Genomic DNA, 57,671 nt, shown 5'->3' on the forward strand with positions numbered 1-57,671 from the left:
CTGTGCTGGAAACCCGCTGGAAAGGGGCAGGGCAGCGGCTGGCCAGGGTGGCTCAGCGCGCTGCAGAAGCCGATACTCTGCTGAATGAATACGCGCTTGATGAGCTGGCAAGCCTGTGTGGCGAAACGGGTGGGCTGGAGGTGGCGGCTCTGCTGGCGCGCTCGCAGCCCCGCCAGCGTTTGCTGGTGCGCACCCAGTGTCAGCGACTTGGCCTGCCCACACCGCCAGCCAAGCGCCTGGAAAGCCTGCTTGCTCAACTAGGTGCCGCGCCGGATGCTCAGGTAAGGGTCGTCTGGCCGGGCGGCGAGGGGCGTGTCTGGCAGGGGCAGCTGTATCTGCTTGATGCCACCGCTGAGCCTGAAAGCTGGGCGCAGGCCTGGAGCGGAAAAACGCCGCTTGTTACCCCACTGGGCGGGCGGGCGTTCAGCGTGCTGCCGGAGGCCGGGATGCAGTGGCCTGACGGAGAGCTGCAGGCTCGCTGGCGTCAGGGCGGTGAAGTTCTCCAGCTGGCGGGGCGCGGCCGCCGTGACCTGAAACGCCTGCTTCAGGAAGCCCGTCTGCCGCCCTGGGAGCGCGAGCGGGTGGTGGTCTTGACAGCAGCAAGTGACAGCCAGTGCATCGCCGCCTTACACTCGCCCAGCGGCTTAAGCTGGGTTGCTGCAGGGTGGCGGCTGATCTGGCACGACCCTGGCGTCTCAGCTGAGCTGGAGTGAGAAGCCAGCAGCCTTCATGAATGCCTGCTCCTGTTCAAGATCTGTACTGAGCAGCGTAGGTTCATCGCTGGCATCCAGGTGGATATGCAGGATGTCATCCTTGCAGGCCAGCCGTGGCAGCTCGGGCGGCGTTTCCGGGCGGGAATGATTGAACAGCACTGCAAGCCGCAGCAGGCGGGCCAACTTGGCGGCGTTGGCCTGCTGGGAAGCCGGTAGCGCCTGCCATTCCTTGATCGGGAACTTGCGCCGGTGGGCGCGTACCAGAAAGGCCAGCAGACGCTGTTCGGGGCGCGAAAACCCGGAAAGGTCTGAATGCTCAAGCAGATAAGCCCCATGGCGGTGAAACTGGCTGTGAGAAATCGCCAGGCCAATCTCGTGCACCTCGCTGGCCCAGCACAGGTAGCGGCGATGATCATCGTTAAGCTGCCAGTCTTCCCTGAGCTGGAAAAACAGCCGCTCGGCCGTTTCTGCCACGTTATCAGCCTGGCGGGTATCAACATCATAACAGCGCTTGAGAAAGGCCAGTGTCTTGAGGCGAGAGTCCTCGGCGCTATTGCGCCCGGCCATGTCATACAGCACCCCTTCACGCAGAGCGCCGTCAGCAAAGCGCATCTGCTCAAGGTCAAAGGCTTCAAAGACGGCACTGAGGATGGCAATGCCTGCCGGGAAGACCCTGGCGCGGTCGGTCTTCAGGCCTTCCAGTGCCACCTTGTCCAGATGCTTGCATTTTATCAGACGCTCGCGCAGCTTCTTGAGCCCTGCACGGGTTATCAGGCCTTCCTGAAGCGTATCACCATAGCTATGCAGCACATTGGCCGCGGCTTTGATGGTGCCGCTGGAGCCGACCGGGTCTTCCCAGCCCAGCTTCAGGTAAGGGCGCTGGATATTGGCCAGTTCGGAAAGCGCCGCCAGCTCGGCTTTACGCATGCGCTTCTCGGTCAGCTCACCATCCGAGAAAAATCGCCGTGAAAAGGTCACACACCCCATGCGCAGGCTTTCAAGCGCCTTGGGTTCAAAATCTTCGCCAATGATAAATTCCGTCGAGCCGCCGCCGATATCAACAATCAGACGACGCCCGCTTTCGGCCAGAGCGTGGGCGGCCCCCAGATAAATCAAGCGGGCTTCTTCACGCCCGGCGATAATCTCGATGGCATGGCCGAGCTGGGCTTCGGCACGGTCGATGAAGGTCTGGCTGTTGTAGGCATCACGCAGGGCGTTGGTGCCGACAATGCGCAGGTGATGCCCTTCTATATCATTCAGAAAGGGAGCAAAGCGGCCCAGGCAATCAAGGGCACGCTGCATGGCCTCTTCGCTCAGGTTGCCGTCTTCATCCAGGCCGGCAGCCAGCTGGACTTTCTCGCCCAGACGAGCCACCACCTGCAGGCGCTCATTCTGGTAGTTGGCCACCAGCAGGTGGAAACTGTTGGAACCCATATCAATAGCGGCAAGGCGGCGCGGGTCGCTCCCGCTGGGCCCTGAGTCAGAAGAATCCGCAGCGGTCGATGGTGAAGTCATGGAGAGCGGTGTGTCCTTGGGCATGTGTTATCCTTCAGGTTAGCTGTGCCAAGGTTGCGGTGCTCTCTGTCTGTTGTCAATTGTCCACTCGCTGCCAACAGAACGCACGCTGTTAACAGCAAAGAGGGGCTTGCGTTTATGGCGGCGCTTGACTACCATCAGGCCATTGGCGTGATGCGAGTTGCTCGATCGCCGTATCTACTGCCTCAGGCTTTAGCGACTCATGTATAAAGCCATCTCAATGTCCAAGTCGTCAGATCGCCCGCTGGTCTTGCTCTTATTTCGGTTCTATTCGTTACCTGTTGTGCATCGTAATTAACGCACAGGCAATAAACAGGCACCGAACAAGTACTGGAAACACTTACAGATCAGATTACAAGCGATAGCGCTCACCGGCTGAACAGGGCTTCAGGGTTCAGCACAGCATCTTCGAGCGTATGCCTACCGGGGTCTGAACGCACCTTACAGCGTTTTTGTAAGCGCTGTTATCATGCCTCCTTTCTTATTCCCGGCGCCTGGCGCCCAGCTTTCATGAGCAACGTTTAAACACACCGATGAATCTCACTGAACTCAAGCAAAAATCCGTCCCCGAGTTACTCGAACTTGCCCGTGAAATGGGCATCGATAACCTCGCTCGTTCGCGCAAGCAGGACATCATTTTCGCCATCCTCAAGAAGCATGCCAAAAGTGGCGAGGATATCTATGGCGACGGTGTGCTGGAAATTCTCCAGGATGGCTTCGGCTTTCTGCGTAGTGCGGACAGTTCCTATCTCGCCGGGCCAGACGACATTTACGTCTCGCCTTCACAAATCCGCCGTTTCAACCTGCGCAAGGGCGATTCCATTGCCGGCAAGATACGTCCGCCCAAGGAAGGCGAGCGCTATTTTGCCTTGCTCAAGGTCAGTCAGATCAACTTTGACCGCCCTGAGAACGCCAAGCACAAGATCCTGTTCGAGAACCTAACGCCGCTGTTTCCCGATGAGCGTATGCACATGGAAATCGGCAACGGCTCGACGGAGGATCTGACCGCACGGATTATTGACCTTGCTGCGCCGATCGGTAAAGGCCAACGGGGGCTTCTGGTGTCGCCGCCCAAGGCGGGTAAGACGCTGATGCTGCAGAATATTGCCACCTCCATTACGCGCAATAATCCTGAGTGCCACCTGATCGTGCTGCTGATTGACGAGCGCCCTGAGGAAGTCACCGAGATGTCACGTACCGTGCGCGGTGAAGTCGTGGCCTCTACCTTTGACGAACCCCCGGCACGTCACGTTCAGGTCGCCGAGATGGTGATCGAAAAAGCCAAGCGTCTGGTTGAGCACAAGAAGGACGTGGTCATCCTGCTGGATTCCATCACCCGCCTGGCGCGTGCCTACAACACGGTCGTACCCAGCTCCGGCAAGGTGTTGACCGGCGGTGTCGATGCCCATGCGCTGGAAAAGCCCAAGCGCTTCTTCGGTGCTGCGCGTAATATCGAAGAGGGTGGCAGCCTGACGATTATTGCTACGGCCCTTGTAGATACTGGCTCCAAGATGGACGAAGTGATCTTTGAAGAGTTCAAGGGTACCGGCAATATGGAAGCCCATCTGGATCGCAAGCTGGCAGAAAAGCGCGTCTTCCCGGCGATTAATATTCGCCGCAGCGGTACTCGCCGTGAAGACCTGATTGCCACTGAAGATGAAATGCAACGCATGTGGATTCTGCGCAAGTTGCTTAATCCCATGGAAGATGTGGCTGCCACCGAGTTTCTGATTGACCGCCTCAAGGATACCAAGACCAACCTGGAATTCTTTGAAGCCATGAAGCGTCGCTAGCCTGCTTTTCCAGCGCTCTGGCTGGAGAAGCGCTGTTTGCCGTCCCTTTGAGCGGGGCATTAGCTGCGGGAGTCTGCTGTGAAATACCACGATTTACGTGAATTCATCGCTGCGCTGGAAGAGAAGGGAGAACTCAAGCGTATCAGCGTGGAAGTTGACCCTTATCTGGAAGTGACCGAAATCTGTGACCGCACCCTGCGTGCCGGCGGCCCGGCGCTATTGTTTGAAAACGTCAAGGGCCACGCCATGCCGCTTTTGGGCAACCTGTTTGGCACGCCCAAACGGGTAGCATTGGGCATGGGGGAAGATTCAGTGGAAGCCTTGCAGGAAGTGGGCAAGCTGCTGGCGTTTCTGAAAGAACCTGACCCGCCCAAGGGCTTCAAGGATGCCTGGTCGAAGCTGCCCATCTTCAAGCAGGTGTTGAGCATGGGCCCCAAGGTGGTCAGGCGTGCCCCGGTGCAGGAGGTGGTCTATGAAGGTGACGATGTCAACCTTGATCAGCTGCCTATCCAGCACTGCTGGCCGGGCGATGCCGCCCCGCTGGTGACCTGGGCGCTGGTAGTGACTAAGGGACCGCACAAAAAACGCCAGAATCTGGGCATCTATCGGCAGCAGAAAATTGGCCGTAATCGCCTGATCATGCGCTGGCTTTCCCATCGCGGCGGCGCGCTGGACTTCCAAGAATTTCAGAAAGCCCATCCGGGTGAGCCTTTCCCTGTGGCAGTGGCGCTGGGCGCCGATCCGGCGACCATACTGGGCGCCGTGACGCCGGTGCCGGATACGCTGTCTGAATACGCCTTTGCTGGCCTGCTGCGCGGTTCGCGCACTGAGCTGGTCAAGTGCGGCCACGCTGAGCTTGAAGTACCCGCCTCGGCGGAAATTATTCTGGAAGGCTTTATCTACCCGGATGATATGGCGCCAGAAGGGCCCTTTGGCGATCACACCGGTTACTACAATGAAGTCAGCCACTTCCCGGTGTTTACCGTTACCCGCATGACCATGCGCCGGGATGCCATCTATCATTCTACCTATACCGGTCGCCCGCCGGATGAACCGGCGATTCTTGGCGTGGCCCTGAACGAAGTCTTCGTGCCGATCCTGCGCAAGCAGTTTCCGGAAATCGTCGATTTCTACCTGCCGCCGGAAGGCTGTTCCTACCGCATGGCGGTGGTGACCATGAAGAAGCAGTATCCCGGTCATGCCAAGCGGGTGATGATGGGCGTGTGGAGTTTTCTGCGCCAGTTCATGTATACCAAGTTTGTCATTGTCCTTGATGATGACGTCGATGCTCGCAAATGGGAGGATGTGATCTGGGCGATGACCACCCGCATGGACCCCGCAAGGGATACGGTGACAGTGGAAAATACGCCTATCGATTATCTGGATTTTGCTTCGCCAGTGGCGGGCCTGGGGTCCAAGATGGGTTGGGATGCCACCAACAAATGGCCGGGTGAAACCGACCGTGAGTGGGGCCAGCCCATCACCATGGATGAAGAGGTCAAAACCCGGGTGGATGAGCGCTGGGAAAGTTTCGGGATTGGCATTCCACTGCCTGACGCCCGCAAAGGAAGCGAATAAATTGACCGCACTCCCTGACCGTAACAACAAGAGGCTTTGATGAGCGCAAAAACCTTGACCTGCCAGGTCACCGAAGTAGAAGACCTCAACCCGGACGTGTTTGGCGTCACCTTGCAAGGCCGGGCAGAAGCCATGCGTCATGCCCCAGGCCAATATCTTGAGCTTGGCCTGGATGAGCAGACCTGGGTGCCGTTCTCGATCGCCAGCGCAGAGCGCGGCGATGGCAGGCTTGAGCTGCATATTCAGCACTGGCCGGAACGTGATAATTCTGCCCGCCTGCGCGAGCTGCTGCAGGTCGCCAATCAGCTGACGATCCGCCTGCCTGGCGGTGATTGCGTGCTTGACCTTGATAGCCAGCGGCCGCTTTTACTGGTCGCCGCAGGCACCGGGTTTTCACAGATGAAAGCGATTATCGAGGCGGTGCTGGAACATCAGCCAGAGCGTGAAATCTCACTGTGGTGGGCTGCCCGCGAACATCGCGATCTCTATCTTGAGCCATTGGCCTGCCAGTTGGCGCTGGAGCATGAAAATATCCATTTTCATGCGGTGACCGAGATGCCGCTGCAGGAAGAGATGACGTCCAGCGAGCGTATTCATCATCACCAGGGGCGTATAGATCAGGTGCTGGCCAGCGCCAATCTGTCACCGCAGAATTACGATGTTTACCTGTCCGGCTCGCCCGGCATGGTGTATGCCAGTATTGATGCGCTGGCGCCCCAGGGGCTTGACCAGTCGCGGCTGTTTTCCGATGTGTTCGCCTATGCGCCGCGTTGATCAATGTGCCCGCACCGTCAAAACGTCTAGTACGCACGGTATTACTCTCGTCGTAGGGGTAATGATCGGTTAATATGGGTGCACTATATTCCCCTGAATCCATCATCCGTTTAAGAGAGCTTTACTCATGGCCCATCATGAAGACGAAAACTTTAAAGATAACTCCGGTGTGCTGGCGATTATTGCAGGCCTGGTAGTGCTGGTTAGCATGAGTGCGTTGCCGGCTACCATTGGCTGGTACCAGTTGTTTGCTGGTTAATCTGCCTGTCAGGGCATTCGTGTCGCTAACCCTTTGATGCATTGATGAGAGAATGAACATGACAAACGTCACTTTTGAATGTCTGTTGTTACCGGCAGCCAGCCGTGTTCATCATTGTTATTGGTTTAGCCAAGCGGTGCCTCAGGCCGACGGCTAACGTCGCGCCGACAGGCACGCCCAACGGGTTGCCTGCCATGTTAAAGCCCCGGCTGGTAACCCCAGCCGGGGCTTTTGTTTGTTAGGACTTTTGTTTGACGTTGTGAAAAATGTGTAAGATACATAGTTGAAAACCAGATTTTTCGGAGGAGCAGCACCATGACCGTTCGCGCCCATTTCAATGCTATCGCCATCCCCTATATCGGCTATGGATATGGCTGGCGATTTAGCGTCGCGCGACAGGTCATAGCTGCCACCTCCGGTCGCGTTCAAACAGGTGGCGATACGGTACAACGATGTCCTTTACATTTGGAGAGTTAACCATGAATGCCCCTGTTTCCAGCTTGCCGAAGCGTCACGCCTCACTGTCTTCCACTGCTTCTGCTGCGAGCCTGCCGCCAGACGCTGCTCAATCCTGCCTTCCTTTGCCAACCCCCGCGGTACTGCGTCAATCGCTTGCCGTCGATGCGGCGCTTGAACAGCAGATCCACCAACAGCGCCAGGCCATCAACCAGATTCTCAACGGCGAGGATTCGCGCCTGCTGGTGGTGATGGGTCCCTGTTCAGTACATGACCCGGAAGCGACCCTGGAATACGCCGAGCGCCTGGCCCGGCTGAGTGAGGAGGTCAGCGCGCAGATTCTGCCGGTGATGCGCGTCTACGTCGAAAAACCGCGCACCACCGTCGGCTGGAAAGGCCTGGCCTACGACCCAGCGCTGGATGGCAGTGGCGATATGCCCACAGGGCTTGGGTTATCACGTGAGCTGATGCGCCGTGTTGCCCAGTGCGGCCTGCCGGTCGCCACTGAACTGCTGCAGCCCATGCTGGCGCCTTACCTGGATGACCTGCTCAGCTGGGTCGCGATTGGTGCCCGCACCACGGAATCTCAGCTGCACCGCGAGCTGGCCAGCGACCTGGCGGCTGCCGTGGGCTTCAAGAATGCCACCAATGGTGATATCCAGGTCGCCATTGACGCCATGAATGCCGCCGCTCACCCTCATCAGCGTTTCGCGCTGGATGCCCACGGTCAGCCGGTGATGCAGCAAAGCCCCGGCAACCCGCATACCCAACTGGTACTGCGCGGCGGACACGGCGAGCCCAACTACCAGGCGCGTCACGTCAACGCTGCCAGCAAAGCGCTGCGCGCAGCAGGGCAGAATCCGCGCTTGATGATTGACTGCAGCCACGCCAACGCCCGCAAGGATCACCGCCGCCAGAGCGAAGTCATGCTCGATGCCCTGGCACAGCGCAGCGCCGGTAATACCGATATCGTCGCGCTGATGCTGGAAAGCCATCTGCATGAAGGCAAGCAGCCGCTCAAGCCGGGTGCTTTGCGCTACGGTGTATCGGTTACCGATGCCTGCATTGGCTGGGAAACCACCGAACACCTGTTGAAGACTGCCGCAGAACGGCTGGCAGGCGCCAACTGAACAGAAGTTGCAATATCCCGGCCTTTGCCCGCTAGGCAAGGGCCGGTAAAATGATCACTAAAAGCGTTGTTCAACGAAGGATAAGAGGTCGCCCATGGCGGTAGTATTTCAACTGGAAGAGTACGAACCCGAGGTTTACCGCCGCAAGGCGCGTATGATCAGTGTGGCCATGGCCGGTCAGCTGATTATCTTCGGTATGCTGTTTGCCATGCTGCTGACCGCCACGTTTGGGAGCAGCTTCTGGCTTAATGCGCTGGGTGTCTTTTTAGGTCTTTTGGCCACCAGTGCCATGTTTGCCGCCTTGAAAGACAGGCCCTGGATGAATGAGGTGCGCTACGTCTGGCAGCTCAAGCATCACCTGGGTCAGATCAGTGGCTATCTATCCACCCTGCGCCGTGAAGTGAAAGCTGACAATCGCGTTGCCCTGGATATCCTGACCTTCTACCATCAGGGCATGCAGCAACTGGCCGAGCTTAACGATCGTACCCCGGACGATGACGCCGAACGCCTGGCAGAAAAGCTTGAGGTCAAACTCAAACGCGAAGAGCTGGGCATGCCAGAAGAAGTCACCCATTTCGACCCGCAGGATCTGAGTGCTTTCAAGCGAGGCTAAGCTCTGGAAGCAAAGCTCCTGGAAACAAAGCTCCTGGAAACCAATCCCTAGCCGTGCCGATCAGGAAGGTAGCTGACCGCGATGTACCATCAGACGGTTCATCAGCTCATTGATGCGGTGGCGGGTCATCATGGTGGTCAGGCCTGAAAACAGTGCCCAGCGCTTGCGGCGCCAGCCGGTCAGGCGCAGGTTATGGCTGACCAGACGCTGCATCAGCTGGTAGTCATCAAATTTGCGCCACTCGCTGGCCACCGACAGCTGGTAACGGGACATCACCGGTGCCAGCTCCAGGCGGAACACCCACTCAAGCTCCTTTAGGCTTAGCTCGTAGCGCTCGATGACCTCGACCATGCGCGCATAATCCCGCTCACCTGGCTCACGGTCGAGCCATAAAGGCGCCAACGCCAACCACAAGTCACCGCGCTCATCGACCAACTGCTGTGCGTTCATATCATCTTGCCTCCGCCACCTTGATTCAGCCTGCCATCCTGCCTTGAACCTCGGCCATTCTCAAGCGCCACCGCCTTGCGGCGACGCTGGCCACTACATGGGGGCGGACATAACGCCTGCAGCCAGTTAGAATTGGCGTCACAATAGCGCAACAGCGCATGACAGTGACCCAACACAACGAGGCTCAATGTGATTATCAAACCCAAGGTACGCGGTTTTATCTGCACCACCACCCACCCTGTTGGCTGCGAACAGAACATACGCGAACAGATTGACGCCACCCGCGCCCGCGGGCTGGATAAAGCCAGTGGCCCCAAAAAGGTGCTGGTGATTGGTGCTTCCAGCGGCTACGGCCTGGCGGCGCGAATCACCGCTGCCTTTGGCTACGGCGCCGACACTCTGGGTGTCTTCTTCGAAAAGCCAGGCACTGAAAAGCGCACCGGTACCGCGGGCTGGTATAACTCCGCCGCCTTTGACAAATTTGCCAAGCAGGAAGGGCTTTACAGCAAGTCGATTAATGGCGATGCGTTTTCCCACGAAGCTCGGGAAAAAGCCATCGAGCTGATCAAGCAGGACATGGGGGAAGTCGACCTAGTGGTTTACTCACTGGCATCGCCGGTGCGCAAACTGCCGGACAGCGGTGAGGTCAAGCGCTCCAGCCTGAAGCCGATTGGCGAGACCTATCGTGCCACTGCCATTGATACCAACAAGGACGCCATCATCGAGGCCGAAGTGGAACCCGCCACCCAGCAGGAAATTGACGACACCATCATGGTGATGGGCGGTGAAGACTGGGAACTGTGGATGGACGCGCTGGACAAGGCAGGCGTGCTGGCCGAAGGCGCGCGCAGCGTGGCGTTCAGCTACATCGGTACAGAGATTACCTGGCCGATCTACTGGCACGGCGCTCTGGGTAAGGCCAAGGAAGATCTCGACCGCGCGGCAACCGCCATTGATGACAAGCTCAAGCAGAGCGGTGGAAGCGCCAATGTGGCAGTGCTCAAGTCAGTGGTCACCCAGGCCAGTGCGGCCATTCCGGTGATGCCGCTGTATATCGCCATGGTATATCGCATCATGAAGGAAAAGGGCCTGCATGAGGGCACTATTGATCAGCTGAATCGCCTGTTTGATGACAAACTCTACGGCGATGATAACAGCACAGATGAGGTGGGCCGCGTGCGCCTGGATGACTGGGAGCTGCGCGATGATGTCCAGCAGGCTTGTAAGGATCTATGGCCGCAGGTGACCACCGAGAATCTTTTCGAGATCACCGATTACGCTGGCTACAAGCACGAGTTCCTCAAACTGTTTGGCTTTGAACGCGACGACGTGGATTATGAGGCAGATGTGAACCCTGTGGCGGAGTTTGATGTCATCAACCTATAGGGCCATATTTCGGGATGTCTGTTAGCGGCCCGGATATGTTGCTTTCGTTCACCGGTTATCATGGGAGTGTCTTATGGATACCCGAGAAAACCAGACCTCAAAAGAATCCGAAGAGGATGTTATAGAACGGCGTAAGCCTGAAACCTTTGAAGTATCTGAACCACAGCGTCAGCCTGAGGCGCAAAAGCCAGCAGGTAAACTGCCTTGGGCGCTGATAGCAGTGATCGTCGGCGTTATTGCCTTACTCGCCGTCTGGTTCTTGTCTGGCGCTAATTGATAGAGGCTGAAGGCTGGATATTGCCGGGCGCTTGCCCGGCTTTTATATTTCAGGCCTCCCTTTTTGCGTTAACGCGTGTTCCTGCTTGCGTAGTCTTGACGGGCATGGCAATAAATAAAGGTATAACAAGGACTTTTTACCACTGGCGTGGATAAACGATGTGAACGCACATGCCTTTTGACCCTATTCAGCCCCTTGCGCCTGCCCCCCGACGGCGTGTGGCCTTTGTGCTGCTGCCCGGCTTTTCACTGCTGGCACATGCCTGTGTCCTGGAGCCGTTGCAAATGGCCAACCAGCTCAGTGGTCAGCTGCTCTATCAGACCATTACCATCAGCCTGAGTGAGGCGCCTGTGCGCAGTGGTGCCGAGCTGTCTCTGAATGCCCAGCATGCGTTGGGCGAGCCGCTGGGGCCGCTGGATATGGTGTTGGTATGCGCCCCCGCGCCCTTGCCCTACACCTTGCCGCCCCGGCTCAACGAATGGCTGCGCGAGCAGCAGGGCCGTAAGGTGTGCCTGGGTGGGCTGGCAGGCGGTACTGAAGTGCTGGCGCGCTGTGGCTTGTTGGAAAACTACCGGGCCACCTTGCCCTGGCAGCGCTTTGATGCTTTTTCCCAGGCTTACCCTCAGGTGGCGCTTTCCCAGCAGCTGTTTGAGATTGACCGCGACCGTGTCACCTGTGGAGGAGGCACGGCTGCCATGGATATGATGTTGACGCTGATCGGTGAGCATCACGGGGCGCGCCTGGCCGAGCAGGTCTCAGAACACTTTGTATGTGACCGCATTCGCCTGGCGGATGAGCGCCAGCACGTGCCGCTGAAAAACCGCTTGGGCCATGCGCCACAAAGCCTGATTGATGCGGTGACCCTGATGGAAGCCAATATCGAAGAGCCGCTTTCGACGCTGGAGCTGGCCGAGCATCTGGGAATTTCCCGGCGTCAGCTGGAACGCCTGTTCAAGAAGTACCTGCAGGCGGTTCCCAGCCGCTACTATCTGGATTTACGTTTAACCGAGGCGCGTAAACAGCTGCGTGAGAGCGACAGCCCGGTAGGCGATATCGCCCTGAACACCGGCTTTTCCTCTGGCGCGCATTTTTCCACAGCCTATCGCAACCACTTTGGCCTGACGCCTCGTGAAGAGCGGCTGGTTTGAGGCCAAGGGCCCATAAGGGCGCCGCTTTTGATAATTCGTTGTCCCATCCCTGTAAGCGCAACGCCAGTGGCCACCCGTATACTGAATGTCATTCAACTTAATGTTATTCAATTTGCTGTTATTCAATTTACGGTTAATACAAGCACCGTTATTGAAAGATTGTTATCAAACATATTGCTCTCAGACACCAAGCCCGTATGGATATGTCGTCCACGGCTCACCGCTTTTCCGGAGGTAGGATTCATGATTACGACCCCGACACGTCAGGATTTTGATCACTACATGGCGCCCAACTACGCGCCCCAGCAGGTGATTCCGGTGCGCGGTGAAGGCAGCCGCCTGTGGGATCAGCAAGGGCGCGAGTTTATTGATTTTGCCGGTGGTATTGCGGTCAACTCATTGGGCCATTGCCATCCGGTGTTAGTGAATGCGATCAAGGAGCAGAGCGAAAAGCTCTGGCATCTTTCCAATGTCTTCACCAATGAGCCTGCTCTTAAGCTTGCGGAAGCCCTGGTCAAGCGCACTTTTGCTGACAAGGTCTATCTGTGTTCTTCCGGCGGTGAAGCCAACGAAGCCGCCCTGAAGCTGGCGCGTCGCTATGCGGTGGATCATTTCGGTGAGCAGAAAGACAAGATCATCTCCTTTACCCAGTCTTTCCATGGCCGCACCTTCTTTACCGTCAGCGTCGGTGGCCAGCCGAAATATTCCCAAGGCTTCGGCCCGGTACCGGGCGGCATACTACATGCCACCTTCAACGATCTGGAAAGCGTTCGCCAGCTGGTGGGTGATGATACCTGCGCCATCATGGTGGAACCCATGCAGGGCGAGGGCGGTATCGTCCCGGCGACCCAGGAATTCCTTCAGGGTCTGCGGGATCTGTGCGATGAAAACGATGCCCTGCTGATCTTCGATGAAGTACAGACCGGTGTCGGCCGCAGCGGCGAACTCTACGCCTACAAGAATTTTGGCATTACCCCGGATATTCTCACCAGCGCCAAATCCCTCGGCGGCGGTTTCCCGGTGGGTGCTATGCTGACCACTGAGGCCATTGCCAAGTCGCTGGCCATTGGCACCCATGGGTCTACCTATGGCGGTAATGCCCTGGCCTCTGCTGTAGCCCTGGCGGCGATTGAGTTTATCGATACGCCCGAGGTGCTTGACGGCGTGAAAAAGCGTCACGAGCTGTTTCGTGAGTATCTGCAAGCGATCAATCATAAATATGGCGTGTTCAAGGAAATTCGCGGCATGGGCATGCTGATGGGCGCAGAAATGTCGCCTGAATATGAAGGTCGCGCCAAAGACATCCTGCCTCTGGCGATTGAAGAAGGCGTGATGGCGCTGATTGCAGGCCCTAACGTCCTGCGTATGGCGCCGTCACTGGTGATCCCGGAAGCGGACATTAAAGAAGGCATGGCACGCCTTGAACGCGCTATCGAGCGTCTGGTAGCCCAGGGCTGAGGAGAACGGGATGTTGATCATCCGACCGGTATGTTCCGGCGATCTGGATGCCTTGCTGGCGCTTGCCGAACAGGCAAAGCCACGGCTGACCAACCTGCCTGCCAGCCGAGAGCGCCTGGAAGAGCGGATTGCCCGCTCAGAAGCCGCCTTCAGTCGCGACGTTGAGTTCCCTGGCGACGAACACTACACCTTTGTTATTGAAAAGCAGGTTATTGAAAAACAGGTTATTGAAAAGCAGGTTATTGAAAAGCAGGTCACTGAAAACAAGGCGACTCAACAAAAGCCGGGGAAGGCAGCGGCAGGCGCCACGGGAGAGGTGCTGGGTACGGCGACCATTCGCGCCCAGGCAGGGGCGGCGGAGGCGTATTATACCTACCGGCAGGAAACCCTGATCCACGCCTCCCAGCAGTTGAATGTGCGCCGTGAAGTGCAGACGCTTTCACTGTCCCATGAAGCCTCGGATGCCACCCTGCTGTGCGCCATGTCTTTGGACCCGCGCTACAAGGGCACTACGGCAGAAAGCCTGTTACGCCGCGCGCGCCTGATGTTTATCGCCCAGTACCCTGAGCGTTTTTCACGCATTCTGGCGGTGGCATTCCCCGGTTATCTGGATGCAAACAGTCAGTCGCCTTTCTGGGAAAGCGTCGGGCGGCACTTCTTCGCCCGCGGCTATCAGGAAATGAACCACATTGCCGGGGTGCGCTCGAAAAGCTTTATTGCTGAGGTAATGCCGCAGTTCCCGCTTTATCTGCCGCTGCTGACGCCTCAGGCAAGGGCGGCGATAGGGCGTGAGCACCCAGCTCACGAAGACGCTCTGGCAGAAATGCTGGCAGAAGGCTTTGTGCGCTCCCGGCACGTGGATATTTTCGACGCCGGGCCGATTGTCAAAGCCGAGCGTGACCGGCTGGAGAGTATTCGCCGCGCCGCCTGGCATCCGGTACGCATTCGCCCGGCACACACCCTGCCGGATGCAGAACCCGCCATGATTGCCAACCAGAAGCTGGGAGAGTTTCGCTGTCTGGTGGCGCGCTATGCGCTTTCCCCGACGGATCAGCTGATTCTCTCACCTGAAGACGCCGAGCACCTTGGCGTGGAAGAAGGGCGCGCCGTGTTGGCGGCACCGCTGGCGCTGTCGGCAGCAGTAGATGCCCACGATGAAGGAGAAATGTGATGCGCATTCGACCCATTGCCCGCGGCGATCTTGATGGGCTTCAGGTGCTTGCGCAACAGGCAGGCGTTGGCTTTACCTCCTTACCGGATAACCGTGAGTTTCTGGCCAGCAAGATTGAATTGGCCGCCAGCGCCTTTGAACAGCGCACCCCCAAGAATGATCGTCTGTACTTTTTTGTGCTGGAAGATGAAACCAGCGGCGAGCTGGCCGGCTGCTGTGCCATTGAAGGTGAGATTGGCCACGAGGTGCCGTTTTACCACTATCGGTTGGGCACCCTGGCGCATTCCTCGGTGCAACTGGATCTGCACCGCACCATTGATACGCTGTTCTTAAGCTCTGATCACACCGGGGATGCGGAAGTCTGTTCGCTGTTCCTGCGCCCGGAGTTTCGCGGCGAAGCCCACAAGCACCTGCGTAATGGTGCACTGCTCTCCAAGGCGCGCTGGCTGTTTATTGCCCAGTTCCGCGATCAGTTTCCCGGCAAGGTGCTGGCGGAAATGCGCGGTGTGTTTGATGACAATAACCGCAGCCCCTTCTGGGAGAGCCTGGGCAAGCACTTTTTTCCGATGGACTTTGACGAGGCCGACCGCCTGACGGGCCTGGGCCAGAAGAGCTTTATCGGCGAGCTGATGCCCAAGTTCCCGATCTACACTACCTTCATGTCAGAAGAGGCGCGCGGCTGTATCGGCCAGGTGCACCGTCATACCCGCCCGGCGCTGGAAATGCTCAAGAAGGAAGGCCTGCGCTGGGAAGGCTTTATCGATATCTTCGACGGCGGCCCGACGGTGGAAGCCTATATCGACGATGTACGCGCGGTGCGCCATTCACACCTTTATGACGTCAAGGTGTCGGCCACAGCCAGCGAGGAAAGTGTCAGCCGCTGGCTGGCTGCAACGACCGATATGCAAGACTTCTCGGCCTGCTGGATTGGCCGCGCGCCGCAAGATGATGTCATCACCCTCAGCGAAGAAGAAGCGCAGCGTCTCGGCGTTGTCAGCGGTGATAGCCTGCGCTTACTCGAAACCTAGGAGACTGTATGCACGCCAAGCCCATGAATCCCCAACAACAACAGCTGATCAATGGCGCCTGGGTCAACGGCGAGGCCGCTGAGCTGAGCAAGCACGACCCGGTATCTGCCACCCGCTTATGGCAGGGGGCCAGTGCCTCAGAGGCTCAGGTAGAAGCCTCCGTTGGTGCTGCTCGCCTGGCGTTTCCGAGTTGGGCACGCCAGCCCTTTGCCGAGCGCCAGGCACTGGTGGAACGTTTTGCCGAGGTGCTGGGAAAGCATCGTGAAGTCCTGGCTATTGCCATCGCCAGCGAAACCGGTAAACCGCTGTGGGAAGCCCGTACAGAAGTTGGCGCCATGATTGGTAAGGTGGCCCTGTCACTCAAGGCCTACCATGAGCGCACCGGCGAGCGTGAAAAGGACGTGGGCAGCACCAAGGCAGTGTTGCGCCACCGGCCCCATGGGGTGATGGCGGTGTTCGGGCCTTACAACTTCCCGGGCCACCTGCCCAATGGTCATATGGTGCCTGCGCTTTTGGCGGGTAACTGCGTGGTGTTCAAACCCAGCGACCAAACCCCGCTCACCGCTGATCTGACCCTGCAGTGCTGGCTGGAAGCTGGGCTGCCGGAAGGCGTGATCAATCTGGTGCAAGGCGGTGTAGCCGTGGGGCAGGCGCTGGCAGCGGCCCCAGGTATTGATGGCCTGCTGTTTACCGGCAGCGCCAAGGTAGGCGGCATGCTGCACAAGCAGTTTGCCGGGCAGATCGACAAGATTCTGGCGCTGGAACTGGGGGGTAACAATCCGCTGGTGGTCAAGGATGTACCGGATCAGCGGGCCGCCGTGCTGGCCATACTGCAATCGGCGTTTCTCTCCGGCGGCCAGCGTTGCACCTGTGCTCGGCGTTTGATCGTGCCGGAAGGCGAGGTGGGGGATCACCTGATTGATGCACTGGCCGAAGCGATTGGTCAGCTGCATCTGGCCGGGCAGTTCAGTAACGATCCTGAACCCTTCTACTCAGGCCTGGTCAGCGTGGCAGCGGCGGATGGTCTGCTCAAGGCCCAGGAGGCGCTCGAAAACCTGGGCGGCACCATCATCAACCGGATGCTGCGCCTGGAAGCCAATACCAGCCTGGTCAGCCCGGCGCTGATTAATGTGACCGGCCTGGACGTACCGGATGAAGAACACTTCGGCCCCTTGCTCAAAGTCTATCGTTACCGCGACTGGGATGAGGCACTGCGTCTGGCCAACGATACCCGCTATGGCCTGTCGGCGGGCCTGATTGGCGGTGAGCGAGCGGATTGGGATGACTTCCTGCTGCGTATCCGCGCGGGGATCGTCAACTGGAACCGCCAGACTACCGGCGCCTCAGGAGATGCGCCCTTTGGTGGCGTGGGCGATAGCGGCAACCATCGGCCAAGCGCTTTTTATGCCGCTGATTACTGCGCCTATCCGGTGGCCTCGATGGAGGCCGACAGCCTGGAAATGCCTGAGAAGCTGCCTCCAGGAGTGCATTTATGAGTGAGTCACCTATGAGTGGGGTGCGCGAAGTCAATTTCGATGGTCTGGTGGGACTGACTCACAACTATTCCGGGCTGGCCCATGGCAACGTGGCGTCCATGAGCCATGGTGGCCTGGTCTCCAACCCCAAGGAGGGCGCGCTGCAGGGCCTGGCCAAGATGAAATCGCTGATGGACGCAGGCTATGCTCAAGGGGTACTGCCGCCCCAGCAGCGCCCGGATCTTGGCGCCTTGCGGGCGCTGGGATTCAGCGGCACGGATGGCGAGATTCTCAGGCGCGCCGCCAGCGAGGCGCCTCAGCTACTGCGCGCGGTATGTTCGGCGTCGAGCATGTGGACCGCCAACGCCGGTACGGTCACGCCGAGCGTGGACGCGCCAGATCGCCGGGTGCATTTTACCCCGGCCAATCTGCAGTCGAGCTTTCATCGCTACCTGGAGCCGCCGACCACAGGGCGTGTCCTGCAGGCGATTTTCCGCGCTGAGGAGCATTTTGCCCATCACCCGGCACTGCCTGGCACCCCAGCATTCTCTGATGAAGGGGCGGCTAACCACACCCGCCTGTGCGGGGATTACGGCGAGCCCGGTGTGCATCTGTTTGTGTACGGCCGTCAGGCCTTTGGCGGCGAGCGTGAACCCCGGCGCTATCCGGCCCGCCAGACCCTGGAGGCCAGCCAGGCCGTGGCTCGCCAGCATGGCTTAAGCGAGGCACAGACGGTGTTTGCCCAGCAGCATCCTGATGCCATTGATGCCGGTGTCTTTCATAATGATGTGATTGCTGTAGGCAATGGGCCTGTGTTGCTGTATCACGAAATGGCCTTTATGGACGAAGAGCGCACCCTGAATGAACTGCGGGCCAAGATGTCTACCCCGCTGATTCCGGTACGGGTGCCGCTAGCGGCGGTGAGTATGGAAGATGCGGTGGCTTCTTATCTGTTCAACTCCCAGCTGCTTTTCAACCCAGATGGCAGCATGACGCTGGTGGTGCCCGGTGAGTGCCAGGAGCGCGAAACGGTGTGGCGCACTCTTCAGGATTTCATTCTGGCGGGCAACAACCCGATTGGCGAAGTGATCGTCAAGGATGTCAAACAGAGCATGCGCAACGGCGGTGGCCCGGCTTGCCTGCGCCTGCGTGTGGCGCTGTCAGAAACCGAACAGTCGGCCCTTTCAGGGCGTGTACTGCTCAACGATGATCTTTACGCGGATCTCACCGCCTGGGTTAACCGCCACTACCGTGACCGCCTGGCAGTGGATGATCTGGCTGACCCGCAGCTGGTGACGGAGTCATTAACCGCTCTGGATGAACTGACCCGCTTGCTGGATATTGGCTCGGTGTATCCGTTCCAGTTGGATTGATGCTGGCTGCCCAAAGCCCCATACCGTGTTAACAAGTGATTGATGGTAGGGGGCTTTACAGGCGTTGATCCGGGGCGAAATCAATATGCCGGGCGCTTTGCACAACCTGGCTGAAATCCGGGTGAGTAGGGTTAAGCAGATAGTTGAGTTCGCGGGGGACGACAACGCTGGGAACCGCCAGCGCCAGGCTTGTCTGGCTGGCCAGCCAAGTATCACCCAGCTGAGCCGTTGAGGCTGGCGCGGGCTCTTCATACCAATCGGCTGGCCACTGTTCGCGAGGTAGCTGCAATATTCCATCATCAGGCAGCTGAATCTCGATCAAGGTGTAGTGCTGTAAAATCCGATAGTCCTGAAGATGAACCATCACCTCAAGGATGGCCAACGATTCTGATCCCGCCAGATAGATACAGGGTCGTCCACGGCTGTTCCAGCGTCCTCCATAACGCCGTGCCCCCTCGCCATCAAAGGCGCTTCCCAACCATTTGTGTTTGACCAGGCGATAGACAAGCCGCTGGCTCATGGGAAAACACCGTGCTCCAACCGGCCAATCAGGTCGAGGACGGCTTCTGTTTCCGCTGAGGTCGCAATCATGTCAACCGGGCGGCGCCCGCCGAGTCCGCGTAGCGAAGAAAGCAGCCAGACGCCTGCCTGATCCTGATCACCTTCGAATAGCTCGACGGTCGCATTGAGGACTTCGGCAAAGCGGTAGAGGCGATCACTTTCCTCAAGGCTGAACCTGTCGGCTTTGGCGCGACGTTGAAGGGTGGCAGGAGGAATCGCCACATAGCGGGCAAGCGCTTTTTGTTCCAGACCCGAGGCTGCTGCCAGCTTTTTGAAGACGCTGAAAGGCATGCCTTCTTTCAGCGTCATATACAGCTGTGTACCACGCGCCGGTATGCCCACCTTCTGCCAGAAAGTCGGCGGCGTATTGGCCGGTAGGTAGTAGCTATTCAGTACACTATTCATGCCAGACACTATTCATGGTAGATCCCGGAATTTATCATTTGGTATATTTTTAAACTATCAGTGGGTAGGTAGAAGTGCAAGCTATGCCTGCCTGACTCCCCCAAGATTGTCGTTTGGCGCTAACGCACCGATAATGAAGATATGTAAATAGACGATTCAATCAACCAGTCAATCAGAAGGGGCTACCATGAGCCAGGCGCTTACCGGGCATAATCGCCCGCAGCAGGTTATCGATGCGATCACTGCCGCTAATGCCGGTTTGTCCACGGCAGACAGGCAGGCCAAGTTTGCCAAGATGGCCCTTTCACCCTATGCCTTTTTCCGTGGCACCAACCATCTCTACTGGGATGATGTCTGGCATGACTGGCGCTTTGCCCTGTTTGGTGGCTGGCCGGAGACCCAGACCTGGCTGCAGGGCGACGCCCATGCCTATAACTTCGGCGCCTATGGTCATCATGATGATCAAGTGCGTTATGGTATGGATGATTTTGATGATGCCCTGGTAGCCGACTACCAATACGACCTGTGGCGCCTGGCCATCAGTGTGGTGCTTGATGCCAGTGAAAATCTTGAGCTGTCTCCCAAGGCGATTGGCAAGGCATTGAAAAAGCTGCTCAATGGCTATTATGACACCCTGATCGAGCACAGCGACGGTAAGCCGGTGGAGGCAGTGACCCTGGAAACGGCCAAAGGGCCGTTAAAGCCCTTTCTGCGCAAGGTGGCCGATAAACAGAGCCGAGCCAAGATGCTGGCCAAGTGGACAGAAGTGGATGAACACCAGAGCCGCCGGTTTACCAAGCGTCCGGGTAAGCTGGCCAATCTGCCTGCTGATAAGGCCAGCCAACTGACCCGGCTGATTGAGCAAAGCTATCAGCAGACCCTGAAGCACCCGGTGAAAGAAGCCGACGCTGACCATTTCAAGGTCAAGGACACCGCTCGCCGCCTGGATGCGGGCACCGGTTCTCTGGGCCTTGAGCGCTTTTATGTGTTGATTGAAGGCGGTAAGGATCACGAGCATGATGACGTGATTCTTGACATCAAGGAGCAGACAGCGCCGGAAGCCTTTGTCTTAATGAACCCAGCAGAAAAGCGTGCCTGGCAGCGCACTTTTATTAATGAAGGTATTCGCCACGCAGCGGCGTTTCATGCGATTGCCGAGCATCCGGACCGTTATCTCGGCTGGCTGGAAATGAACGGCAAGGTGTTTTCGGTACGCGAGCGTTCACCCTTCAAGAAAGATGTGCCTACTCACAAACTCTCCGGGGCCAAATCCTACCGTCAGTTAGCCCGCCAGTGGGGCGAGATCCTCGCCCGGGAACATCTACGCGGGGCCAGCGCCTTGAACCAGGGCGATCCGAGTGGCTTTGCCAAGGCCGTCTGTCAGCGCCTGTCATCCCGTGAAGACAGCTTTGTGCACGTGGTGACCACCCTGGCATTTGCCTATGCGGACTGCGCCACCCAGGATTACCAGGTTTTTATCGAACACTTTCTGGCCACTGACACGCCCTGAGTGCTGAATTCGCTACAAGGCTGAACGTGGCAGGCTCGGCTGTGCTAGGCTTGCGGCCGCTATTTTTTTGAGGAGAGCAGGCGTGTCGCAAGTCGTTTATTGGCTGGATATGGCCGGAGTAGTGGTGTTTGCGCTATCTGGCGTGGTGCTGGCCTGTCGCCATCGCATGGACCCTTTCGGGATGTTGGTGCTGGCGGCGGTGACCGGCATTGGCGGTGGCACCCTGCGCGATCTGGTGCTGGGTGTCAGGCCGGTCTTCTGGGTGAGCGACCCGACCTATCTATGGGTGATCTTTGCCACCGTGGGCCTTGCCATGTTGGGCTTTCACTATATTCACCGCCTGTCGCGGGGCTTTCTGCCCGTGGCGGATGCCTTTGGCCTGGCCCTGTTCAGCGTGATTGGTGCCCACAAGGCGCTGCTGCTGGGTAGCCCTGGAGTGGTGGCGGTGCTGATGGGCATGATGACCGGTGTGGCTGGCGGGATGATCCGCGATGTATTGGCCCAGCGGGTGCCCATGGTGCTGCGTGAAGAAATCTATGCCACCGCAGCGATAGCTGGCGGCACGGTTTACGTGGTGCTGCATGGCCTGGGAGTCACCCCGGCAGTGACGATTCCTGCCGCCTTGTTCACAACCCTGGGGCTGCGCCTTTCTGCCATCTACTGGCATCTGTCGTTGCCGGTGTTTGCCTGGGTGACGTTGCCGCCCAAAAATGCGCCCAAAAAGGCAGCCAATGAACCCTTGGCTACGCCTCAAAAAGCCCGTGAACGGGTGCGCATGATTCGTCGTCAGCGTGACAAGGACTGAGCGGCCTGATGGGTTTGACGCCACTGTTCAAACCAGCGCCGTGGCTGTAACACCTTGAGCGTTGGCTCGCGGTCGATTAACTCAATCCCCAGGCCCAGCTGCCCCAGCTGGGCGTAAAGCGCCCCGTTGGCAGTGCTGTCCGCCAGCGTCAGATCGGCGAGCAGGGTCAGCGGGCCGCCACTCAGGGTAAGCCCGCTCAAGGCCAGCTGCTGCCTGGCCAGCGATAGATGGGTTCGGCCTTGAATATCGCGCACGCTGAGCAGGCGGCCCAACCAGTCGTTGTCTCTGGCGCGGGCCAGAAACAGCCGTGCCAGCAGGCCACTATCGCGTAACGACAGATCAACATCGGCTTCAAGGGTGAGCGGGGTTTGCCAGACCAGGGAGGCATCTTCCAGGCCGAGTTCTGCCCACCAGCCAGCATCCTGATGCCCATCGCCACTAAGACGGCGAACGTTTTCCAGGCGCAGGAAAGAGTCATCGGCGCTAAAGCGCATCTGTTCAAGATCACCCTCGGTCAGCTTGAAGTCCAGCGTCAGATCGCCTTTCAGGCGCTGGTCAAGCAGGGTCAGCTCAGCGCCAAAGGCGCGCAGGCTGATGTCACCCGCACCGTCCAGGCCTTTCAGCACCATCTCACTGTCCAGGCTGGCTTCACCGCCGTGCAGGGCAATACCGGTGCCGTCAGGCAGGTAGTTATTGTAACGGCTTAAGTCCGGCACACTGATAATCGGCAGGCTGATACGCGTGGTGACATGGCGTGGGTCCTGGCTTTCCATCAGGCGGGAAACCGCCTGTGTGGTGGTGGTCAGGGCAAGATGGCGGCCTTCCAGAGAAGCGCGTGAATCACCCTGGCGCTTGAGCCTGAAGCTGGGAATGCCCAGCGTCAGCTGAGCATCTTCAGGGCCGGAAAGCTGGGCGGTGAGTTCACCCCGCCCGTTGGCCTGGTAGTCCAGGAACTGCACTTCCAGTGGGGAAGCATCCACCCGCAAGCGGCTGGGGGCTATCAGGCGGTCATTGGCAAACTCACCTTCTGCCACCAGCTGGCCGCCGCCGCTGAGAGAAAGCCCATGGGCGTCAGGCAAGAAGGTATTCAGAAAGCCCAGCTGCTGCACGCTACCCTCGAGCGCAAAGCGGCCGCTGGGTGCGCCCTCTGTCTGATAAAACCTGCCTTCGCGCAGTACCAGCAGGCTTTCCAGCGATGGCTGCTGGGCAGCGTTTGCCAGCTGCCAACGCAAACGGGTGCCGTCAATATCCAGGCGACTGCCATCCAGCTGGGCATCGTTAACCTGAAGATCCAGCTGCATCTGGCTGGTCATCCTGTGATTCTGGGTGGCGCTTTGCCAATCCGTCACCCAGGCGGAACCGCTGAGGGTGGCAGAGCCGTCCAAACGCTTAGGCGTCAGGTTGAAGCTGCCCTGGCTTTGCGCTTGGCCACTGACTAGCGTAAGAGGGGCAGGCGAGGGCAGATAAGGAGCGAGATAGGCTTGCAGGGCGGCAATATCTGGCAGGCGAGCCTCGGCAAAGCTTAGCGTGGCGCGGGCATCCTGTCGGGCGCGTTCCGGGTCGATGGGGCTATCAAGATCAAACGTTAGCTCAGCGCCTTGCAGCAGGGTGCGTGCTTGATGGGTCAGGTTGGCGTCACTAAGTATCAGGCGCGCGTTCAGGGTGTCAGCATCAGTCAGTTGAGCGGTCAGGCGCCCTTGGCCACCGGTGGTGACATCCAGCGCGGTCGCCTGTAAGGCATTGGCGGTGACCTCAAGTTGCGCTGATTGCAGTTGATCCACGGAGAACAGCCCGCTAGCGCTGATCTGGCCGTTGCCGGACAGGGTCAGGCCGTCGTCGTCCAACAGCTCTTCAAGCGCATTGTTTAACGGCCGTTCCAGCATATCCAGCCGGGTGACCTGGCCGTTGAAGGCCAGCTGCGCCTGCTCAGGCACGCTAACCCGGTCAAGGCGGGTGTTGTCCACAGTGGTCGCAAAGGTGAGCGTCGCGCTATCCACATAAGGGGCTGAAAGAGGAGAATCAGAAGAGTCCGTATCCTTGGGCGCTTCATTAATACTGACGCCCTCAAGCGCGGCTTCAAGGGTTAACGTATTGGTATCAGGAACTTTCAGAGTGATGATGCCGTCGCCACGGGCCTGATGGCTGGGCGGCTGCGCATCTGGGCGAATCCAGCGGTGGTCGTCTTGGCGGCGCAGGGCTGCTTCATCAATACGTACGCCTAAGGCTGGCGCGGCAAGGGTCAGCTGGCTGTCGGCCTGTAAGTAGCCGTTGACAATATCCAGTGTGGCGTCGAGCTCACCGCGACCATCAACCGCCAGCCAGGGCAGCGGCGCCAGGTAGGGCATAAAGACATCCCAGGCATCGGCGTGGGCGCTTAGCTGAATATTGGCGGAGAGCGCCGCCGCCACTTCAGGGTTGAGTTCACCTTGGGCGGTGGTCAGGGTGATGGCATCCAGTTGGGCGTTGGCGTCAATCACGATATCCCGTGCCAGTACGGTGTTATCCTTGTCGCGTACAATCTGGCCGTTTTCCAGCTGTAATCGGGCTTGGGGGATGGCGAGGGTGTCACGGTTCAGGGTGGTATCACGCAGGCTGAACCGGCCATCACCCTGAATCGCCTGGTCACCTATTCTGAGCCGCCGTATGCCGTTGGCGTCCAGCGCGATGATCTGCAGCTCACCGCGCAACAGGGCAAGTAGCGACAGCGTGAGGCTGGCGCGTTCCGCGTGGATCTGAAGGTTCAGCGCCTCATCTTCCCGGGTGATGATCAGGCCTTCGACTTCCCAGCGGCCCGGATGGCGGCTGCGGCCCTGTTCCCATTGGATATCAATGCCTTCCAACTGGGAAAGCCGCTCTGGCAGCCATTGGCTGTTAAGCAGCCAATAAGTGCCACCTAGCCACAGCGCGACCAGGCCAAGGGCCGTAAACGTTGCTAATGCCAGCCAGCGGGGCCAGTGGCGCCTGGACTTATCAGCGCCAGGCGTCTGGGGATGTTCAGGTGTATCGGTTGTCAAGCGCAGATCTCACTGTGAAGGTTGCGTTTGTTGTTGACTCCAGTTTGCCACGCTTTTGTGGCATGATGCGCGGCAGCAATGAGTCTGTTTTACTATTTATCAACTTTTAACGTTAACGCTAGGCAGGCAGCAACCGCCATGTTCAAGGATTTTTACACGCAGAGCGGCGATCTTGTGGTGATCTCCGCGATGCAGGCCAGCCGCTTCGCCAAAGGCGTTGCCGGTGATTACAACCCGATTCATAACCCGGATGCGCGACGTTTCTGCGTGCCGGGAGATTTGCTGTTTGCCCTGGTGCTTGAGCGCTTTGGTCTATGGCAGCAGATGGAATTCCGCTTCACCAACATGGTCGGCGCTGATACGCCGCTGTGTTTTCGTGAAACGGACGACGGTGTTGTGCAGGTGTGCGATGAGCAGGGCAAGTGCTATCTGACCGCCACGCGCAGTGGCGATGTAACCCATGATGCCGCCGCTATTGATGCCTTTACGCGCTGCTATGTGGCGTTTTCGGGCAAGAACTTTCCGCATTACCTGAAGCCGCTGATGGAAACCCACGGCGTCATGTTTAACCCCAAGCGCCCGCTGGTGATCTACGACAGCATGGGGTTCAAGCTGGAACGCCTGGATGCTCAGGCGCCGGGGCTTGAGCTGACCGATTCATCGCTGACGGTGCAGGGCAAGCGTGCGGATGCCCGCCTGGAATTCTCGATTCAGTCCGGTGGGCAAGCCGTGGGAGTTGGCTCAAAAAAACTGGTGGTAAGCGGGCTGTGCGACTACGACCATGAACAGATGGACGCTATCGTCGCAGAGTTCTATCGCCTCAAGGCCGCCTATGAATCTGGTGGTGCCTAAACCACCAGAGTAACCGGGCAGGCTGCCTTGGAGATAACCTGTTGACTGGTGCTGCCCATTAGCGTTGCCTGCCATGGCCCCAGGCCGCGTCGGCCCATGATGATAATCGGTGGTTCCGGGGATGCCTTGGCCTGCTCCACAATCGCCTTGGCGTATTGGTTCGAGCTGATTGTGCGCTGTGCCAGGCCACAAGGAACATGGCCAAGCGCTTCACGGGTGAGGGCAAAGACCCGTTCGGTCTCCTGATCGGCAAGCGCTTGTGTCTTTTCTCCACCGGCTGGTTGGCAAAACAGCATATCAACCGCCAGTTCGGCGCCGCGTGCCAGCTGGCCAGCAAAACGGGCCGCGTTAAGGCTATGCCGTGAGCCGTCGGTAGGCAGCAGAATCCGCCCGATGTGATCCAGTGACTGGCTGTTTTCATGCAGCACTGTGATCGGCTTATGAGTGCTATGGACAACCGCATTAGTGACGCTGGCGCGAATCAGTTTGCCCAGTTCGCCCAACCGTCTGGCACCCATCACCAACATGGCGTTGGGGCGTGAGCGGGCATGCTCAACGATCGCACGGTCAGGGTGGGGAACATAGCTGTCTTCATGCAGGATAATATCGTCAACGGTCAAGCCACTGGCAAAGGGTAGCTCAGCCAATACCTGGTGAGCCTGGGCCAAGGCGGCGGTGGACTTGCTGTCAAACTGTTCCAGCGCGCGGTCGCCTTTGGGCTTGCGGTTGGCAGGCAGGTCGCTGAGCTCCGCCGGGTGCAGCGGCACCACATGCAATAACTCCAGTCTGGCATCCAGCAGATGTGCCAGCAAAGCACCATGAACCACGGCGGCACGGGAGGCGGGGGAGCGGTCAACCGGCACGATGACGACTGCGATAGGCTTGCTCATGGCTGTTTCTCCTGCATGGTGGCCTTCTCTCATCAATCAGGTTGTCAGCATAGGCGGTGTGGTAAGTCAGGCGCAATATACAGTGATCTTCCCGCTATCTTGCTCCTTGGTCGTAACGGGTGCCATTGCAAGCCCGGCTGGGGTATTCTCTGTTGTTATATACGGCAACTTCGCGATAACAATTAAACTGGCGCGCTATTACAGCCAAATTAACCGCTGGATTCTTCAAGAGGTCATGCACAATGCGACTAAAAACGCTAACGCTTGCTATCACTGCCACGGCCATTGCGGCTGCGTCAATGTCAGCTAATGCCCGGGATTTTCGCCTTGGCCTGATTACGCCAGCGCAACATATGTGGTCAACAGAGGCGGTTGCCTTTGCTGAGTCACTTCACGAGCGCTCTGACGGTGAGCACAGTGTCAGCGTTTTTCCTGCTCAGCAGCTGGGTAATGAAGCCCAGATGGTACAACAGTTGCAGACCGGCGCCCTGGATATGGCGTTTCTGACCATTGCGGAGATTTCCAACCGCATCTCGGATTTCGGCGCGCTTTACGCACCTTATCTGGTCGATGACGTTAACCATGCGGCGCGCCTGCTGCGTTCAGATGCCGCCGCTGAGCTGCTTGAGCTGATGCCGCAACAGGTCGGCCTGGTAGGCGTAGGCTATGGCATGGTGGGAATGCGCCAGGTGCTCAGCCGTGACCCGATTACGTCCGTTGACGATATGGATGGCCTGCGCTTGCGGATTACCCCCTTTGAGCCGATCCGCGATTTCTATACCGCCACAGGCGCGGCCCCGGAGCCCATGCCGCTGCTGGAGGTCTACGATGCCCTCGCCAATGGCCAGGTCGATGCCATCGACATGGACTTTGATTCCATCCTGATTCTGAAATTCTATGAGCAAGCCGAAAATCTGCTGATCTCCAACCATATGATGTTCCCCATGGTCGGCGTGGTATCCGGCCGCGTATGGCGCGAGCTTTCTGCTGAAGACCGTGAGCTGATTGACGCCACCATGGCCGAGCACCTTGAAAACGTGCTGTCAGGTTTTGAAGCGATGGACGCCGAGCAGGAACAGGAAATCCGTGAGCTGGATATCAATATCGTCGAAGCGGATGCCGAATTCTTCTCCGAGGCGATTGCCGAATGGGAGAGCATCTGGGCACCCAAGGCGCCGATGCTGGAAACCCTGCGCGCTGAAGCAGATCGCCTGCGAGAGGACTGATGCTGCAACGCTTATCCGCCGCTGTTGCCCATTGTGAAGAAATCACCGCCGCGCTGCTTGCCGCAGCGGTGACGTGTCTGATCCTGGCGAATGTCGCCATGCGCGCCTTGGGTAGCCCGCTGTATTTTGTCAGCGAGCTGGCGATCTACGCGATGATCTGGATGACTCTGCTGATTGCCAGCGCCATCCTCAAGCGTCGACAGGGAGTGGCGGTCACTCTGCTAAGCGATCTCCTGCCGCTGGCCGGGCGGCGCATGATAGGCCTTTGGGTTGACCTGAGCGTAGCGTTTTTCGGCTTGTCCATGGTGTGGCTGTGCTGGCACTGGTTCCAGCCGCTAGCGTTATGGCAGGCGGGGTTTGATGTTGGCGCCTTCCAGGGGGAGACCTTCAACTTCATCTATTCAGAAAACACCACCACACTGGGCGTGAAAAAGGTCTGGTTCTGGCTGATTCTGCCCTGGTTTGCGTTCTCGCTTAGCTTGCATGGCATCACTAATCTGATCGAGACCCTGACCGGCTGGCGCGACCCGGCAAAGCGCCGCGCTACGGAGACGCCGTCATGACCATCCTGGTTTTTTTTCTGCTGCTGTTTACGGCGGTGCCGATTGCCCTGGTGCTGGCGCTGACCGCCATGTGGTATATCCAGGCCTCGGGTAACACCGTGCTTTTCGAGTCTTACCCGCAGCAGCTATTCAGCGCGATTGAAAGCTATGGCCTGCTGGCGATTCCGCTGTTTATGCTGGCCGGTGAGCTGATGAATGAAGGTGGATTGACCCGCCGCCTGATTGCCCTGGCGCGGATTTTTGTCGGTGGGTTTCGCGGTGGTTTGGCCTATATCAACCTGATCGCCAATATGATGATGGCCTCCATCATTGGATCTGCCGCGTCGCAGATTGCCATCATGTCCCGAGCCATGGTGCCCGCCATGGAGCAGGAAGGTTATCCCAAGTCCTACAGTGCCGCGATTACCGCTGCCGGTGGGTTGCTGTCGCCAATTATTCCGCCTTCGATGTTGTTCGTGCTGTTTGGTGTGATGGCCCAGGTGCCGATTGCGGAAATGTTTCTGGCCGGGGTGCTGCCGGGGCTAGTGTTGGGGTTTACTTTTTTTATCGTGATTGCCGTTGTGGGGCTGATGCAGCAGTATCCAAAGGGCGAGTGGCCGAGTCGGCGTCAGGCGCTGCATGACTTTTTATGGGGGCTGCCCGCGCTATTGATTCCGGTGATTATCATCGGCGGTATTCTGCTGGGGATTGCCACACCAACGGAATCCGCTGCCTTGGCTTCTCTGGCTGCGCTGCTGATCGGCCGCTTTGTCTACCGTGACCTGAAACTGACGCTGCTGCCCGAGGTGCTGCGTCGCACGGCCATCAATGCTGGCCTGGTGATCATGCTGATCGCCGCCGCCGGGGTATTCGGCTGGGTAGTGATCTATGAGCAGCTGCCGCAGATGGCCGCCAGCTGGATCGCGGCCCTGACCACCGACCCTTTTATGTTTCTGCTGCTGATGATTGGGGTGCTTCTATTGGTGGGGATGGTCATCGATGGGATTGCCGCCCTGATACTGGTAGTACCTATCCTCCTGCCAATTGCCCAGAACCAGTTCGATATCAGCGCCTACCAGTTTGGCGTGGTGGTATGCCTGACGCTGGTGATGGGCCTGTTGACGCCCCCAGTGGGCGCGGGCCTTTACGTTGCCTCCTCCATGACGGGGGTTCCACCTCTGCGCATCTTCCGTTCGCTGCTGCCGTTTCTGCTCGCAACCCTGGTCACGCTGGTTTTGTTGGCCTGGCAACCCTGGCTGACTGAGAGGCTGGTTGGGCGCTAGATTCTTTCAAATATTGGGCATCACATTGATTTCATTGGTCATGTGATGCCTACAGGTAGTACTACCAATAAACGATGTTATTGTTTAAAAGTTAAGTCATGTAAAATTTTTGTGCTATCATTGTAAATCCAGCCTCTTTCTGTGATATTAGCAATGTTAATGTGTATTTAACAAGTTGATTAGCATCTGGTGATAATATAGTAGGCCATAATTTCAGGAAAAGCTTACTTTTAAAACTTCTTATAAACATATGTTGTAAGTTAGTGATTATAAAATGAACTCTGTCCGGAATACTTTTTATTTCTATTAATAAAGCATAGATCTGATATACACGTCATTTTTAGTCAAAGGCTATCTTGCTTCAGCTTAAAATCCACGTATTACGGGTATCTTATCTATTGAGATATAGCTTTATTAGAAATAATTTTAATATTGTTTCTGTAGTTAATGAATGGGAAGGAATCTCATGCGTATAGCCATTGTTGAAGATGACCCAATCGCCGCCAAGCTTGTTAGCAGCACTCTTGTCAAAGGGTTCAATAAATGTGGTTTTACAGTTGATATCACAGCCTTTGAAACGGGCACGCATTTTATAAGCATTGCCAGTCGGGATACGTTTGATCTCGTCATACTCGATTGGCATCTGCCGGACAGAACCGGTATCGAAGTGCTGGACTGGATGAAACAATATCTGAAAACACTTCCTACTGTTGTTATGGTGACTCAGCGTGATCACGATAAGGATATTATTGAAGCACTGAATGAAGGTGCCGATGACTTTATCAGCAAGCCTTTCAGCCCTAGCGTTTTGTATGCCCGTGTTTTTGCAGCCTATCGACGTCAATTATTTAACTCTTTGCGCGAGGCTAAGCAAAATGAACTGGATTTTGGCAGTATCCTGCTGGATGAGAAAAATGAGGTGGCCTATGTCAATAGTGAGCCTGTCGCCTTGACGCGTCAGGAGCTCAAGTTGGCTTACCTGCTGCTCAGCCGCGCAGGCAGTATACTTTCACGTTCCTATCTTTATGAATATGTCTGGGGAATCACCCATGGAGGTAAAACGCGTACTCTAGATGTCCACGTACACCGGGTGCGTAAAAAACTCAGCCTGACCGGCGAGCATGGCTGGAACCTGGAATCCGTCTACGGCCATGGATATCGGCTGGAAAGAATGGGGCCTCCCGAAGATACGGCAAGTTGAAATGATTTCACCCTCAGTTTGATGGCGAATTCCTTAACCCCCGCTGTAGACGAATTACTTTTCTCTTGGCTCATCGCTCACGCCTTGGAGCAGGTAATCTTACCTGCGGTTGTAGGTCTGGGAAACTACAATCACTTTATTTTTTGCTCCTCCCTATATCATATATAGCTTAAAAACCGTTTTATTAAGTTTCCACTATTTTAATGCCTGCGTAGATTTTCATAAAGAAATTACAATATAGAATAAAAATTAAATATTAATTTATGTTAAAAATTTTTCTTTTAATTGTATTTTTTGTTTTTTTTGGTAATGTGGTGGCCTTTAATATTTAAAGGCTGTTCTTATGAAGTGCCCTGAATGTGGTGGCTATGGAATTTATAAAGTCAGGCGATCATGGCTGGCCAAGCTTTTAAAACTCGAAAATTACTGCGAGTGTATTGACTGTCGGTTTTCTGCTAAAAGCAAGGATTTTAAATCGACTCGAAAAGCTCCAGATGACCATGGAAAAAAGTCAATAGATTCAAAGTGTCAGTAACTTACGGGAAGTCTACCCTCTTGGGGAAACAGCATTTGTTAAGGGGCTTGATTGGATGCCAGTTGGCGCTGTTATCAACTCTTGGGCATCACATCCACCTCGACGGTCATATGATGTTCGCCTCCGCCGTTCATCACCCCTTTGAGGGGAGTAACATCGGCATAGTCGCGCCCCCAGGCCAATACCGGATGTTGCTCGCTGGCAATGCTGCCATTGGTAGGGTCGAAGGGTGTATATAGATATAGAAACTTAGGCATGGGAAAGTCTATTTACCACACCGCGCGTAAAGCATCGCCCAATCGGGCGGTGATACAAGCGCGCACCGCAACGCGGTGCCCGGTTGATTTTGTTCCATACCCCTGATATTTTTCCAGTATGACAAAGCGCGCCTACAAAGAACGGTTTTATCCTACTCCCGAGCAAGCTGGGCTGTTGGCGCAGTCGTTCGGGTGTGTCCGCTTTATTTGGAATAATACCCTGGCTTATCGCATCGACGCGTATCAACAGCGCGGTGAGTCGGTATCTCACGCCCACGCTGAAAAGCGTCTGGTGGGCTTAAAGGCTGAGTTTCCGTGGCTCAAGGATGTATCAAGTGTGATCCTGCAGCAAACGCTCCGCGATCAGAAGGCCGCCTTCGACAACTTTTTCAACCCCAAGCTCAAGGCGCGGTACCCACGTTTCAAGAAAAAAGATGGGCGCCAGTCGATCCGGCTGACCAAAGCGGCGTTCCGCTATCGTGATGGTGAGATCACTATCGCAAAAGCGAAGACGCCGTTACCCATCCGGTGGAGTCGTCCGCTGCCCAGCGAACCTTCCAGCATCACGATTTCACGCGATCGTGCTGGACGCTACTTCATCAGCTGCCTGTGTGATTTCGCGCCCGTAGCACGCCCGGTCACGCCCAAGACAGTGGGCATTGATCTCGGGTTGACCGACCTGTTCATCACCAGCGACGGTGCAAAGTCTGGGAATCCGCGCCACCTGAAACGCTACGAAGCGAAGCTGGCCTACTTGCAGCGCCGGTTGGCGAAGAAGCAGAAAGATTCCAGCAACCGCAACAAATACCGTCAGAAAGTGGCACGGCTACATGCCAAGATCGCCGACTGCCGCCGTGACGCCACCCACAAAGCGACCCGCGCACTCATTAACGAAAACCAAGTCCTGTGCGTCGAGTCACTCAATATCACGGGTATGATCAAGAATAAACGGCTCTCTAAAGCCATTAGCGATGCTGGGTGGGGTGAGTTCGTCCGGCAACTGGAATACAAGGCCGCCTGGGCGGGGCGCCAACTAGTGAAAGTGAGCCAGTGGTTTCCCAGCAGCAAGCTGTGTCATGGCTGCGGCCACAAGGTTGAGAAACTGCCGCTGTCGCAACGTCACTGGCACTGCGAAAGCTGCGGCCACCCCATTGACCGCGACATCAACGCGGCCAGGAATATACAAACCGCCGGGCTGGCGGGGTTAGCCTGTGGAGCGACCGGAGCGGGGGCAGCGGCTTAGCCACTGTCTAGTGAAGGCGTGTGGAAGCAGGAAGGTTCTGGGGGTGACCTTGGAACCCTCGCCCAAAGCGCGAAGCGCGGCGGGCGAGTGTCAGCTTTCTCATGCCTGTTCGCTGTAATGCCCGCCGAGCAAGCCATGTGGTGTTATCGCTCACCCAGTGATTCACTTAGTGTCTTGATCACCGGTTTGGTCAAGTACTCAAGCACCGTGCGCTGGCCGGTCTTGATTTCCACGGTGGCGGTCATGCCCGGTTGAATATCCAGTTGCTGCGCTGGCGCGGCACTAAATGCGCGGCCATCGGTGCGTACCCGTACGCGGTAGTAGGGCGCCTGATCCTGTGACTGTTCATCGGTAACAGTATCGGCACTGATAAACACCAGCTCGCCGCTGAGGTCACCGTAGATGGTGTAGTCATAGGCGTCTATCTTGATGGTGGCTGGATAGCCGGTGGATAAAAAACCAATATCCCGAGGACTGACCTTAGCCTCAATCAGCAAGTTGTCTTCCAGCGGCACAATCTCCATGACCTCGTCACCAGCGCGGTAGACGCCGCCAATTGTGGTAATAGCGATGTTCTTGATTACCCCACGCATGGGCGAATAAATCTCGGTCTGTGCCAGCACGCTGCTCCGTTGGGCGAGCGTCTGGCGAGCGGATTCGAGCTGCTGTACCGTCTCTGAGAGTCGTGATTGACTTTCCTGACGGCGTTCATTACGCGCGGCTGAGATACTTGACCCCAGCTCCGCCACCTGACGTTCCAGGCGCAGTAACTCCGAGCGGCTGACATCGCCAGATTCAACCAGCGGCTCGTTCATTGCCATCTCTTCTTCGGCCAGTGCCTGCATCTGTTCCAGCCAGCGTAATTCTTCGGCCAATGCCTGGCGGCTGCTTTCCAACAGGGCTTGCTGGCTCTTGCGGATCTCGGCGTAGTCATCCAGCAGGGGTGTAAAAGTGATATCTGTTTCCAGAAGTTCAGCGCGAAGACGCGCGGATGTGGCCGAGAGACTGGCGACCTCGGCACGGGCTTCCAGGTAGTTGGCCTCGGCGCGGGTGCGGTCAATGCGAGCTAGCGGCTGACCTGGCGTGACGATATCGCCTTCCTTCACCAGCAGGGCTTCGAGTACGCCGCCGTCCTGAGTTTGCACCACTTGGGTGCGTGAACTAGAAATCACAGTGCCGGGCGCGCGGGTGACTTCATTTAGTTCAGCCCACCAGGCCCAACTGAAAAAAGCCGCTAATACCAGCAGTACCCCCCAGATAACGCGTCGTGAACTACGGTGGTCTTGAAAAAGCGAACGGGATTGGCTCATAAAGTGTCATTCTCAATCATACGTAATGCGTTGTTTTCGCATCAGAAGGCTGGGTTGTGTGAGGCGTGGTGCTGGCCTTGGTAGTGGCAGGATTACTTGATGAAGCACGCTTTTGCTGCATTGCCGCGAGCACTTTATCGCGCGGGCCATCGTACACACGCTGGCCTTTATCCAGCACGATAATACGCTCCACGTGCTTGAGCACAGCTGTTTTGTGCGTCACCACTACCAGCGAGGATTCCGGTGGAATTTCCTGGAAAAGATGCCGCATCACCCGGGCTTCCAGGGTGGCATCCATGGCAGCAGTGGGCTCGTCGAGCAGCATGATACGCGGTTTGAGCAGTAATAGCCGAGTCAGTCCTACTAGCTGGCGCTGGCCGCCGGAAAGCCCGCGCCCGCCTTCGGCAATGGGCAGTGCGAGCCCTTCGGGATGGTTGGCAATCACCTGATCCAGGCCGGTAAGCTGGCAGGCTTGGAGCACCCGCGAATCGCTGGGCGTGGGCAGCGCCAGGGTCAGGTTATCGCGCAGGGTGCCGTTGAACAGACGAACATCCTGGGGCAGGTAGCCGATATGCTCGCGCAGAAACGCCGGGGCCAGGTGCTGCATGTCCATGTCATCCAGGTACACGCTGCCGGAGGTCGGCTTGTAAAGCCCGGAGAGCAGCTTGATCAGGGTAGATTTCCCTGAGCCGACTGCGCCGATCACCGCCACGCGCTCGCCGGGGGCGATACGCAAATCTTCCAGCGAGAGCGCGGGGGCCGATTCATGAAAGTGAAACGCGGCCTTGGTAATACTCACTTCTCCCCGGCACTGTTCGGGCACCACCAGGCGGGCATCGTGGTCGCGGTCACTGGGCATCGCCATGATGTTATCCAGCGCCTCCAGGGCGATGCGTGCGTGGTTCCACTGCATTACCATCTGCGGTAGCTGGGAAATCGGCGTGAGCGCACGCCCAGCGATGATCGAGCAGGCGATCAGCGCGCCCATGGTCAGCAAGCCCTCAGTAATGGCAAACGCCCCTACCGCAATCATGCCCACATAGTTGGCCTGTTGCACCGCCTGGCTCATATTGGTGGCGCGGGTGGAGAGCTTGCGCAGCTTCAGGTCACTCTGGGCGATAGTGGCAGTAAGCTCACGGTGGCGATCAGCCATCTTCCACTCACCGCCGGCGGCCTTCACCGACTCGATTCCGTCAATAGCTTCAATTAACAGGCCGTTCTTCTGGTTGGATTCCTGCATATGTTCGGCGGTAATCGCCTTGATCTTGCGTAGAAAGAACAGGCTGGAAAGTAGCGCCACCGGAATCATCACCAGTGGCACCAACGCTACCGGCCCGCCAATCATCGCAATCACCCCGACAAAAAACAACGCCAGCGGCGCATCGGCCAGCAGGTAAAGTGTTGAAGACGTCATGAAGTTGCGCACGGATTCGAAGTGGCGGATTTGCGAAGCAAGGGTGCCCACGGTAGCCGGGCGCGCATCCATGCGGATATCCATTGCCTTACCGAAGAACACCTCCGAGAGCTCCAAGTCGATCTTCTTCGATGCAAGATCGACGATATAGGCGCGCGACTGCTTCATCAGAAACTCCAGCGCAATCGCCACTGCCACACCCACACTCAGCACCCATAGGGTGGAAAACCCCTTGGTAGGCACCACGCGGTCATAGACCTGCATGGTGTAGAGCGCTGTGAACAGCCCCAGCAGGCTGATCACCACGCTGGCAATGATGCCTTCAACAAAGACCCGCTTATGCTGGCCCAGCGCATAGCGAAACCACGCCTTGGCCGTTTGTGGGCGCGGTGCAGAGCGCGTGCTGCCATATTCCAGGGTAGGCGTCAGGTGTAGCAGCTGGCCCTTGGCGGCCTGCTCCGCGGTGAGCTCCGTGGCGTTGCCCTCACTATCCTCAGCGCTGAACACGCCATTGCTCTGGCGGCCACGGATCAGTAGCGCGTGCTCGTTATCTGCCGCTACCCACAGCAGGGGGTAGTCGCCGCGTTGCACCTTACGCAGTGCCAGTGGCGTTACACCTCCTTCAGGGAAGCGAGCTTGCCACCTTTCACAGGCCTGTCTATCACGTGCCAAAGTGGCTAGTTCAGCGCCGTCGCGGCCATGTTCAAGCAATTCGAAGCGAAATGCTGGCACAGCCTCGCCTTGTAGAGCGGCAAGCCGAGATAGCAGCTTGGCCAGAGTCACGTTAAAAGTGGCACTCTGCGAAGACAGTGCAGCAGTGTCAGCGTCATTCATTTAGGGTCGTGCTCCTCATTAAAGGGCGAAAGGCACCGGTCAGTGCCTGTAGGCGGAACTTGGCCAGCAACAGAGGCATCTCGATATCGGTTTTCAGGTAGTAGGCTTGGGCTTTCTCGCCTTGGGCGTTGAGCACATCAAGCCAGCTTTTCTTGCCCACGCGAAATTGGCGCAGGTAAGACGCCACCATGGCCTCGGAGCCTTCGACAATGGCCTGCATGGGGCCACGCTGAGTATCAAGCGCCTCAATCTCAGCCCAGAGCGATTCTACCTGCTGACGTAGTGCCCGGGCCTGGTCATCCAGGGCATCCTGCGTGGCCGCCCGGCGAGCGCTGGCGGCACTCACGGTGGCACGGCTGGAAAGCCCGGCGCCGCTCTCGACGTTCAGGGTCAGATAGACCTCGCCTTCATCGCCGCGCAGGTTTTCGCGGTCATTCAGGGTCTGACGATATCCGAGTGCCAGGGTGGGTAGCGTTTGTGCCCGTGCCAGAGTGATATCCGCTGAGCTTTGCTCACGAGTAGCGGCCAGCCGCGCGCGCTCCGGGGAGAGGCGCAGGGCGGCTTCCATCAGCGCCTCCAGCGGCTGCTCTATCAGCGCAATATCCGCCGGAGGTGTGAGAATGGTAAGCGGGCGCCCCAACGAACGGGCCAGCGCTGTGCGCGCCTCAGCCAGCTGGCGCTGAGTCTGGATACGCTGAGTGGTCGCGCGCTGCAATCGCGACGCGGCCAGCACGGCATCAGAGGCGGGGCTGATCTCTGCCGCTACGCGGCGCTCAATCATTTCCAGCAGGCGCTGATGCTCGGTTTCATTATCCTGAGCTACCGCCAGGCGGTCGGTCAGGCGCAGGGTCTCGAAAAATGCCTCGCCGGTGGCCAGCAGCACCTCGCGCTGGGCCTGGGCCAAGGCCGCTTCGGCTACCTGCTCGCCAGCGGCGGTACGATCAATCTGCCCGCTGAGACGGCCACCGGCCCACAGCGGTTGTTCAACCCGGGCGGTGAGCGCTACGCCATCGTCCAGCGCCTCGCTTTCCAACCCCGCGGTGGGGAAGCGCCCCCACTCGGCGGCATCACGCTCGAAGCCAGCGGCTTCACGCTCGCCCTGGCGCTGGCGCACCTGGGGGTGGCGCGCCAGTGCCTCCTGCAGCGTGGCGGCTAAATTAGAGCCCGGCGCGGCAATGATCGGGCTTGCCGCTAAGTGGGCCTGGGCGTGCGCCTGGGGCGCGGCAAGCCAAAGCCCTATGGCCAAACCTCCCGCACCTAATAACAGTGTGCCGCACCCGAAGGCGCGGCGAAGAGAAAACCACAACACAGATAACCTCGTTGGCGGCCAGAGTGGCCGCCATTGGTGTGTTTGATTGTTGATCGGATGATCGTATGCGCAGAAAGCCTTTAACGGCGCAGGCAGGGCAGGGTAACCGCCCAACCTGCGCTCGTTCAGGTGCTTAGCTGTACTTAGGCATAGATAGGGCCTTGTGCTTCAGGCAGCCAGTTGCTGCTACCGAAGTCGTCATCCCCCAGCGTGTGCAGCAGCGCCAGCTGGTTGAGCTCGCTGCCCTCGATGGTGGCATCGTCACTGCTGGACTGGGTATGCGCCCAGATCGCCGTCTGGCTGGCATCGTCGGAGGCGGTGACCGCAAACAGCGTGGTATTCAGCTCGCCGTTGTCATCGCTACCGAGCTGGGCGTCCGGGAGGCTAAACAGCTCGTTGAGCAGCGTGGCCACCGCTTCAGCGTCGCCCAGTTCTGCGGCCGCGACTGAAGCACTCGTCGGAGTAGATAGCGTACTGGCAAGGCTTACCTCAGGGAATACGATCGCATTCTGGTTGGCATTGCTGGAAACGCTGGCAAACTCCGTGGTGCTAAGATCCAGAGAGTTGTACTCACTAATAGCGCTAACGTCGCCTTCCACGGTGGATTCCAGCAGTGCCCCTTCCAGCTGAATCACATCCTGGCCGAGCTGGAAGTTGTGCACCACGTCCGGCGCCTCGTTGCCCAACGCCACCACCGTGACCTGCGCTTCACCTTCGCCATCGCCCCAGTCGAAGGGCGCAAAGCCTTTATCGTCCTGGGCGATCGCATCATCGCTGACGGCGTCTTCCGTGGCGTTTTCGCCGGCGATGCCGGCATCACCGTCTGTGCTGCCATCGGCGATATTGATGCGGCCGTTCAGTTCCTCGTCATCGCGGCTTTCGTAGGTGCCGTCATCATTATCATCCGTGCCGCCGGAGAGGTAGGTGGTCTCCAGGCCATCATCCACGTACTGGCCCGGGTCGGAGCCGAAGAGGTCGCTATCGCCCTCGGTAGTGCCATTTTCGTTTGTGGCGGGTGAGTCGTTTTTGGCGTCATAGCCGCTATCTGGATTGGTGACGGTCTGGTTAACGCCCTCTTCGCCGGTTGCCGCGGGGTCGCCGTTGAGGGCGGCGTTACCGTTCTCACTGCTGGCTAGCCCGTTAATGCCAAGCTCGCCCGCGGTCTGGGTGTAGCCGTTTTCCGGGTTGGTGAAGGTCTGGGTCGCGCCTTCGCCTTCACCGGTCAGGGCTGTGTCACCGGCCAGGGTTGGGTCGGTGTTGGCGCCGCTCGCGTTATCGCTAACAGTGTCACCGGGGTTGGTCCAGCGTTGGTCTTGCGTGCCACCGGGGGCAATGCCCTGGCGCAGCTGGTCGTTGATATCTAGCGTGCCAGCAAACTCATTCGCTGGTGCGGGCATGAGCGTATTGCCGTTGGTATCGGTGAAGGTGTAATCATTCGCCATGGCCGCCTCGCTGCCACCATCGCCTTCGCTCTCGCTGTAGCTCAGCACGCCCGGCGCACGGCCGGTCGCGGCGCTGCCTTCGCCGGTTTCATCGTTGATGGTGGCGGTATCGTCACCGTCGATGAAGGTGAGGTCGCCCGCTTGAGGTTCTCTAATTAGATAAAAACCATCAGCGATCGTGTCATTGATGCGTACTTTGATTTCTTGCTCACTGACATCGCCCAGTACATCGGCACCGTTACGAGTCGCGGTCAGATTCAGCGGTGTGAAACCAAACTCTTCCGCACTGATCGTGGCAGTGGCGACGTTGCTGTGATTGTCGTCAAGATCCTGCTTAAGGCCTTCTACAATGGCACTGAGCAGCGTCTCGCTCGCTTCGTTGTCTGTCACGGTGTAGCTCAAGGTGACATCACCGAGTGTAAGCGTAATGGTATCCTCAGCTACAAGGTTATTAAATCCGCTGTCATCAAAAAGTACTGATACTTTTTGCGCGCTGCTCTTCTCGGGATCTTCCACCTCATAGCTGAAGCTGCCTACGTTCAGGGGGTCTTCGCCTGAATCTTTGGCATTCACCAGTAGGCGGTCACCGCTGATGGTAACGGCGTCATCGCCTTCGGCGAGTACATCCACGATTGCCTGTGCCTGAGTGGCTCCATTGCTGCCATCGCGGGCATTCAAAATGGCCTGCTTGAGGTTGGTAAGGGTTTCGGCCTTGTCAGCGCCGGAGTCGGCGCTGATGGTGGTACCGTCGATTTCCAGGCTTACTTGGGCACGGTTGTCCTCGGCATCCATGCGGTCATCCTCAAATGCCACACTGCTGACATCCACCTCGGTGACCTGGCGCACACCCTCAACACTCAGGCTGGCTTCGGTGATATTGATAGCGCCGTAGCCATTGGTGGCTTCAGCAGCCGTGAAGGTGACCGCGTAGGGCACACCATCCTCGCCACCGGAAAGCGTGGCATCGCCGATTTTCTGAATCAAGGATTTGCCAACATCACCCTCGAATTCAGTTTTAGTGCTTAGTAGCTGGTTATCTTGATCCGTATCTACCAACTCCATGGAAAAAACCACAACCTCAAATGGCTCGTTGCTTTCCTGTTTTATGATGAGTTCATTACTGGTCTCATCAATTGTGATCGTCAGGTCCGTGTTGTTTTCAACGTCTGTCTTAAGCCGTGACAGTGTTGGAGCACTGTCAGAACTGCTCTTAAATTGTCGTGGGAGACTGTTTTCGTCTTTAGGTGGCAAAGTAAAGGTACCCAGCCAGTTCGAGTTACCATCAATATCAACGACATCGTCATTTTCATCCTTGAATTGCAGCCGCAGCACAGGCTCTGGATTCAGCAAGGTGTCGATTTCATTGTTGAGAGCATCCAGCGTGCCTGCGGCGTTACTATCGATCATATCAACGCTGATCTCTTCACCATTCACCGTCAGGCCAAGGGTGCCGCCGCCGAAGTAATCGGCATCATCGCTGGAGAAGTTGACCGAGGCTTGTTGCGTCTGCTCTTCGACGCTGAGCGTGGCGTCGGTTACATCAAAGGTATTGACCCCACCTTCGGCGGCAGTGAAGGTAAGCTTGCCGTCTTGCTGGGCGACGGACTCGATAATGACGGAGAGATCGCCCTCCGTGCCTAATTGGGCGTTGATGGCATCAAGCAGGTTGTCGAGGGCTGTTTCTGCAGAAGTGGCAAAAGTAGTGTTCGCTTCGAAAAAGAAACTGTCCAATGCCTGTTTTTCATCAAGGGTACCAATCAAACCAGCAGTGGCAACAAATGAAGCTTGGGGGATACCTTCTTTAAAGGAAACCTCAAAACCTGGGTTGGTGTCGTCGTTGTATTTCTTCGTGGAAACGCTAGTAACCTCGTCCAGGCTTTCAATCCATCCAGCCAAAATGTGGGCATAAGGGCTACTGCCGCCAGTTGTGATGGAGGTATTGATATTACCTAGATATTGATCAAAATCCTCTCGGCCATAGATTTTTTCTCCAATCTTGAGCTCAAAGGCAAGTGTGTCTTCTGTATCACCGTCAAAGAGGTAAACATTTTTTAAATCATCTGCTTCGATATTGGCTACAATATTGAGCGGTTCAGCTGTGGGTGTTGTAGGCGCCATAGCCGCCTTGACGGTAACAGGCGCGCCTGGGCCATTTTCACCCTGCGGCGTAATCATTACTGCCAGCTCGCCATCTGCATAGTAATCAGCATCATCGGTGCTGAACTCCGCCGTGGCAATCTGCTTGACGCCCTGGTAGTCCAGCGACACGTCACTGACTTCGAACAGATCCTGGCCCTTGTCCTTCGAGGTCAGAATGATCTCGCCGTCATCGTTCAGAGTCGCGCCTTCGAGGAGGGTAGAAAGAACATCATTGGGTTCTGATGCGAAAGTTTCATCGCTACCTTGCTCATCCAAAATTGTATTTAATGTATCTGGTTGGTCGCCCACCTTGAGACTGAATGTTAAGTTGCTACCGCTTCCAACCAGCTCGTTTGTCAGTACAAAATTTCCTGAATCATCGATCTGCGCCGTCACTCCGTCAGGCAGGCCTAAGTCATTCAGATAACTGACCAGATCATTTACTCCTAAAAAGTCATCTTTAGCTGCAACAGATGATTCGAGATCAAAGCCATTCAGGTCAACCTGAAGAGAATTCTTTGAATTTCCTTCCAGAACAAAACTTTTTTCCTCACCGTCAACAGACCAGGAAATATTAAGTACCTCCGACAAACCACCAGTTGTCGATCCTCCAATACGAGAGACGTCTTGCAGATCAAATGCACCGGTTCCGAAAACGTCTTCAAATTCACTCTGTTTGATAACAATCTTTGGCGACTCGGCTTCTGCGACTACGCCGGTAATCTGCTTGTTGATCTCATCAACCAGGGCCTGGGAAGTGGCAGCGGCGGGGTCAGCTGAAACAAAAGAGTTAAGGGAAGCACCTTGTGATAATTCAACTGTGTCTTTTCCGTTGGATGCAGACAAAACATGACCACCGAAAGAAAGAGTATCGCTGAATTGTATGAGCTGAAAAGTGACACCCTCCGAAAAACTAGATATTAACTCAGGCGAAACCAGTAACTCTACAACACCATCTTTGAACTCATAAGACTCTATGCTATTAGTATCCTTAAGGTCATCAAGGTATTCCTCAAGTGTATCAGCAGAGCTAACTAAAACATCTTCCCGTTTACTTTCCGCAGAATTGAAGGTGGTTCGGCCAGGATTGTCTGCCTGCATGTTCAAAGCAAGCGGTTCGCTATCTTTACCCGCGAGCGTTAGCACCAACGGAGGTGGAACAAGCCCCGTCATATCAACCGACACCGTGGTTTCCCGAGCCGCCACTCCACTCAAAGTGGCATTGGCATCCGCCTCTTCCTTGATGGTCACATACGCTTTGCCGCCTTCGTAGTAGACCGGTGCGCCTTCGATCCCGGTATCGGTCAGGTCAGTGCCGTCGCTAAGCTGGGTGTAGTTCTCGGTCGTGTCGAGGGAGAAGGTGGCTTTCTGCTTCACGCCCTGGTAATCGAGGGTGACATCGCTGATTTCGAAGGTCTGCTTGCCCGGCTCGGCGGCGGTGAGGGTGACGGTGCCGTCGTCCAGTGAGGCGCCTTCGAGCACAAAATCTTTCCCTACTCCATTACGGAAAGTAGCTCCTTCAGGCGTTTCGATCCGAAAAGTAAGGTACTGGTTAGCACCCTTCTCAAGGGAAGAAAGCACAAGGTCTCCGTCTTCATTAGTGCCCGCTTCAAAGTTGGGGATGCCAACTGAGTTCAGAAAATCGACTAAACCCTTAACACCCGTAAACTGGTCAGGAACTGAGCCTTCGAATTCAATGGAACCCGAAGTATCAACGGTATACGAACCATCAGTTAGTGTCACTTGGAAGAAATCAGTTGTGAAATAACCGTCTTCTGGATCAAGTAAGGCAACAGAGAGACTGTTTAAATAACTGGACGCAGGCTGGGAGAGTTCTATACCACCACTATCTGCTGTTACACCCTCACCAAAGATGCTCTCGAAGTCTTCAGCTTTAATTACTACTTGTGCTGGGGTTCCCTCAGCCAGTTTGTTGATCTCATCAACCAGGGCTTGGGACGTCATTTCGTCTGAACTTAAGACATCCTGCCCGACAAAGGCGGTGGGACTGTCATCGTTGAACCTAACCTTACCGTTAGGTGGCACGATGCTGACACCAAATTCCGGTTTAATCAGCAGTACGGCACCCGTGATGTCAGCACTGGCAATGCCCGGCTGTTCTTCAAAGAATTCGGCCATACCTGCGAGCGTTTGCGGCTTGTCACTCACAGAAAAAGCCGCATTGGTGATATTGGCATCGCTACCATCAGCGAGGGTTACCTGCCATGCACCGATATTGGTGATCTTCGCATCAGGGGCTATTTTGCTTGTATCAACGCGAACACTTTCAGGTTGCATCTCCGCTGATACAGTAATCGGATCGCCACCATCGGTTGGGGTGATGGTTACATACGCCTTGCCGCCATTGAAATAGACCTCGGCGCCGTCTACCCAGGTACCATCGCTGAGTTGATCGTACTGCTCTGCATTTTCCAGGGAGAAGGTGGCCTGCTGCGCCTCGCCGGGGAAGGAGAGGGCCGCGGTGGCTTCCAGCGGGTCGGGTTCCTCGGTGGCAGCGGTGAGGATCAGTTGAGTAGTAGTGTTGGCAACTGTTAGAGCGTTGATATCCGTGCTTGGAAGTTTGGCACTCTCCAACACCCCATGCAGCACTCCCCCTTCAGCAGTAGCGTCGTTTATTGCCTGTTGCAATGCGGCCAAAGATTCAGCAGCACTACCGGCGACCATATCCGCAGTGATGGTCTCACCCGCGATGGTGGCGCTGAGCGTGCCGCCTTCGTAGTAATCATCGCCGTTTTCGCTGAAGGTCAGCACGGTTTCCTGCTGCACGCCATTCTGATCAATCGCGGCAGAGTCGACGGTGAAGGTCGGTGCGCCGTCGTCAGTGCCAGGAATTTGCGCGCCAATGAATGTCATTGTGAGACCGTCCACCATGACATCTTCGATAACGCCATCCAGTGCGGACGTGTTTTTAACCGCCTTCGCCAGTGCCTCAACGGAGGCTACCGGATTTGGATTGTCGGGATTGTCGGGAACATCGTAAACGACATCTACCGCAACCACTGTGGTCACTCCGTCGACATCGATGTTCACGCGCAGTTTGCGGGTGAACTCGGTGGTGTTGTCGCCGTTGGTCTCTGTCGGCCAGTTACCCTCTGGTTGATCAGGGAAGGTGACATCGAACCGCGTGACAAGGCCGTTATTGACGATGGCAGCGGTATTCTCGCCGCCCGCCGCTACGTCCAGGGGTTCACCGGCCTGGCCGTACAGTGTCAGGGTGTTGCCATCAATACGGATGTCTGTAAGGGCGCCGCCTTCACCGACAATGTAATCACTTACCTTACTGGCCGCTTCGGAGCGGGCTTCATCCCTCTGATCAGCAGTCGCCTCAGAATAATCCTCCACCTCGAGAACGTTCTCCAAGTAAGAGCGGGCAAGCAGATCTTCCACCAGATTTTGGGAGAGGCTGAGCAGGGGGAGCTCCTCGGTACCTAACGCTCCATCGAAGGGGTCAAAACTTCCCTCGAAGTTAAAGATCGGATCCTGATCAAGATAAACGCGATCGCCACCGCCTTTCAGGGCCGTTATTGCAGCAATTTCTGAACTTGCGCCATCCATAGCAAGCATCAATAGGTCGTTGATGGTGATGAAGAGGTTGCCTGAGGGTACGGTATAGCTTCCGTCTGCGGCGAGATCAGCCTGGGTGATAACATTACCTTCAGATAATATCTCGGTGAATCCATCGATGTTGTTGCTAATCACAATCCCGACGAGAGTGTTATCAGGTTTCTGCACCGTGCGCTCGACCAGATACTCCTTGAATTTCGCCAGCTCATCCTCAACCAGGTCATCAACGATATCCGTGTCGCCGTCATCAGAGCTAACTGTGTAGGTGTACTCTTTGCCGTTGATGGTGATGTTAAGTTGCGAGCCCTCGCGGTAGTCACTCGGCTCATCTGAGAAGTTCAGCGTCGTTTTGGGTACGACTTTCCCGTCGTTAACGCTCTGGTAAACAATTTTATCCGGGGACTCATCGACATAGGTGAGATTAATAGTATCGGCACCCAAGCCGCCGACGATCTCGGTATCCGCATCCGAGGAGTTGAGGAAGTCATCACCTTCGCCGAGCTCTACGCGGATGGCGGTGCTTTCGTACTCATCCAGTTCAACACGGTTGTCGAGCTCGTTGCGCTGGATCAGCTCGGGCTTGACGATATCGTCGATCTGAGGCTGCAGATCTTTGACATCTTTTAAGAGTTTTTCCACTTCAGTTTGCACGTCGCCAAAATCACCTGTTGCCAAGCTCTGAAGTGATTGTACTGTTTCATTCAACTCATTGAGTTTAACGTTAACGGCTTCTAGGTCTTCGACGTCATTCTGAAGTTCTTGATCCAACTGGCTTATCTGGCCTTGCAGGTTGCTGACGCTGGTGTTGAGCTGCTCGGCCAGGGCGTCGATAGCGCCTTGCAGAGTGTTCTGAGCACTGGCAAGGTTCTCGGTGGCAGCCGTGGCGTTATCACCCACCAGGCCTTCCAACGCACTCAGGGCATTTTGCAGGTCACCCAGCTCAGCGGCGTTGCCCGCTATGTCGCTGTCGTTGCCGTTGATCTGACCTTGCAGGTTGCTGACGCTGGTGTTGAGCTGCTCGGCCAGGGCGTCGATAGCTCCTTGCAGAGTGTTCTGAGCACTGGCGAGGTTCTCGGCGGCAGTCGCAGCGTTATCACCCACCAGGCCTTCCAACGCACTCAGGGCATTTTGCAGGTCACCCAGCTCAGCGGCGTTGCCTGCTATGTCGCTGTCGTTGCCGTTGATCTGGCCTTGAAGGTCATTGACGCTGCTGTTGAGCTGCTCGGCCAGGGCGTCGATAGCGCCTTGCAGGGTGTTCTGGGCGCTGGCGAGGTTCTCGGCAGCAGCCGTGGCGTTATCGCCCACCAGGCCTTCCAACGCACTCAGGGCATTTTGCAGGTCACTCAGCTCAGCGGCGTTGCCCGCTATGTCGCTGTCGTTGCCGTTGATCTGGCCTTGAAGGTCGTTGACGCTGCTGTTGAGCTGCTCGGCCAGGGCGTCGATAGCGCCTTGCAGGGTGTTCTGGGCGCTGGCGAGGTTCTCGGCAGCAGCCGTGGCGTTATCACCCACCAGGCCTTCCAACGCACTCAGGGCATTTTGCAGGTCACTCAGCTCAGCGGCGTTGCCCGCTATGTCGCTGTCGTTGCCGTTGATCTGGCCTTGAAGGTCGTTGACGCTGCTGTTGAGCTGCTCGGCTAGGGCGTCGATAGCGCCTTGCAGGGTGTTCTGGGCGCTGGCGAGGTTCTCGGCAGCAGCCGTGGCGTTATCACCCACCAGGCCTTCCAGCGCAGTCAAGGCATTTTGCAGGTCACCCAGCTCAGCGGCGTTGGTGGCAATATCGCCCTCGTTGCCGTCGATCTGGGCCTGGAGGTTGCTTTTCAGCGTATTAATAGCTGTTGCCACCGTCTCACCAAGGTTATCCAACCCGGCTTGCGCGATGGCTACCGCCTGTTCGAGGGTCAGCTCGCCGTTAATCTGCAGCGGAATCGTCGTGGGGTTGTAGCCGGCAATCTGGGCGGTGAAATCGTCGCTGAAGGTGTTGCTATCAGCGTTGAAAACCTCGCTGGCCGCGAGGATTAGCGGTGAATCGCCGCTCCAGTCGGCATTCACGGTGAAGGCGAGCGTGTCGCTGGCGCCGCTTGCGGTGGAAGGGTTGCCTGCTGGGTCAAGGGCGATGGCTTTGAGTGTATTCTCACCTTGCAGCAAGGCGGTAATAGACCACTGGCCGTTCTGATTGGCCACTACCGTGCCAAGTACATTATCCGCAGTTTCACCTTCGCCTTCGATCAACAGGGTGACTTCAGCGCCTGCTTCGGCGGTGCCGCTGATCACGTGGGTGGCGTCCAGCGAGGTGATCTCGCCGCTGGTAATTACAGGCGCCTGCGGGTTGACGTTATCAAAGCTGTACAGGGTGTTGGAGGGCACGCCGTCGGCCCCCGGCTGTTCAGCGGTGGCGGTGGTGGCACGAATCGAAATGCTGATGTCGTAAACTTCGATGTTTTCACGCGGAGTGAAGACAAAAAGAGCTTCATCATCAGCACCGGCTTCACTATCAAATGTGAAGATCGGGTTGTCGAGTTCGTCACTTGCCAGCGAGCTGCCGATCAAGCTGCTGCCGCTGTAGATGCGCACGCCGTTGGAGGTATCTTCATCGGAGGTTTGTGCAGTCTTGACGCGCACTGTGCCGTTTTCAGGGTTGACTTCAAACTGCGAAATCAGCGGCCCCACTAGTGAAAGCGCGCTGGCTACCTGCTCTTGCAGCACTGCCAGTTGATCCTGCAGTACGTTGAGTTCCGCACCGGCAGTTGAGTCGTCACCTGCTGCATCGGTAATAATGCCGACTAAAGTTGTCAGGTTGTTCAGCTTCGTGACATTGCCCGCTATGTCAGTGTCGTTGCCGTCGATCTGGCCTTGCAGGTTGCTGACGCTGGTGTTGAGCTGCTCGGCCAGGGTGTCGATAGCGCCTTGCAGGGTGTTCTGAGCACTGGCGAGGTTCTCGGCGGCGGCCGTGGCGTTATCACCCACCAGGCCTTCCAACGCACTCAGGGCATTTTGCAGCTCATCCAGCTTCGTGACATTGCCCGCTATGTCAGTGTCGTTGCCGTCGATCTGGCCTTGAAGGTCGTTGACGCTGCTGTCGAGCTGCTCGGCCAGGGCGTCGATAGCGCCTTGCAGAGTGTTCTGAGCACTGGCGAGGCTCTCGGCGGCGGCCGTGGCGTTTTCACCTACCACGCTTTCCAGCGCACTCAGGGCATTTTGCAGGTCACCCAGCTCAGCGGCGTTGCCCGCTATGTCGCTGTCGTTGCCGTCAATCTGGCCTTGCAGGTTGCTGACGCTGGTGTTGAGCTGCTCGGCCAGGGTGTCGATAGCGCTTTGCAGGGTGTTCTGGGCGCTGGCGAGGCTCTCGGCGGCGGCCGTGGCGTTTTCACCTACCACGCTTTCCAGCGCACTCAGGGCATTTTGCAGCTCATCCAGCTTTGTGACATTGCCCGCTATGTCAGTGTCGTTGCCGTCGATCTGGCCTTGCAGGTTGCTGACGCTGGTGTTGAGCTGCTCGGCCAGGGTGTCGATAGCGCCTTGCAGGGTGTTCTGAGCACTGGCGAGGTTCTCGGCGGCGGCCGTGGCGTTATCACCCACCAGGCCTTCCAACGCACTCAGGGCATTTTGCAGCTCATCCAGCTTCGTGACATTGCCCGCTATGTCAGTGTCGTTGCCGTCGATCTGGCCTTGAAGGTCGTTGACGCTGCTGTCGAGCTGCTCGGCCAGGGTGTCGATAGCGCCTTGCAGGGTGTTCTGAGCACTGGCGAGGCTCTCGGCGGCGGCCGTGGCGTTTTCACCTACCACGCTTTCCAGCGCACTCAGGGCATTTTGCAGCTCACCCAGCTCAGCGGCGTTGCCCGCTATGTCGCTGTCGTTGCCGTCAATCTGGCCTTGCAGGTTGCTGACGCTGGTGTTGAGCTGCTCGGCCAGGGTGTCGATAGCGCTTTGCAGGGTGTTCTGGGCGCTGGCGAGGCTCTCGGCGGCGGCCGTGGCGTTTTCACCTACCACGCTTTCCAGCGCACTCAGGGCATTTTGCAGGTCACCCAGCTCAGCGGCGTTGCCCGCTATGTCGCTGTCGTTGCCGTCGATCTGGCCTTGCAGGTTGCTGACGCTGGTGTTGAGCTGCTCGGCCAGGGTGTCGATAGCGCCTTGCAGGGTGTTCTGAGCACTGGCGAGGTTCTCGGCGGCGGCCGTGGCGTTATCACCCACCAGGCCTTCCAACGCACTCAGGGCATTTTGCAACTCACCCAGGTCAGTGGCGTTGCCCGTTATGTCGCTGTCGTTGCCGTCAATCTGGGCCTGGAGGTCATCGTCCAGGGCATCAATTTGTGCCTCAAGCCTGCTGACCAACGTGCTATTCAGCGCTTCAATATCGGCCCACAGCCCTGTAGCTGCTGAGCTCTCAGTGGATCGTTGGCCGATGGCGCTGGCAATCTGCCCACTTACGGAGCCTTCACCGTCGCCGGTCAAAGTATCAAGTTGGGAACTTAATGCGGCCAAGCCATTGCTGAGTGACACCAAGGTTCCAAGGGGGGTACCTGCTGCGAGATTCGACTCATCACCGCGTATTTCGCTAACGGTCTCTTCCAGGTCGCGCAGTTGACCAGTGAGTTTAGTGACGGAGGGGAATGAAGCTTCGCGAATCGCAGCGATGACATCATCTATCGCTTGCTGTTCAATATCCGCACCCTCTGCAGCCTCGATAGTAATGTTCTGCGCTTCACCTGGTTCGTTATCACCAAAACCAATGATAATTTTATCGCTGAGTAGTGTCACCAGTTCCTCAAGCTGGGCCTGATTATCAACTTCCAGCGTCAAGCGACCCAGGCCGGTGCTACTGACCAAGCCGGTAGCAGTAACAAACTGATTGTAGGTAAGCACTACCTCAGAGTTGACCACGTACTCAACATCGTCTGCCACACGTACCGAACGCAGATCTGCGGTACCTTTCTGAACTTCGATGGTATTGAAATTGGAAAGGTCGCTTTTCTCGGAGATGACCACAAAGTCCAAATTATCTTCAAAGCTGAAGATAATTTGCTGGACTTTATCGCCCATACCTGTGGTGTTGAGGGTAAGGTTCTTGCGGTCGGCTTTACCCTCCTGCACATCATTGATATCAAATACGACCGCTTCAACGCTATCTGGCTGGCCACTGAAGTTGATTTCAGCACCGTCGTCGGCGCGGATACGCAGCGACTTGACAGTATCACCGTCACCGGTACTACGGTTGGTAGTGAAATCGGTAATACGGAACTCGACGTTCTGGTTGGCGCCACCCCGCGATAAAGTGGCACCGTCCAGCTCGTTTTCGCCATCACCATCACCATCGCGAGCACTGCCAGTGAAGTCGATACTGATAGGGCCTGTGGCTGTGCCAGAAAAAGTGACAACGCCGTCGTCTTCGTTGTTGCTATCGCCTGTGTCTGAATCGGTTCTGGTATTGGGCTGTACAACTTCAATAGTAGGGAGTTCGGTTTCAGAGGCGTTGCTATCATTGTCACGAGTGGCGATTAGCGCTCCGCCTACACCCACCAAGCCTAAGCCGAGCAGGGCAGGGTTGATGCCAGCACTGACACCGGAGCCTGCTTCGAGCAGTTTGGCGGCAGCTTCGTCATCGCTCTCTTCAGCGGCAGCACTACCGCCAGCGGCTGCAGTTCCCTCTGGGTCGGCTGGCATAACCTCCTGTGTGGATGGCTCTGAGGAAGTCTCGTTTTCATCTGGAGCATTCTGCTCCTTAGAAGCTTCTTTCTCGTCTTTTTCGCTTATATTATCTTGAGTATCAGTATGTTGCGTTTTATTTTTTGTCTCAATTCCCGTCTCAGAAGCATCATCTGGCACACTATCAAGCGCAATTATAGGCTGCTCGGGCATCTGTGATAGATCCTCCCCACCAGCAATCAGTATATCCGGCTGTTGTTGAGAGGCATTTATCGAGGTATCTGAAGAAGTGGCAGCGATTGAGGAGTTAGTGCCTGGGGAGTTGATGTCTGACGTGTTGTTTGCGGCCATATTGATATTCTCTTGAGTAATCGTGGATGCCATGAAAGCGGCGACTGTCGTATACCAAGTGGTACCAGTAGGCATCAGTTATTTAGCCAGCGTGAAGCAGTACCTGAGACAGTATTTAGTAAAATTTAGTGTCATGAATGTAAGCAATAAGCCGGGTGGTTAATACAGTCAAACACCGACTTTTTGCGACGAAATCCGACATTTTTGAATAAAAATTAACTTTTTGACCTTTAACCTATTATTCGCCGATGATACGAAGCTTTCTTTTGCTTTTGATTAAGAAAATAGCAATTAAGAAAATAATTAATGAGAGACTTTAAATGTCAAGGCGTCATGTATTAGTGGTTACCGATGATATTGCTCTGTTGGAAACATTGGTGACCTTTCTCAATACACAGGGGTTGTGTACGGATGGCTTAACATCTGTAGCGGGGCTGCCCGCCTGGCGGGAAACGCATGATGTTGATACCGTTGTAATAGATCTGGATATTGCGGCTCTTGGATCTGATTGGCTGGAACAGCAAACTCATTGGCTGCAACCCCTCAGTGTTATTGCATTAAGTAAACACGAAACGCCACAGTTACGTATTCGGGCTGTTCGCGCTGGGGCAAACAATTATCTGAAAAAGCCGTGTGATAAAACGGAGCTTTACCATCTTATTGAGAACTTGGCAGCGAGGCGGTTAGCAAAAAATTTGATGGTGCCACAATGGAAACTGGATCTTGTAACGTCTCGGTTAGTGGCGCCAAACCAGTGTGATGTCAAAGTCACTCCTCTACAGAAGCAGTTATTGATAGCGCTGGGTCAGAAGCCCGGCACGTTATGCACTAAAGCGGAAATGGCGGCTGCCATTGGTCAAGCGGTTGAGCATTATGATATGCGTCGACTGGAAGTGCTGATGCGTCGGCTACGCAATAAAGTAAGTGCTCAGACAGGATTGATACTACCAGTGGATACGGTTCATGGTAGGGGATATTGCCTGACAGCGGTGTTGATAATGGAGGAAGCTTTTTGATCAGGCAACGCCTTTTGGGTGCTTTTCTTCACGTTGTTATATTCATATATTTGACAGTTGGGAGCGGTACAAGTATTGCTGCTGAGCCGCCAGTGATTAACGAGCATCTTAATTTACTGGACTATATAAGCTTCTATGTTGATCCAACGGGTGAGGCAACCTTTGAGCAGGTAAGTAAAGGTTCGCTTGCTAACGCTTTCATACCGACAGATGAAGCAGGCCATAGTATCAATGCTGGCTTTACCACGGCAGCCTATTGGGTGCGTGTAGACCCTGCCTTCGTGCGTGCACAGCAGGGGCGCGAATGGCTATTGGAGCTTGGCTATTACTATCTGAATGACGTGCGCGCCTATATTGGCGATCAGCCGATGATTCAGACAGGGAGCCTTTATCCGTTTGATTCTCGACCAGTGCCGCATAGGCATTATGTCTTTCCTATTGATGAAAAAGTTGCCGATGATCGCATTTTGTTGCGCATCGAAACGGATCAGATCATGACGCTGCTGTTAAATGCCTGGGATGTCTCGACTTTCACCTTGGCCACTCAGCGTGATGCTTGGACAAAAGTGCTGTATTTCGGGGGCCTATTGTCGCTGGTGCTGTTTAATCTGATGCTATTCAGCGTGCTGCGCGAGCGCAGTTTTTTGCTGTATTCGCTGTTTACACTCTCCATCGGCATGACAGTGGCTGCTTCAAACGGTTTTGCTCGCATGGGTCTGTGGCCTGAGTGGCTCCTATGGGATCACATCGCCGAGATGGTTTTTTACTGTGTCGCGGGTACGCTAGGTGTGCTGTTTACCCAGACATTTCTCAGAACGTCTGTGTATGCGCGTGGCTTTTATCATGCCATGTCAGGATTCGCCGTCGGGTATCTGGTGTTTTTGGCCCTGATTGTCTGGGGAGCAGTAGTGCATCAGACGCTGATTCGTATCTGGACACCGCTGGTCATTTTTATTCTTATTTCGGGCGTTGTGGTGTTGTGGTCGGCTATTGTGGTCTATTTCCGGGGGCATCAGGCAGCCCGATTTTTTATTCTTGCCTGGGCGGTACTATGGATAGGGGGTCTGATCGCCGTATTGCGCGGGTTTGAATTGCTTCCCACCAATATATTTACTGTGTACGCCATTCAAATTTGTTCTGCCCTTGAAATGATCTTGCTCGCATTATCGCTGGCGGACCGTATGCACCTTGATCGTCAGGCGAAGGAACGCACGCAGCAAGCATTGATAGAGAGCGAGCAACGTCGCCTGGCTGTTTTAAGTGTCAGTGAGAAGCGGCTTGAAAAGGAGGTCTCGCAACGTACGGCAGAGCTCTCAACGGCGCTGGATACGGAGCGCTTGTTGCGTGCTCGCCATCAGCGCCTCAATGCGATGATTTCACATGAGTTTCGTAATCCCTTGGCGATTATCAGCAGCCAGATAAGTTTGTACCATAAAGAACACGCCAGAGGGATTCACAATATGACAAAACGCTTGCGAGCAATTGAAAGCGCCACCCAGCGTCTTCAAGTGCTGGTACAACAGTGGTTGCGCAGCGATCGTTTGCACCATAGTGAATTGATTCCTCAGAAACAGCCGTTGGAACTCGCAGCGTATCTGGACGAACAGCGCGCCATGTTACAACAGCTGCATATGCATCATTCGCTCTGTATCGAAATAGATGACCAGCCAGTATGGGTCAAAGTCGACGCAGAGTTGCTGGATGCAGTGGTATTCAATCTGGTTGAAAACGCCTGTAAGTACTCACCTGCAGGCACGACAGTCACCATCAAGCTCAGGGCTATGGAGATGTATGCAGACATTGCCATTATTGATCAAGGTGTTGGCATCCCAGAGCATCAGCAAGAGATGATCTGGGACGACTACTGCAGGGGCGAGGCTCAGCGGCTTGCCAGTGGTTTGGGGTTAGGCTTGTCGTTTGTCAGACGGATAGTAGATCTTCATCAGGGCGATATTGTGTTGGAAAGCGTGTTTGGGCAAGGTAGCTGTTTCTGTACGCGCTGGCCGCTTCTCGACGATATGTCTACTTGATGAGTCGTGTACACTGGTCAATAACGCTGTAGCTGTGGTGTTCATTATGCAACCTTCTTCTATTCCTTTATGTTCGATTAACGTGCTTGTTGTTGAAGATGAACAAGACCTTCGCGAAGCGATAGCCGATTATCTCTCTCTTGATGGTATGCAAGTCATTAGTGCAGCGACGTTAGAGCAAGCAGAGCACCACATGGCACATTTTTCGGTAGATATACTGGTGCTGGATCTTGGGCTGGGTGAAGATGATGGCCTTGTCTGGATTCAGCAACGGCGAGATATATTAAGCCAATGTGGCTTGATTATGGCCACCGCGCGTGGACAGCAAGAGGATCGTATTCTAGGGGTGCAGGCAGGTGCAGATGTTTATCTGACAAAACCGTTTGTCCTTGAAGAACTAAGTGTATTGATCCGTAATCTCTATCAAACGTTGAGTGCTGATAGCGCATCGCCATGTTGGATCTTGTTATATATCCTGAGCTGTTTGAACGCGCCCAATGGCAAGCATGTCAAGTTGAATTTTTCGGAAAAGCGTGTGCTTGAAATGCTGGAGCAATATGCGCCTGATGTGTGTCCCCGTGATAACTTAATAGAAGCTTTGGGCGAGGATGTAGATACCTTTGACCCTAAACGTCTTGAAGTGATGTGCCGGCGTCTCAAACAGCGTGTTAAAAAACATACAGAGTATGAATTGCCCATCGAGACGGTTCATGCCCAAGGTTATCGCCTGATAGCTCCAATATTGATTGAGAGAGGCTGATGCTATCTTGCCTGCTACCTTTAGCTGAAGCTGGGTGCTGAGTTCAGAATGATAACTCAAGGCCTTCCCCTAACCGGGCAGGCCTTTTTTGTTGGCGGCTGGTGACGGGTATTGGTCTTTTGTCGGGTTAACTGTTTTTATCTGAATGTTGACGCTTACGTCAACTTCTTGCTATACCATTGACCCTGTAGCAATCATCCTGTTTCCAATGGTGCGCCATCAAGCGCGCCCGATAAATACAAGAGCGTCGCCCCTCAAGGAGTGCGCCAGCCAACTGGAGAGATGTAATGCCGATTCGCGAAATCCCCATGTATATTGACGGCCAGCCGGTACAATCACAAAGTCAAGACTGGCGCGATGTCGTCAATCCGGCCACTCAGGAAGTGGTTGCCCGGGTGCCTTTCTGTACCGCAGAAGAGGTTGAGCGTGCCGTGGCCAGCGCCAAGGAAGCGTTCAAGACATGGCGTAAGGTGCCGCTGGGCAAGCGCATGCGCATCATGCTCAAGTTGCAGGCGCTGATTCGTGACAACACCGCTGAGCTGGCGGCACTGATTACCGAAGAGCATGGCAAGACCCTGCCGGATGCCGAAGGCGAAGTCGGCCGTGGCCTGGAAGTGGTTGAGCATGCCTGCTCGATTACCTCTTTGCAGTTGGGCGAGTTGGCCGAGAACGCGGCGAACGAAGTGGATGTCTACACCATGCACCAGCCGCTGGGCGTGGGTGCAGGTATCACGGCGTTCAACTTCCCGATAATGCTGCCATGCTTTATGTTCCCCCTGGCGATTGCCACGGGCAATACCTTCGTGCTTAAGCCTTCCGAGCAGGACCCGACTTCAACCATGCGCCTGGTGGAACTGACCCATGAAGCCGGTATCCCCGCCGGTGTTCTGAACGTGGTTCACGGCGGGCCGGATGTCGCTAATCAGATTGCGGATCATCAGGATATCAAGGCGCTGTCGTTTATCGGTTCAAGCCATGTCGGCTCGCTGCTGTATAACCGCTCAGCCGCTGCGGGCAAGCGCATGCAATCCATGATGGGCGCCAAGAACCACTGTGTGGTCATGCCGGATGCCAACCGCAGCCAGGCGATCAACAACCTCTTGGGCTCCGCCTTTGGGGCGGCGGGTCAACGCTGTATGGCCAACTCCGTGGTTGTGCTGGTAGGCGAAGCGCGTGAGTGGCTCGGTGATATCGTTGCCGGAGCCCAAGGCATGAAGGTAGGGCCGGGTACCCAGCGTGATGCTGATCTTGGGCCGCTGGTATCGCCCCAGGCCAAGGATCGCGTTGAGCGCCTGATTACCGCCGGTGAAAAGGAAGGTGCCAAGCTACTGGTCGATGGCCGAGGCTGCACGGTGGAAGGTTACTCGGACGGCAACTTTGTAGGCCCGACCCTGTTTGCCGATGTGACCGCTGATATGACCATTTATCGCGAAGAGGTTTTTGGCCCGGTGCTGTGTGTGGTGTCGGTTGAAACCCTGGATGATGCCATTGAGTTCATCAATGCCAACCCGAACGGTAATGGCACGTCTATCTTCACCAATTCCGGCTGGGTCGCCCGCCGCTTCGAGACCGATATTGATGTTGGCCAGATTGGCATCAATGTGCCGATCCCAGTGCCGGTTGCCTACTTCAGCTTCACCGGCTCACGCGGTTCCAAGCTGGGTGATCTAGGCCCCAACGGTAAGCAGGCCATTGCTTTCTGGACACAAACCAAGACCGTCACCGCTCGCTGGTTTGAGCCTGAGAACGTTTCCAGTGGCATCAATAGCACGATTTCACTCAGTTAAGGCTGGGGAAGATTGGCTATTAGATAAACGCATAACGCCCCGCTCAGGTGGGGCGTTATTGTCGTTATGATCAAGTTCAGCTCAGGGCGGGCCGAAAAGCGGCAGGCTTTCAGCAAGCAGCCTCTCGAAAGGCTCCAACTGGCTTTCATGCAATACCAGTACAGAGGCTTCACTGATAAAGTCGCGCTCCGGCGGCGTCAGGAAGGCAAATTCGCCGTCCTCCAGGTGGAATTCATGAATTTCACGCATCCCCGCCGAGGTATGGCATTGGCTGCTGCGATAGGCATCGTCTTCGCTGTAGGTCAGGCGGTGATACATTTTAAACAGCGTATAAAGTGCCAGGCCGCCTTCAAAATCAGGCCAATGGGCGGGATGGTTGCGGGTGTCGTGATCCAGCAAGGCACCCTTCGTCTGAGCGTTAGCAATTGCCTGGGCTAGAGGGGCGGCCAGCAGGGCATCATCGGTTATCGGAAAGGGAGACGCTTGCCGAGTAGAGGCATGGAAAATGGCGCTGACACGCTGCAAGTCAGCAAGCGCGCTCATAGTGTATTCAACGTACTGCAGATCGCCAGGTTCGCAGCCACCGTTTTGCCAACCATGAATCACCCTCAAGGTTAACAGCCCCCTTTGCATGGGAAGGACAGCCAGTTGGTAGAGCATCACACGAATATGCAACCGACGCTCGTGGCTATCGTTATCGAACGCCGTGTAAGGGTCGGCAAATAGCTCATGCAGGCGGCCAGGGGTGTGTTCCTTCGCTTCGTTGTAGCGCATGGGGACGTCTCTGAATAGTCGAACAAGCAGCGGTGCTGGGCACACGCAATTAAATTAATAAGTGTTAATTCGTCTGTCTTCAAGTATGGCGAGCGAATAGATAAAAGGAAAGCCTTCACCACTTTTATGGCCACGGACCCTCACGGACAGCACGGACAAAACCTTTTTTTATGAAAATGTTGGTTTTGACCTTGTCCGTGTTGTCCGTGAGGGTCCGTGGCAACTCACACAACACACAACACACAACACACAACACACAACACACAACACACAACATTCCCGAATCACCCCCAGCCCCGTCATTCCCGAATGGGGTTATCGGGAATCCACCTTGACCT

Annotated in this window: 39 protein-coding genes and 1 pseudogene (1 of these 40 cut by a window edge); 28 read left to right on the forward strand and 12 right to left on the reverse strand. The window is 56.3% G+C overall.

Annotation, left to right across the window (positions count from 1 at the left end):
* Window positions 1-713, forward strand: the 3' portion of a protein-coding gene (tilS, locus tag OR573_04515) for a tRNA lysidine(34) synthetase TilS (GenBank protein XGA80921.1). 619 nt of this gene lie to the left of the window's left edge; the window shows 713 of its 1,332 coding nt (coding positions 620-1,332); the start codon falls outside the window, past its left edge; it ends in the stop codon at window positions 711-713.
* On the opposite strand, the gene ppx is transcribed toward tilS, so the two are convergent.
* The gene (gene ppx, locus OR573_04520; GenBank protein ID XGA80922.1) at window positions 696-2,252 is read right to left on the reverse strand and encodes an exopolyphosphatase; all 1,557 of its coding nucleotides are present in this window, start codon (window positions 2,250-2,252) and stop codon (window positions 696-698) included. The genes tilS and ppx overlap by 18 nt on opposite strands.
* A gap of 530 nt (window positions 2,253-2,782) precedes the next feature.
* Here ppx and rho point away from each other — a divergent pair.
* From rho to OR573_04555, 7 genes are all read left to right on the forward strand, one after another.
* On the forward strand, window positions 2,783-4,042 hold the full coding sequence (gene rho, locus OR573_04525; GenBank protein ID XGA80923.1) for a transcription termination factor Rho: 1,260 nt from the start codon (window positions 2,783-2,785) through the stop codon (window positions 4,040-4,042).
* 78 nt (window positions 4,043-4,120) lie between these two features.
* Window positions 4,121-5,620, forward strand: coding sequence for a 4-hydroxy-3-polyprenylbenzoate decarboxylase (gene ubiD, locus OR573_04530; protein XGA80924.1), 1,500 nt, complete (start codon window positions 4,121-4,123; stop codon window positions 5,618-5,620).
* 39 nt (window positions 5,621-5,659) lie between these two features.
* Window positions 5,660-6,394, forward strand: a complete 735-nt coding sequence (locus OR573_04535) for an NAD(P)H-flavin reductase (GenBank protein XGA80925.1) — start codon at window positions 5,660-5,662, stop codon at window positions 6,392-6,394.
* A 127-nt stretch (window positions 6,395-6,521) separates the two neighbouring features.
* A complete protein-coding gene (locus tag OR573_04540) occupies window positions 6,522-6,653 on the forward strand; it encodes a hypothetical protein (protein ID XGA80926.1) in 132 nt (43 codons plus the stop codon).
* Window positions 6,654-6,968: 315 nt separating this feature from the next.
* Window positions 6,969-7,130, forward strand: a complete 162-nt coding sequence (locus tag OR573_04545) for a hypothetical protein (protein ID XGA80927.1) — start codon at window positions 6,969-6,971, stop codon at window positions 7,128-7,130.
* 2 nt (window positions 7,131-7,132) lie between these two features.
* Complete coding sequence (locus tag OR573_04550; protein XGA80928.1) at window positions 7,133-8,239, forward strand: 3-deoxy-7-phosphoheptulonate synthase; 1,107 nt, start codon at window positions 7,133-7,135, stop codon at window positions 8,237-8,239.
* A 94-nt stretch (window positions 8,240-8,333) separates the two neighbouring features.
* Window positions 8,334-8,852: a DUF3087 family protein gene (locus tag OR573_04555; GenBank protein XGA80929.1), complete on the forward strand. Its 519-nt coding sequence runs from the start codon at window positions 8,334-8,336 to the stop codon at window positions 8,850-8,852.
* Window positions 8,853-8,912: 60 nt separating this feature from the next.
* Here the strand turns inward: OR573_04555 and OR573_04560 are convergent, their stop codons facing one another.
* A complete protein-coding gene (locus OR573_04560) occupies window positions 8,913-9,302 on the reverse strand; it encodes a hypothetical protein (GenBank protein ID XGA80930.1) in 390 nt (129 codons plus the stop codon).
* A 189-nt stretch (window positions 9,303-9,491) separates the two neighbouring features.
* On the opposite strand from OR573_04560, the gene OR573_04565 reads away from it, so the two are divergent.
* From OR573_04565 to astB, 8 genes are all read left to right on the forward strand, one after another.
* On the forward strand, window positions 9,492-10,688 hold the full coding sequence (locus OR573_04565) for a trans-2-enoyl-CoA reductase family protein (GenBank protein XGA80931.1): 1,197 nt from the start codon (window positions 9,492-9,494) through the stop codon (window positions 10,686-10,688).
* Window positions 10,689-10,761: 73 nt separating this feature from the next.
* A complete protein-coding gene (locus tag OR573_04570) occupies window positions 10,762-10,965 on the forward strand; it encodes a hypothetical protein (GenBank protein ID XGA80932.1) in 204 nt (67 codons plus the stop codon).
* A gap of 170 nt (window positions 10,966-11,135) precedes the next feature.
* A complete protein-coding gene (locus OR573_04575) occupies window positions 11,136-12,113 on the forward strand; it encodes a GlxA family transcriptional regulator (GenBank protein XGA80933.1) in 978 nt (325 codons plus the stop codon).
* A gap of 243 nt (window positions 12,114-12,356) precedes the next feature.
* Window positions 12,357-13,571 (forward strand): aspartate aminotransferase family protein, encoded by a 1,215-nt coding sequence (locus OR573_04580; GenBank protein ID XGA80934.1) that lies wholly within the window; start codon window positions 12,357-12,359, stop codon window positions 13,569-13,571.
* A 10-nt stretch (window positions 13,572-13,581) separates the two neighbouring features.
* Window positions 13,582-14,742 carry an arginine N-succinyltransferase gene (locus OR573_04585; GenBank protein XGA80935.1) on the forward strand — a complete coding sequence of 387 codons (1,161 nt, stop codon included), beginning with the start codon at window positions 13,582-13,584 and terminating at the stop codon, window positions 14,740-14,742.
* The gene (gene astA / locus OR573_04590; GenBank protein ID XGA80936.1) at window positions 14,742-15,770 is read left to right on the forward strand and encodes an arginine N-succinyltransferase; all 1,029 of its coding nucleotides are present in this window, start codon (window positions 14,742-14,744) and stop codon (window positions 15,768-15,770) included. The genes OR573_04585 and astA overlap by 1 nt, the downstream gene beginning before the upstream one ends.
* A 23-nt stretch (window positions 15,771-15,793) precedes the next feature.
* Entirely contained in the window at window positions 15,794-17,266 is a 1,473-nt protein-coding gene (astD, locus tag OR573_04595; GenBank protein ID XGA81666.1) for a succinylglutamate-semialdehyde dehydrogenase, read from the forward strand.
* A complete protein-coding gene (gene astB, locus OR573_04600; protein ID XGA80937.1) occupies window positions 17,263-18,618 on the forward strand; it encodes an N-succinylarginine dihydrolase in 1,356 nt (451 codons plus the stop codon). The genes astD and astB overlap by 4 nt, the downstream gene beginning before the upstream one ends.
* A gap of 55 nt (window positions 18,619-18,673) precedes the next feature.
* Here the strand turns inward: astB and OR573_04605 are convergent, their stop codons facing one another.
* Complete coding sequence (locus OR573_04605; protein XGA80938.1) at window positions 18,674-19,138, reverse strand: RES family NAD+ phosphorylase; 465 nt, start codon at window positions 19,136-19,138, stop codon at window positions 18,674-18,676.
* Window positions 19,135-19,584: a DUF2384 domain-containing protein gene (locus OR573_04610; protein XGA80939.1), complete on the reverse strand. Its 450-nt coding sequence runs from the start codon at window positions 19,582-19,584 to the stop codon at window positions 19,135-19,137. Before OR573_04610 ends, OR573_04605 begins: the two co-directional genes overlap by 4 nt.
* Before the next feature lie 187 nt (window positions 19,585-19,771).
* Here OR573_04610 and OR573_04615 point away from each other — a divergent pair, with 187 nt between their 5' ends.
* On the forward strand, window positions 19,772-21,094 hold the full coding sequence (locus OR573_04615; protein ID XGA80940.1) for a DUF2252 family protein: 1,323 nt from the start codon (window positions 19,772-19,774) through the stop codon (window positions 21,092-21,094).
* Window positions 21,095-21,176: 82 nt separating this feature from the next.
* The gene (locus OR573_04620) at window positions 21,177-21,899 is read left to right on the forward strand and encodes a trimeric intracellular cation channel family protein (protein ID XGA80941.1); all 723 of its coding nucleotides are present in this window, start codon (window positions 21,177-21,179) and stop codon (window positions 21,897-21,899) included.
* Here the strand turns inward: OR573_04620 and OR573_04625 are convergent.
* Entirely contained in the window at window positions 21,881-24,913 is a 3,033-nt protein-coding gene (locus tag OR573_04625) for a hypothetical protein (GenBank protein ID XGA80942.1), read from the reverse strand. The two genes, OR573_04620 and OR573_04625, sit on opposite strands and share 19 nt — an antisense overlap.
* Before the next feature lie 138 nt (window positions 24,914-25,051).
* Here OR573_04625 and OR573_04630 point away from each other — a divergent pair, with 138 nt between their 5' ends.
* Window positions 25,052-25,765, forward strand: a complete 714-nt coding sequence (locus tag OR573_04630; protein ID XGA80943.1) for a DUF3581 family protein — start codon at window positions 25,052-25,054, stop codon at window positions 25,763-25,765.
* Here the strand turns inward: OR573_04630 and OR573_04635 are convergent.
* The gene (locus tag OR573_04635; GenBank protein ID XGA80944.1) at window positions 25,762-26,655 is read right to left on the reverse strand and encodes a universal stress protein; all 894 of its coding nucleotides are present in this window, start codon (window positions 26,653-26,655) and stop codon (window positions 25,762-25,764) included. The two genes, OR573_04630 and OR573_04635, sit on opposite strands and share 4 nt — an antisense overlap.
* A gap of 242 nt (window positions 26,656-26,897) precedes the next feature.
* On the opposite strand from OR573_04635, the gene OR573_04640 reads away from it, so the two are divergent.
* The 4 genes from OR573_04640 (at window position 26,898) to OR573_04655 (ending at window position 30,907) form a co-directional block, all read left to right on the forward strand.
* The gene (locus OR573_04640) at window positions 26,898-27,881 is read left to right on the forward strand and encodes a TRAP transporter substrate-binding protein (protein ID XGA80945.1); all 984 of its coding nucleotides are present in this window, start codon (window positions 26,898-26,900) and stop codon (window positions 27,879-27,881) included.
* Window positions 27,881-28,444 carry a TRAP transporter small permease subunit gene (locus OR573_04645; protein XGA80946.1) on the forward strand — a complete coding sequence of 188 codons (564 nt, stop codon included), beginning with the start codon at window positions 27,881-27,883 and terminating at the stop codon, window positions 28,442-28,444. The genes OR573_04640 and OR573_04645 overlap by 1 nt, the downstream gene beginning before the upstream one ends.
* The gene (locus tag OR573_04650) at window positions 28,441-29,706 is read left to right on the forward strand and encodes a TRAP transporter large permease (GenBank protein XGA80947.1); all 1,266 of its coding nucleotides are present in this window, start codon (window positions 28,441-28,443) and stop codon (window positions 29,704-29,706) included. Before OR573_04645 ends, OR573_04650 begins: the two co-directional genes overlap by 4 nt.
* Window positions 29,707-30,172: 466 nt before the next feature.
* Window positions 30,173-30,907, forward strand: a complete 735-nt coding sequence (locus tag OR573_04655; protein ID XGA80948.1) for a response regulator transcription factor — start codon at window positions 30,173-30,175, stop codon at window positions 30,905-30,907.
* 609 nt (window positions 30,908-31,516) lie between these two features.
* On the opposite strand, the pseudogene OR573_04660 reads toward OR573_04655, so the two are convergent.
* A pseudogene (locus tag OR573_04660) lies at window positions 31,517-31,669 on the reverse strand (transglutaminase family protein).
* 148 nt (window positions 31,670-31,817) lie between these two features.
* On the opposite strand from OR573_04660, the gene OR573_04665 reads away from it, so the two are divergent.
* A complete protein-coding gene (locus tag OR573_04665; GenBank protein XGA80949.1) occupies window positions 31,818-32,942 on the forward strand; it encodes an RNA-guided endonuclease TnpB family protein in 1,125 nt (374 codons plus the stop codon).
* A gap of 143 nt (window positions 32,943-33,085) precedes the next feature.
* Here OR573_04665 and OR573_04670 read toward each other — a convergent pair whose 3' ends face one another.
* The 4 genes from OR573_04670 to OR573_04685 all read right to left on the reverse strand — a co-directional run bounded on the left by OR573_04670 (window position 33,086) and on the right by OR573_04685 (window position 50,633).
* On the reverse strand, window positions 33,086-34,252 hold the full coding sequence (locus OR573_04670) for an HlyD family type I secretion periplasmic adaptor subunit (GenBank protein XGA80950.1): 1,167 nt from the start codon (window positions 34,250-34,252) through the stop codon (window positions 33,086-33,088).
* A gap of 16 nt (window positions 34,253-34,268) precedes the next feature.
* On the reverse strand, window positions 34,269-36,500 hold the full coding sequence (locus OR573_04675; protein XGA80951.1) for a type I secretion system permease/ATPase: 2,232 nt from the start codon (window positions 36,498-36,500) through the stop codon (window positions 34,269-34,271).
* Complete coding sequence (locus OR573_04680; protein XGA80952.1) at window positions 36,493-37,746, reverse strand: TolC family protein; 1,254 nt, start codon at window positions 37,744-37,746, stop codon at window positions 36,493-36,495. The genes OR573_04675 and OR573_04680 overlap by 8 nt, the downstream gene beginning before the upstream one ends.
* Before the next feature lie 206 nt (window positions 37,747-37,952).
* The gene (locus tag OR573_04685; GenBank protein ID XGA80953.1) at window positions 37,953-50,633 is read right to left on the reverse strand and encodes a hypothetical protein; all 12,681 of its coding nucleotides are present in this window, start codon (window positions 50,631-50,633) and stop codon (window positions 37,953-37,955) included.
* A gap of 653 nt (window positions 50,634-51,286) precedes the next feature.
* On the opposite strand from OR573_04685, the gene OR573_04690 reads away from it, so the two are divergent.
* From OR573_04690 to OR573_04705, 4 genes are all read left to right on the forward strand, one after another.
* Window positions 51,287-51,982 carry a response regulator gene (locus tag OR573_04690; GenBank protein ID XGA80954.1) on the forward strand — a complete coding sequence of 232 codons (696 nt, stop codon included), beginning with the start codon at window positions 51,287-51,289 and terminating at the stop codon, window positions 51,980-51,982.
* Complete coding sequence (locus tag OR573_04695; protein XGA80955.1) at window positions 51,979-54,012, forward strand: sensor histidine kinase; 2,034 nt, start codon at window positions 51,979-51,981, stop codon at window positions 54,010-54,012. The genes OR573_04690 and OR573_04695 overlap by 4 nt, the downstream gene beginning before the upstream one ends.
* Window positions 54,013-54,058: 46 nt before the next feature.
* Window positions 54,059-54,772 (forward strand): response regulator transcription factor, encoded by a 714-nt coding sequence (locus tag OR573_04700; protein ID XGA80956.1) that lies wholly within the window; start codon window positions 54,059-54,061, stop codon window positions 54,770-54,772.
* Window positions 54,773-55,059: 287 nt separating this feature from the next.
* A complete protein-coding gene (locus OR573_04705; GenBank protein ID XGA80957.1) occupies window positions 55,060-56,559 on the forward strand; it encodes a CoA-acylating methylmalonate-semialdehyde dehydrogenase in 1,500 nt (499 codons plus the stop codon).
* 81 nt (window positions 56,560-56,640) lie between these two features.
* Here OR573_04705 and OR573_04710 read toward each other — a convergent pair whose 3' ends face one another.
* A complete protein-coding gene (locus OR573_04710; protein ID XGA80958.1) occupies window positions 56,641-57,333 on the reverse strand; it encodes a hypothetical protein in 693 nt (230 codons plus the stop codon).
* Between the last annotated feature and the right edge of the window lie 338 nt (window positions 57,334-57,671).

The sequence above is a fragment of the Halomonas sp. CH40 genome, from assembly GCA_041875495.1.
Lineage (GTDB): Bacteria > Pseudomonadota > Gammaproteobacteria > Pseudomonadales > Halomonadaceae > Vreelandella.

Bases quoted from the DNA above. Each gene is read 5' to 3' on its own strand.
- OR573_04570 (XGA80932.1), top strand. From the start codon at position 10,762: ATGGATACCCGAGAAAACCAGACCTCAAAAGAATCCGAAGAGGATGTT.
- OR573_04665 (XGA80949.1), top strand. From the start codon at position 31,818: ATGACAAAGCGCGCCTACAAAGAACGGTTTTATCCTACTCCCGAGCAA.
- OR573_04560 (XGA80930.1), bottom strand. From the start codon at position 9,302: ATGAACGCACAGCAGTTGGTCGATGAGCGCGGTGACTTGTGGTTGGCG.
- OR573_04585 (XGA80935.1), top strand. From the start codon at position 13,582: ATGTTGATCATCCGACCGGTATGTTCCGGCGATCTGGATGCCTTGCTG.
- OR573_04655 (XGA80948.1), top strand. From the start codon at position 30,173: ATGCGTATAGCCATTGTTGAAGATGACCCAATCGCCGCCAAGCTTGTT.
- OR573_04690 (XGA80954.1), top strand. From the start codon at position 51,287: ATGTCAAGGCGTCATGTATTAGTGGTTACCGATGATATTGCTCTGTTG.
- OR573_04540 (XGA80926.1), top strand. From the start codon at position 6,522: ATGGCCCATCATGAAGACGAAAACTTTAAAGATAACTCCGGTGTGCTG.
- rho (XGA80923.1), top strand. From the start codon at position 2,783: ATGAATCTCACTGAACTCAAGCAAAAATCCGTCCCCGAGTTACTCGAA.
- OR573_04685 (XGA80953.1), bottom strand. From the start codon at position 50,633: ATGCCAGCCGACCCAGAGGGAACTGCAGCCGCTGGCGGTAGTGCTGCC.
- OR573_04575 (XGA80933.1), top strand. From the start codon at position 11,136: ATGCCTTTTGACCCTATTCAGCCCCTTGCGCCTGCCCCCCGACGGCGT.
- OR573_04550 (XGA80928.1), top strand. From the start codon at position 7,133: ATGAATGCCCCTGTTTCCAGCTTGCCGAAGCGTCACGCCTCACTGTCT.
- OR573_04645 (XGA80946.1), top strand. From the start codon at position 27,881: ATGCTGCAACGCTTATCCGCCGCTGTTGCCCATTGTGAAGAAATCACC.
- OR573_04700 (XGA80956.1), top strand. From the start codon at position 54,059: ATGCAACCTTCTTCTATTCCTTTATGTTCGATTAACGTGCTTGTTGTT.
- OR573_04640 (XGA80945.1), top strand. From the start codon at position 26,898: ATGCGACTAAAAACGCTAACGCTTGCTATCACTGCCACGGCCATTGCG.
- OR573_04535 (XGA80925.1), top strand. From the start codon at position 5,660: ATGAGCGCAAAAACCTTGACCTGCCAGGTCACCGAAGTAGAAGACCTC.
- astB (XGA80937.1), top strand. From the start codon at position 17,263: ATGAGTGAGTCACCTATGAGTGGGGTGCGCGAAGTCAATTTCGATGGT.
- OR573_04580 (XGA80934.1), top strand. From the start codon at position 12,357: ATGATTACGACCCCGACACGTCAGGATTTTGATCACTACATGGCGCCC.
- OR573_04635 (XGA80944.1), bottom strand. From the start codon at position 26,655: ATGAGCAAGCCTATCGCAGTCGTCATCGTGCCGGTTGACCGCTCCCCC.
- OR573_04650 (XGA80947.1), top strand. From the start codon at position 28,441: ATGACCATCCTGGTTTTTTTTCTGCTGCTGTTTACGGCGGTGCCGATT.
- OR573_04605 (XGA80938.1), bottom strand. From the start codon at position 19,138: ATGAGCCAGCGGCTTGTCTATCGCCTGGTCAAACACAAATGGTTGGGA.
- OR573_04630 (XGA80943.1), top strand. From the start codon at position 25,052: ATGTTCAAGGATTTTTACACGCAGAGCGGCGATCTTGTGGTGATCTCC.
- OR573_04675 (XGA80951.1), bottom strand. From the start codon at position 36,500: ATGAATGACGCTGACACTGCTGCACTGTCTTCGCAGAGTGCCACTTTT.
- OR573_04710 (XGA80958.1), bottom strand. From the start codon at position 57,333: ATGCGCTACAACGAAGCGAAGGAACACACCCCTGGCCGCCTGCATGAG.
- ppx (XGA80922.1), bottom strand. From the start codon at position 2,252: ATGCCCAAGGACACACCGCTCTCCATGACTTCACCATCGACCGCTGCG.
- OR573_04705 (XGA80957.1), top strand. From the start codon at position 55,060: ATGCCGATTCGCGAAATCCCCATGTATATTGACGGCCAGCCGGTACAA.
- OR573_04555 (XGA80929.1), top strand. From the start codon at position 8,334: ATGGCGGTAGTATTTCAACTGGAAGAGTACGAACCCGAGGTTTACCGC.
- astD (XGA81666.1), top strand. From the start codon at position 15,794: ATGAATCCCCAACAACAACAGCTGATCAATGGCGCCTGGGTCAACGGC.
- OR573_04670 (XGA80950.1), bottom strand. From the start codon at position 34,252: ATGAGCCAATCCCGTTCGCTTTTTCAAGACCACCGTAGTTCACGACGC.
- astA (XGA80936.1), top strand. From the start codon at position 14,742: ATGCGCATTCGACCCATTGCCCGCGGCGATCTTGATGGGCTTCAGGTG.
- OR573_04610 (XGA80939.1), bottom strand. From the start codon at position 19,584: ATGAATAGTGTACTGAATAGCTACTACCTACCGGCCAATACGCCGCCG.
- OR573_04545 (XGA80927.1), top strand. From the start codon at position 6,969: ATGACCGTTCGCGCCCATTTCAATGCTATCGCCATCCCCTATATCGGC.
- OR573_04615 (XGA80940.1), top strand. From the start codon at position 19,772: ATGAGCCAGGCGCTTACCGGGCATAATCGCCCGCAGCAGGTTATCGAT.